This is a genomic window from Microbacterium sp. NPDC087592 (assembly GCF_044743585.1).
In the GTDB taxonomy this organism is placed as follows: Bacteria; Actinomycetota; Actinomycetes; order Actinomycetales; family Microbacteriaceae; genus Microbacterium.
Map to the genome: position 1 here is coordinate 113356 of NZ_JBIUWT010000001.1, position 51209 is coordinate 164564.

The 51209-nt window shown below is 66.9% G+C and carries 73 protein-coding genes (2 of these 73 only partly in view); 21 read left to right on the forward strand and 52 right to left on the reverse strand.

Annotation, left to right across the window (positions count from 1 at the left end; genetic code table 11):
* The 4 genes from ACIOTO_RS00495 to ACIOTO_RS00510 all read left to right on the forward strand — a co-directional run.
* A protein-coding gene (locus ACIOTO_RS00495; RefSeq protein ID WP_400855852.1) for a GNAT family N-acetyltransferase crosses the window boundary here: on the forward strand, window positions 1-34 show its 3' portion. The gene continues 494 nt to the left of window position 1, outside the view; only the last 34 of its 528 coding nucleotides appear in the window; its start codon lies beyond the left edge, outside the window; the stop codon is at window positions 32-34.
* Between the two features lie 107 nt (window positions 35-141).
* Window positions 142-441 (forward strand): Fe-S cluster assembly protein HesB, encoded by a 300-nt coding sequence (locus ACIOTO_RS00500; protein WP_400855854.1) that lies wholly within the window; start codon window positions 142-144, stop codon window positions 439-441.
* A gap of 123 nt (window positions 442-564) precedes the next feature.
* Window positions 565-1227, forward strand: coding sequence for a hypothetical protein (locus ACIOTO_RS00505; RefSeq protein WP_400855856.1), 663 nt, complete (start codon window positions 565-567; stop codon window positions 1225-1227).
* A gap of 64 nt (window positions 1228-1291) precedes the next feature.
* Window positions 1292-1636 carry a LysR family transcriptional regulator gene (locus tag ACIOTO_RS00510; protein ID WP_029262938.1) on the forward strand — a complete coding sequence of 115 codons (345 nt, stop codon included), beginning with the start codon at window positions 1292-1294 and terminating at the stop codon, window positions 1634-1636.
* A 4-nt stretch (window positions 1637-1640) separates the two neighbouring features.
* On the opposite strand, the gene ACIOTO_RS00515 is transcribed toward ACIOTO_RS00510, so the two are convergent.
* The 4 genes from ACIOTO_RS00515 to ACIOTO_RS00530 all read right to left on the reverse strand — a co-directional run bounded on the left by ACIOTO_RS00515 (window position 1641) and on the right by ACIOTO_RS00530 (window position 5019).
* On the reverse strand, window positions 1641-2216 hold the full coding sequence (locus ACIOTO_RS00515) for an alpha/beta fold hydrolase (RefSeq protein WP_215067089.1): 576 nt from the start codon (window positions 2214-2216) through the stop codon (window positions 1641-1643).
* Between the two features lie 157 nt (window positions 2217-2373).
* Window positions 2374-2928, reverse strand: a complete 555-nt coding sequence (locus ACIOTO_RS00520) for a GNAT family N-acetyltransferase (RefSeq protein WP_400855857.1) — start codon at window positions 2926-2928, stop codon at window positions 2374-2376.
* On the reverse strand, window positions 2925-4586 hold the full coding sequence (locus tag ACIOTO_RS00525; RefSeq protein WP_400855859.1) for an ABC-F family ATP-binding cassette domain-containing protein: 1662 nt from the start codon (window positions 4584-4586) through the stop codon (window positions 2925-2927). Before ACIOTO_RS00525 ends, ACIOTO_RS00520 begins: the two co-directional genes overlap by 4 nt.
* A gap of 70 nt (window positions 4587-4656) precedes the next feature.
* Window positions 4657-5019 (reverse strand): hypothetical protein, encoded by a 363-nt coding sequence (locus tag ACIOTO_RS00530; RefSeq protein ID WP_400855860.1) that lies wholly within the window; start codon window positions 5017-5019, stop codon window positions 4657-4659.
* A 214-nt stretch (window positions 5020-5233) separates the two neighbouring features.
* On the opposite strand from ACIOTO_RS00530, the gene ACIOTO_RS00535 reads away from it, so the two are divergent.
* From ACIOTO_RS00535 to ACIOTO_RS00545, 3 genes are all read left to right on the forward strand, one after another.
* Complete coding sequence (locus ACIOTO_RS00535; protein WP_400855862.1) at window positions 5234-5590, forward strand: PadR family transcriptional regulator; 357 nt, start codon at window positions 5234-5236, stop codon at window positions 5588-5590.
* 26 nt (window positions 5591-5616) lie between these two features.
* Window positions 5617-6393, forward strand: coding sequence for a hypothetical protein (locus ACIOTO_RS00540; RefSeq protein WP_400855863.1), 777 nt, complete (start codon window positions 5617-5619; stop codon window positions 6391-6393).
* A gap of 107 nt (window positions 6394-6500) precedes the next feature.
* Window positions 6501-6893 (forward strand): hypothetical protein, encoded by a 393-nt coding sequence (locus ACIOTO_RS00545; RefSeq protein ID WP_400855864.1) that lies wholly within the window; start codon window positions 6501-6503, stop codon window positions 6891-6893.
* 39 nt (window positions 6894-6932) lie between these two features.
* On the opposite strand, the gene ychF is transcribed toward ACIOTO_RS00545, so the two are convergent.
* Window positions 6933-8009 (reverse strand): redox-regulated ATPase YchF, encoded by a 1077-nt coding sequence (gene ychF, locus ACIOTO_RS00550; RefSeq protein WP_400855867.1) that lies wholly within the window; start codon window positions 8007-8009, stop codon window positions 6933-6935.
* A gap of 26 nt (window positions 8010-8035) precedes the next feature.
* Entirely contained in the window at window positions 8036-8398 is a 363-nt protein-coding gene (locus ACIOTO_RS00555) for a DUF3263 domain-containing protein (protein WP_400855868.1), read from the reverse strand.
* Between ACIOTO_RS00555 and ACIOTO_RS00560 the strand changes: the two genes are divergently transcribed.
* Window positions 8358-8675, forward strand: coding sequence for a hypothetical protein (locus ACIOTO_RS00560; RefSeq protein WP_400855869.1), 318 nt, complete (start codon window positions 8358-8360; stop codon window positions 8673-8675). The genes ACIOTO_RS00555 and ACIOTO_RS00560 overlap by 41 nt on opposite strands.
* Before the next feature lie 9 nt (window positions 8676-8684).
* On the opposite strand, the gene ACIOTO_RS00565 is transcribed toward ACIOTO_RS00560, so the two are convergent.
* A complete protein-coding gene (locus ACIOTO_RS00565) occupies window positions 8685-9329 on the reverse strand; it encodes a GntR family transcriptional regulator (protein WP_400855870.1) in 645 nt (214 codons plus the stop codon).
* A 338-nt stretch (window positions 9330-9667) separates the two neighbouring features.
* On the opposite strand from ACIOTO_RS00565, the gene ACIOTO_RS00570 reads away from it, so the two are divergent.
* Complete coding sequence (locus ACIOTO_RS00570) at window positions 9668-9943, forward strand: hypothetical protein (RefSeq protein ID WP_400855871.1); 276 nt, start codon at window positions 9668-9670, stop codon at window positions 9941-9943.
* Window positions 9944-9987: 44 nt separating this feature from the next.
* On the opposite strand, the gene ACIOTO_RS00575 is transcribed toward ACIOTO_RS00570, so the two are convergent.
* Together ACIOTO_RS00575 and ACIOTO_RS00580 are read right to left on the reverse strand one after the other, a co-directional pair.
* Complete coding sequence (locus ACIOTO_RS00575) at window positions 9988-10716, reverse strand: hypothetical protein (protein ID WP_400855872.1); 729 nt, start codon at window positions 10714-10716, stop codon at window positions 9988-9990.
* Between the two features lie 63 nt (window positions 10717-10779).
* A complete protein-coding gene (locus tag ACIOTO_RS00580; RefSeq protein ID WP_400855874.1) occupies window positions 10780-12135 on the reverse strand; it encodes a hypothetical protein in 1356 nt (451 codons plus the stop codon).
* 75 nt (window positions 12136-12210) lie between these two features.
* Here ACIOTO_RS00580 and ACIOTO_RS00585 point away from each other — a divergent pair, with 75 nt between their 5' ends.
* On the forward strand, window positions 12211-13371 hold the full coding sequence (locus ACIOTO_RS00585; RefSeq protein WP_400855875.1) for an acyltransferase family protein: 1161 nt from the start codon (window positions 12211-12213) through the stop codon (window positions 13369-13371).
* Window positions 13372-13440: 69 nt separating this feature from the next.
* Here the strand turns inward: ACIOTO_RS00585 and ACIOTO_RS00590 are convergent, their stop codons facing one another.
* The 5 genes from ACIOTO_RS00590 to ACIOTO_RS00610 form a co-directional block, all read right to left on the reverse strand.
* Window positions 13441-15177 (reverse strand): right-handed parallel beta-helix repeat-containing protein, encoded by a 1737-nt coding sequence (locus ACIOTO_RS00590; protein WP_400855877.1) that lies wholly within the window; start codon window positions 15175-15177, stop codon window positions 13441-13443.
* 211 nt (window positions 15178-15388) lie between these two features.
* Complete coding sequence (locus ACIOTO_RS00595) at window positions 15389-15850, reverse strand: hypothetical protein (protein WP_400855879.1); 462 nt, start codon at window positions 15848-15850, stop codon at window positions 15389-15391.
* Window positions 15850-16134: a hypothetical protein gene (locus tag ACIOTO_RS00600; protein WP_400855882.1), complete on the reverse strand. Its 285-nt coding sequence runs from the start codon at window positions 16132-16134 to the stop codon at window positions 15850-15852. The genes ACIOTO_RS00595 and ACIOTO_RS00600 overlap by 1 nt, the downstream gene beginning before the upstream one ends.
* Entirely contained in the window at window positions 16131-16619 is a 489-nt protein-coding gene (locus tag ACIOTO_RS00605) for a DUF2746 domain-containing protein (RefSeq protein WP_400855884.1), read from the reverse strand. Before ACIOTO_RS00605 ends, ACIOTO_RS00600 begins: the two co-directional genes overlap by 4 nt.
* Window positions 16619-17347: a hypothetical protein gene (locus ACIOTO_RS00610; RefSeq protein WP_400855885.1), complete on the reverse strand. Its 729-nt coding sequence runs from the start codon at window positions 17345-17347 to the stop codon at window positions 16619-16621. The genes ACIOTO_RS00605 and ACIOTO_RS00610 overlap by 1 nt, the downstream gene beginning before the upstream one ends.
* A gap of 45 nt (window positions 17348-17392) precedes the next feature.
* Between ACIOTO_RS00610 and ACIOTO_RS00615 the strand changes: the two genes are divergently transcribed.
* Both ACIOTO_RS00615 and ACIOTO_RS00620 read left to right on the forward strand, forming a co-directional pair.
* A complete protein-coding gene (locus ACIOTO_RS00615) occupies window positions 17393-17536 on the forward strand; it encodes a ribbon-helix-helix protein, CopG family (protein WP_400855888.1) in 144 nt (47 codons plus the stop codon).
* Entirely contained in the window at window positions 17533-18066 is a 534-nt protein-coding gene (locus ACIOTO_RS00620; RefSeq protein WP_400855891.1) for a hypothetical protein, read from the forward strand. The genes ACIOTO_RS00615 and ACIOTO_RS00620 overlap by 4 nt, the downstream gene beginning before the upstream one ends.
* On the opposite strand, the gene ACIOTO_RS00625 is transcribed toward ACIOTO_RS00620, so the two are convergent.
* From ACIOTO_RS00625 to ACIOTO_RS00720, 20 genes are all read right to left on the reverse strand, one after another.
* Complete coding sequence (locus ACIOTO_RS00625) at window positions 18060-18983, reverse strand: hypothetical protein (protein WP_400855893.1); 924 nt, start codon at window positions 18981-18983, stop codon at window positions 18060-18062. The genes ACIOTO_RS00620 and ACIOTO_RS00625 overlap by 7 nt on opposite strands.
* On the reverse strand, window positions 18983-20062 hold the full coding sequence (locus ACIOTO_RS00630; RefSeq protein WP_400855894.1) for a hypothetical protein: 1080 nt from the start codon (window positions 20060-20062) through the stop codon (window positions 18983-18985). Before ACIOTO_RS00630 ends, ACIOTO_RS00625 begins: the two co-directional genes overlap by 1 nt.
* Window positions 20063-20071: 9 nt before the next feature.
* A complete protein-coding gene (locus ACIOTO_RS00635) occupies window positions 20072-20809 on the reverse strand; it encodes a hypothetical protein (protein ID WP_400855895.1) in 738 nt (245 codons plus the stop codon).
* A gap of 23 nt (window positions 20810-20832) precedes the next feature.
* Window positions 20833-24168, reverse strand: coding sequence for a tape measure protein (locus tag ACIOTO_RS00640; protein WP_400855896.1), 3336 nt, complete (start codon window positions 24166-24168; stop codon window positions 20833-20835).
* A 15-nt stretch (window positions 24169-24183) separates the two neighbouring features.
* Entirely contained in the window at window positions 24184-24543 is a 360-nt protein-coding gene (locus ACIOTO_RS00645) for a hypothetical protein (protein WP_400855897.1), read from the reverse strand.
* On the reverse strand, window positions 24540-24914 hold the full coding sequence (locus ACIOTO_RS00650; protein WP_400855898.1) for a hypothetical protein: 375 nt from the start codon (window positions 24912-24914) through the stop codon (window positions 24540-24542). The genes ACIOTO_RS00645 and ACIOTO_RS00650 overlap by 4 nt, the downstream gene beginning before the upstream one ends.
* A gap of 249 nt (window positions 24915-25163) precedes the next feature.
* Window positions 25164-25934 carry a hypothetical protein gene (locus ACIOTO_RS00655; protein WP_400855899.1) on the reverse strand — a complete coding sequence of 257 codons (771 nt, stop codon included), beginning with the start codon at window positions 25932-25934 and terminating at the stop codon, window positions 25164-25166.
* Window positions 25935-26000: 66 nt separating this feature from the next.
* Window positions 26001-26426, reverse strand: a complete 426-nt coding sequence (locus ACIOTO_RS00660; protein ID WP_400855901.1) for a hypothetical protein — start codon at window positions 26424-26426, stop codon at window positions 26001-26003.
* Window positions 26423-26707 (reverse strand): HK97 gp10 family phage protein, encoded by a 285-nt coding sequence (locus ACIOTO_RS00665; RefSeq protein ID WP_400855902.1) that lies wholly within the window; start codon window positions 26705-26707, stop codon window positions 26423-26425. Before ACIOTO_RS00665 ends, ACIOTO_RS00660 begins: the two co-directional genes overlap by 4 nt.
* Window positions 26707-27048: a hypothetical protein gene (locus ACIOTO_RS00670; protein WP_400855903.1), complete on the reverse strand. Its 342-nt coding sequence runs from the start codon at window positions 27046-27048 to the stop codon at window positions 26707-26709. Before ACIOTO_RS00670 ends, ACIOTO_RS00665 begins: the two co-directional genes overlap by 1 nt.
* The gene (locus ACIOTO_RS00675; RefSeq protein WP_400855904.1) at window positions 27048-27404 is read right to left on the reverse strand and encodes a hypothetical protein; all 357 of its coding nucleotides are present in this window, start codon (window positions 27402-27404) and stop codon (window positions 27048-27050) included. The genes ACIOTO_RS00670 and ACIOTO_RS00675 overlap by 1 nt, the downstream gene beginning before the upstream one ends.
* A gap of 22 nt (window positions 27405-27426) precedes the next feature.
* Window positions 27427-27777, reverse strand: a complete 351-nt coding sequence (locus ACIOTO_RS00680) for a hypothetical protein (RefSeq protein ID WP_400855905.1) — start codon at window positions 27775-27777, stop codon at window positions 27427-27429.
* Window positions 27777-28694: a hypothetical protein gene (locus ACIOTO_RS00685; protein ID WP_400855906.1), complete on the reverse strand. Its 918-nt coding sequence runs from the start codon at window positions 28692-28694 to the stop codon at window positions 27777-27779. Before ACIOTO_RS00685 ends, ACIOTO_RS00680 begins: the two co-directional genes overlap by 1 nt.
* Before the next feature lie 11 nt (window positions 28695-28705).
* The gene (locus ACIOTO_RS00690; RefSeq protein ID WP_400855907.1) at window positions 28706-29071 is read right to left on the reverse strand and encodes a DUF2190 family protein; all 366 of its coding nucleotides are present in this window, start codon (window positions 29069-29071) and stop codon (window positions 28706-28708) included.
* 1 nt (window position 29072) lies between these two features.
* Entirely contained in the window at window positions 29073-30338 is a 1266-nt protein-coding gene (locus ACIOTO_RS00695) for a head maturation protease, ClpP-related (protein ID WP_400855908.1), read from the reverse strand.
* Complete coding sequence (locus tag ACIOTO_RS00700) at window positions 30335-31615, reverse strand: hypothetical protein (RefSeq protein ID WP_400855910.1); 1281 nt, start codon at window positions 31613-31615, stop codon at window positions 30335-30337. Before ACIOTO_RS00700 ends, ACIOTO_RS00695 begins: the two co-directional genes overlap by 4 nt.
* 14 nt (window positions 31616-31629) lie before the next feature.
* Entirely contained in the window at window positions 31630-33222 is a 1593-nt protein-coding gene (locus tag ACIOTO_RS00705) for a hypothetical protein (RefSeq protein ID WP_400855911.1), read from the reverse strand.
* Window positions 33152-33577, reverse strand: a complete 426-nt coding sequence (locus ACIOTO_RS00710) for a hypothetical protein (RefSeq protein WP_400855913.1) — start codon at window positions 33575-33577, stop codon at window positions 33152-33154. Before ACIOTO_RS00710 ends, ACIOTO_RS00705 begins: the two co-directional genes overlap by 71 nt.
* Before the next feature lie 205 nt (window positions 33578-33782).
* Window positions 33783-33986, reverse strand: coding sequence for a hypothetical protein (locus tag ACIOTO_RS00715; RefSeq protein WP_400855914.1), 204 nt, complete (start codon window positions 33984-33986; stop codon window positions 33783-33785).
* Window positions 33983-34120 (reverse strand): hypothetical protein, encoded by a 138-nt coding sequence (locus ACIOTO_RS00720; protein WP_400855916.1) that lies wholly within the window; start codon window positions 34118-34120, stop codon window positions 33983-33985. The genes ACIOTO_RS00715 and ACIOTO_RS00720 overlap by 4 nt, the downstream gene beginning before the upstream one ends.
* Before the next feature lie 228 nt (window positions 34121-34348).
* Here ACIOTO_RS00720 and ACIOTO_RS00725 point away from each other — a divergent pair, with 228 nt between their 5' ends.
* A complete protein-coding gene (locus tag ACIOTO_RS00725) occupies window positions 34349-34729 on the forward strand; it encodes a hypothetical protein (protein ID WP_400855917.1) in 381 nt (126 codons plus the stop codon).
* Window positions 34730-35036: 307 nt separating this feature from the next.
* Here the strand turns inward: ACIOTO_RS00725 and ACIOTO_RS00730 are convergent, their stop codons facing one another.
* Window positions 35037-35822, reverse strand: coding sequence for a hypothetical protein (locus ACIOTO_RS00730; RefSeq protein WP_400855918.1), 786 nt, complete (start codon window positions 35820-35822; stop codon window positions 35037-35039).
* Window positions 35823-35878: 56 nt separating this feature from the next.
* Between ACIOTO_RS00730 and ACIOTO_RS00735 the strand changes: the two genes are divergently transcribed.
* Window positions 35879-36271 (forward strand): hypothetical protein, encoded by a 393-nt coding sequence (locus ACIOTO_RS00735; RefSeq protein WP_400855919.1) that lies wholly within the window; start codon window positions 35879-35881, stop codon window positions 36269-36271.
* 3 nt (window positions 36272-36274) lie between these two features.
* Here the strand turns inward: ACIOTO_RS00735 and ACIOTO_RS00740 are convergent, their stop codons facing one another.
* The 9 genes from ACIOTO_RS00740 to ACIOTO_RS00780 all read right to left on the reverse strand — a co-directional run bounded on the left by ACIOTO_RS00740 (window position 36275) and on the right by ACIOTO_RS00780 (window position 42467).
* Window positions 36275-36931: a hypothetical protein gene (locus ACIOTO_RS00740; RefSeq protein WP_400855920.1), complete on the reverse strand. Its 657-nt coding sequence runs from the start codon at window positions 36929-36931 to the stop codon at window positions 36275-36277.
* Between the two features lie 119 nt (window positions 36932-37050).
* Window positions 37051-37272 carry a hypothetical protein gene (locus tag ACIOTO_RS00745; RefSeq protein WP_400855922.1) on the reverse strand — a complete coding sequence of 74 codons (222 nt, stop codon included), beginning with the start codon at window positions 37270-37272 and terminating at the stop codon, window positions 37051-37053.
* Window positions 37269-38210, reverse strand: a complete 942-nt coding sequence (locus ACIOTO_RS00750; RefSeq protein ID WP_400855923.1) for a hypothetical protein — start codon at window positions 38208-38210, stop codon at window positions 37269-37271. Before ACIOTO_RS00750 ends, ACIOTO_RS00745 begins: the two co-directional genes overlap by 4 nt.
* Window positions 38203-38502 (reverse strand): hypothetical protein, encoded by a 300-nt coding sequence (locus ACIOTO_RS00755; RefSeq protein WP_400855924.1) that lies wholly within the window; start codon window positions 38500-38502, stop codon window positions 38203-38205. Before ACIOTO_RS00755 ends, ACIOTO_RS00750 begins: the two co-directional genes overlap by 8 nt.
* Complete coding sequence (locus ACIOTO_RS00760) at window positions 38480-38956, reverse strand: single-stranded DNA-binding protein (RefSeq protein WP_400855926.1); 477 nt, start codon at window positions 38954-38956, stop codon at window positions 38480-38482. Before ACIOTO_RS00760 ends, ACIOTO_RS00755 begins: the two co-directional genes overlap by 23 nt.
* Complete coding sequence (locus tag ACIOTO_RS00765) at window positions 38956-39507, reverse strand: hypothetical protein (protein WP_400855928.1); 552 nt, start codon at window positions 39505-39507, stop codon at window positions 38956-38958. Before ACIOTO_RS00765 ends, ACIOTO_RS00760 begins: the two co-directional genes overlap by 1 nt.
* Before the next feature lie 156 nt (window positions 39508-39663).
* Window positions 39664-40287: a hypothetical protein gene (locus tag ACIOTO_RS00770; protein ID WP_400855930.1), complete on the reverse strand. Its 624-nt coding sequence runs from the start codon at window positions 40285-40287 to the stop codon at window positions 39664-39666.
* A 321-nt stretch (window positions 40288-40608) separates the two neighbouring features.
* The gene (locus ACIOTO_RS00775; protein ID WP_400855931.1) at window positions 40609-41019 is read right to left on the reverse strand and encodes a hypothetical protein; all 411 of its coding nucleotides are present in this window, start codon (window positions 41017-41019) and stop codon (window positions 40609-40611) included.
* Window positions 41016-42467 (reverse strand): DNA cytosine methyltransferase, encoded by a 1452-nt coding sequence (locus ACIOTO_RS00780; protein WP_400855932.1) that lies wholly within the window; start codon window positions 42465-42467, stop codon window positions 41016-41018. Before ACIOTO_RS00780 ends, ACIOTO_RS00775 begins: the two co-directional genes overlap by 4 nt.
* Window positions 42468-42493: 26 nt before the next feature.
* Here ACIOTO_RS00780 and ACIOTO_RS00785 point away from each other — a divergent pair, with 26 nt between their 5' ends.
* Both ACIOTO_RS00785 and ACIOTO_RS00790 read left to right on the forward strand, forming a co-directional pair.
* Window positions 42494-42721 carry a hypothetical protein gene (locus ACIOTO_RS00785; RefSeq protein WP_400855933.1) on the forward strand — a complete coding sequence of 76 codons (228 nt, stop codon included), beginning with the start codon at window positions 42494-42496 and terminating at the stop codon, window positions 42719-42721.
* Between the two features lie 72 nt (window positions 42722-42793).
* The gene (locus tag ACIOTO_RS00790) at window positions 42794-43051 is read left to right on the forward strand and encodes a hypothetical protein (RefSeq protein ID WP_400855934.1); all 258 of its coding nucleotides are present in this window, start codon (window positions 42794-42796) and stop codon (window positions 43049-43051) included.
* A 17-nt stretch (window positions 43052-43068) separates the two neighbouring features.
* Here the strand turns inward: ACIOTO_RS00790 and ACIOTO_RS00795 are convergent, their stop codons facing one another.
* The 7 genes from ACIOTO_RS00795 to ACIOTO_RS00825 form a co-directional block, all read right to left on the reverse strand.
* Entirely contained in the window at window positions 43069-43503 is a 435-nt protein-coding gene (locus ACIOTO_RS00795) for a hypothetical protein (RefSeq protein WP_400855936.1), read from the reverse strand.
* Window positions 43503-44267, reverse strand: coding sequence for a hypothetical protein (locus ACIOTO_RS00800; protein ID WP_400855938.1), 765 nt, complete (start codon window positions 44265-44267; stop codon window positions 43503-43505). Before ACIOTO_RS00800 ends, ACIOTO_RS00795 begins: the two co-directional genes overlap by 1 nt.
* The gene (locus ACIOTO_RS00805; protein WP_400855940.1) at window positions 44257-45234 is read right to left on the reverse strand and encodes a hypothetical protein; all 978 of its coding nucleotides are present in this window, start codon (window positions 45232-45234) and stop codon (window positions 44257-44259) included. Before ACIOTO_RS00805 ends, ACIOTO_RS00800 begins: the two co-directional genes overlap by 11 nt.
* Window positions 45231-45554, reverse strand: coding sequence for a hypothetical protein (locus ACIOTO_RS00810; RefSeq protein ID WP_400855941.1), 324 nt, complete (start codon window positions 45552-45554; stop codon window positions 45231-45233). Before ACIOTO_RS00810 ends, ACIOTO_RS00805 begins: the two co-directional genes overlap by 4 nt.
* Before the next feature lie 64 nt (window positions 45555-45618).
* Entirely contained in the window at window positions 45619-46365 is a 747-nt protein-coding gene (locus ACIOTO_RS00815) for a phage antirepressor KilAC domain-containing protein (RefSeq protein ID WP_400855943.1), read from the reverse strand.
* Window positions 46362-46670 (reverse strand): hypothetical protein, encoded by a 309-nt coding sequence (locus ACIOTO_RS00820; protein ID WP_400855944.1) that lies wholly within the window; start codon window positions 46668-46670, stop codon window positions 46362-46364. The genes ACIOTO_RS00815 and ACIOTO_RS00820 overlap by 4 nt, the downstream gene beginning before the upstream one ends.
* Before the next feature lie 103 nt (window positions 46671-46773).
* Complete coding sequence (locus tag ACIOTO_RS00825) at window positions 46774-47013, reverse strand: helix-turn-helix domain-containing protein (RefSeq protein WP_400855946.1); 240 nt, start codon at window positions 47011-47013, stop codon at window positions 46774-46776.
* A gap of 91 nt (window positions 47014-47104) precedes the next feature.
* Here ACIOTO_RS00825 and ACIOTO_RS00830 point away from each other — a divergent pair, with 91 nt between their 5' ends.
* Genes ACIOTO_RS00830 through ACIOTO_RS00840 form a run of 3 tightly spaced genes read left to right on the forward strand, consistent with a single transcriptional unit; the run spans window position 47105 to window position 49385 of the window.
* Window positions 47105-47485 (forward strand): helix-turn-helix domain-containing protein, encoded by a 381-nt coding sequence (locus tag ACIOTO_RS00830; protein ID WP_400855949.1) that lies wholly within the window; start codon window positions 47105-47107, stop codon window positions 47483-47485.
* Window positions 47485-47943, forward strand: a complete 459-nt coding sequence (locus ACIOTO_RS00835; RefSeq protein ID WP_400855951.1) for an ImmA/IrrE family metallo-endopeptidase — start codon at window positions 47485-47487, stop codon at window positions 47941-47943. Before ACIOTO_RS00830 ends, ACIOTO_RS00835 begins: the two co-directional genes overlap by 1 nt.
* A complete protein-coding gene (locus ACIOTO_RS00840; RefSeq protein WP_400855952.1) occupies window positions 47943-49385 on the forward strand; it encodes a recombinase family protein in 1443 nt (480 codons plus the stop codon). Before ACIOTO_RS00835 ends, ACIOTO_RS00840 begins: the two co-directional genes overlap by 1 nt.
* Window positions 49386-49473: 88 nt before the next feature.
* Here ACIOTO_RS00840 and ACIOTO_RS00845 read toward each other — a convergent pair whose 3' ends face one another.
* Window positions 49474-50214, reverse strand: a complete 741-nt coding sequence (locus tag ACIOTO_RS00845) for a class I SAM-dependent methyltransferase (RefSeq protein ID WP_400855953.1) — start codon at window positions 50212-50214, stop codon at window positions 49474-49476.
* Window positions 50215-50273: 59 nt separating this feature from the next.
* Between ACIOTO_RS00845 and ACIOTO_RS00850 the strand changes: the two genes are divergently transcribed.
* Window positions 50274-50867 carry an exonuclease domain-containing protein gene (locus ACIOTO_RS00850; RefSeq protein ID WP_400855954.1) on the forward strand — a complete coding sequence of 198 codons (594 nt, stop codon included), beginning with the start codon at window positions 50274-50276 and terminating at the stop codon, window positions 50865-50867.
* 64 nt (window positions 50868-50931) lie between these two features.
* A protein-coding gene (locus ACIOTO_RS00855) for a DNA recombination protein RmuC (RefSeq protein WP_400855957.1) crosses the window boundary here: on the forward strand, window positions 50932-51209 show its beginning. Its footprint extends 1009 nt past the window's final position; 278 of the gene's 1287 nt are visible here — the first part of the coding sequence; it begins with the start codon at window positions 50932-50934; the stop codon falls past the right edge of the window.

Genomic DNA, 51209 nt, shown 5'->3' on the forward strand with positions numbered 1-51209 from the left:
GGTGTTCCTGCGCAAGAACCTGCGAGGAGGATAAGAGCCTCCTCCGAATCCGCACAAGGGGGTTGAGGCGATCGTCCGAGTTCGGCATCGTAGCCCGGACATGTTGCGACCGTGACATGCCCCGAACGGAAGGAGAGTCTCGTGCTCACCCTCACCGACAACGCCTCCGCCATCGTGACGACGCTCGTCAGTCGCCAGACCGACGCCCCGGATGCCGGACTGCGCATCCACTCGTCCGAACCTCAGAATGCGGATGGCGGCGCGCGTCTCGCCGTGCTCGTCGCCGCAGATCCGGAGCCCCAGGACCAGGTCGTCGAAGTCTCCGGCACCCGGCTCTTCCTCGATGAGTCCGCCGTCGCCGCACTCGACGACAAGATCCTCGACGCGGGTGTGGACGACGAGGGCTCCGTGTCGTTCGCGGTGCTCCCTCAGGTCGCCTGACCGAAGGATTCCGGATGCCGCGGCCGATTCGGTCGCGGCATCCGTCCTGTCTGCCGCATCACGTTTCGGATACCTCGACCGCGCCCCGCACGCAGCAACCAGGCCGCGCCATAGTGTCTGAGCATGCAACGTTCCCTCGCCCCTGCCGTGGCACTCGCCGTCTCGGCCGTCTTGCTTCTCGGCTGTGCTCCGACCTCGACCGCGCAGCCGAGCCCGACGCCCACATCGTCTCCGGCATCGCCCTCCCCCAGCCCGACCCCCGAGGTCGATCCCCAGATCGTCGTTTCGCTGGCGGGAGTCACCGTGACGAACGAAACGGGCACCAGCAGCGCGAGCTTCGACGACTCCGCGGCACTCCTCGATCTGCTTGAGACGGCGACCGGCGAGCTCCCGTCGCCGGAGACAGTGGAGATCTTCCCCGGAGAGCCGTCGACCCTGCAGCGCTACGACTGGGACGGACTCTCGGTCGTCGCGGACCGCGAGGGCGGGAGCCCCGCGTCGATCGCCATCACGGCCGCCGAGGTCGGAGACATGCAAGTGATCACCGAAGAGGGCGTCGGTGTCGGCTCGACGAGGACCGAACTCATCGATGCAGGCGCCTGGGCGCTCGTCGATGAAGAGGATCCGGCCACTGCCGCCAATCTCGGCCTGGGAGGGCAAGAGGTTCCGGACACGCAATCGCTGACCCGCCCGGGATCCGTCGGCATCCTCTATGAGCTGTTCGTGCTCGAGGGCGACACCGTGATACGGATCCTCGCTCCGGCCAACGACTTCAGCGACCTCTGAACCCCGTTCCCACCGCGTAACCTGGAGTGGCTCGCAATCCCGTGCGAACAGTCGAAGGGCCACCGTGAAGATCTCTCTGCTCCGCCGTTTCGTCGTCCTCGCGGAAGAGCTCCACTTTCCGCGGGCGGCCGAGAAGCTCGGCATCCCGCTGGCCTCGCTGTACACGTCGATCGACAAGCTCGAGGCCGAGGTCGGCCATCCCATCGTCCACCGCGAAGGGCAGACCCGGTTGACGCACGTCGGCGAGCTGTTGCTGGTCGAGGCGAAGGCGGAGGTCGCGGCCGCTCCTGCGCCGGTGAAGAACGCCCCCGCACCGGCCGGCGGCAAGGCGAAGGCCTCGAAAGGCAAGGGCCGAACCCCCGCGGTGAAGGGGCAGCCGAAGCCGTACAAGAAGCGGCAAGGCCGCTAGGGGGTCAGTCCCAGTCGAGGTACTCCTCGATGACGACCGCGGTCTCGATCGGGTGCGTCATCGGGAAGTGGTGATCTCCCCCGTCGATGCTCTTCACGCTCGCACGCTCGGGGGCCGTCGACTGCAGCTGCTCACCGTTGGCGAACGGCGTGACGTTGTCTTTCGTCCCCTGAATGATCAGAACGGGCATCACCGGCGCGAGGGGGATGTCGAGTTCTTCGACGCCGAGCAGCGCCAGTCCGTTGACACGGTCCGCGTGCGCGACGGCGAAAGCACGTGCGACGGTGCCGCCGAATCCGTGTCCGCCGATCCAGGTGTCGCCGAGGCCGACGTGGTCGATCACCGCGAGCGCATCCTCGACGCGCTCGTCCAGCGACACCTCTTCGCCCTTGACCTCGGCGCGGTGACCGATCCGCAGCACGTGGAAGCCCGCCTCTTCGGCGAGGTAGTGCGCGACGACACCGAGGATGTCGGCCGGGAGGTCGCGCTCCTGGATCAGGACGAGCTTGACGGGTCCGTCGCCCTCATCGACGAAGGGGATCGCGCGGCCGTCGGGCTCGAAGATCTGGGTGTCGGTCATCGGCGTGAATCTCCTCGTGCCGTCGGTGTCAGGAACTCAGGCGAAACCTCCACGGCGGACGCCTGCGACCGGACCGCGACCGGAGCCGCCGTCCACCAGCGTATCCCGACCCGGCGGCCACCGAGACGAGGACTGCCGGAGCATCTTCGCCCGACGACTACCAGGCCCGTCCCCGAAGCTCGATCGTGCCCGCGGGCCACATGCGTGGTGTCGGGCCGAGCGCGAGGGTCAGGATGGGAGGCCCTGAGGGCTGCGTGGCGGGCTGACCCGTGCGATCGATAGAGTGCTCGACCGCCGAGATTCGGCGCCATCCGCACGATTCATAGAAGGAGACGACCTCCTCGCGGCAGCCGAGGTAGCCGAACTCGATGTCCCCGGCATCCGTCATCGACGCTGCCGCGTGTGTCAGGAGCCGGGCACCGACCCGCTGCCCACGTGCGCGTGGGGAGATCAGCACCCCACCGACTCCCGCGACCACGAGCTCCGCCGCACCGACACCGATGGTCCGCCGCGCCCAGCCGATGTGGCCGACCACGTCATCGTCGGCGCGCGCGATCAGGTGATTGTCATGGGGCGCGTAGCCGTAGGGCTGATCCGGATCCCAGGCCCCGAACTCTGCGGAGTACTCGTCGTCGAAAAGCGCCTGCAGTTGCGCCATGTCGTTCGTGGTCAGGCGACCGTGCGGGACGCTGTCGATGACGAGGGCCGTCATGCTTCGGCGACCTGCCCGGCCTCCACCCGCCAGTGCCGGTCGGTGTGCACCGTGGCGAGCATCCGCCGGTCGTGCGTGACGAGCAGCAGGGTTCCCTCGTACGACTCGAGCGCCTGCTCCAGCTGCTCGATCGCGGGCAGGTCGAGGTGGTTGGTGGGCTCGTCGAGCACGAGCAGGTTGATGCCGCGGGCCTGCAGCAGGGCGAGCCCTGCTCGCGTGCGCTCCCCCGGCGAGAGTTCATCGACCGCGCGCGTCACGTGATCGGCCTTGAGGCCGAATTTGGCGAGGAGTGTGCGGATCTCCGCGGATGCCATCTCCGGCACGAGCTCTTCGAACGCGACCGCGAGCGGTTGCGTTCCGACGAGCTGCGCGCGGGCCTGGTCGATCTCGCCGATCTGCACGCTCGCGCCGAGGCTCGCCGTTCCCTCATCGGGAAGCTGCCGCCCCAGCAGCCCGCGGAGCAGCGTCGACTTTCCGGCACCGTTGGGACCGGTGATGCCGATGCGCTCCCCCGCGTTCACCTGCAGCGACACCGGTCCGAGTTGGAAGGATCCCTGCCGGAACACCGCCGAGCTCAGGGTCGACACGACGGAGCTGGAACGCGGGGCCGAGCCGATCGTGAACTCCAGCTGCCACTCCTTGCGCGGCTCTTCGACCTCTTCGAGCCGGGCGATCCTGCTCTCCATCTGACGCACCTTCTGCGCCTGCTTCTCGCTGGACTCGGCTGACGCCTTACGTTTGATCTTGTCGTTGTCCGGTGCTTTCTTCATCGCGTTGCGCACACCCTGGCTCGACCACTCGCGCTGTGTGCGGGCGCGGGACACGAGGTCGGCCTTCTTATCGGCGAACTCGTCGTACTTCTCGCGCTGGTGTCGACGCACGGTGGCCCGCTCCTCGAGGTACGAGTCGTAGCCGCCACCGAACACTCTGTTGCTGTTCTGCGCGAGGTCGAGTTCCAAGACTCTGGTCACGCAGCGGGCGAGGAACTCGCGGTCGTGGCTGACCACCACGACACCGCCGCGGAGCCCACGCACGAATGCCTCGAGCCGCTCGATGCCGTCGAGGTCGAGGTCGTTGGTCGGTTCATCCAGCAGCGCGATGTCGAAGCGAGAGAGCAGCAGCGCGGCGAGGCCCACACGGGCGGCCTGCCCACCCGACAGCGAGGTCATCATGGTGTCGGCGGGCTCATCCCCCAGGTCGAGTCCGAGGTCGGCGAGCACGGAGGGGACGCGTTCGTCGAGGTCTGCGGCACCGCTGGCCAGCCACCGATCCAATGCCGTGGAGTAGGTGTCGGCGGGGTCTGTGCCCGGAGCCGCGAGCGAGGGATCACCGAGGGCCGCGGCTGCGGCATCCATTTCTCTGGTCGCGGCAGCGCATCCGGTGCGGCGGGCGATGTAGTCGATGACGCTCTCGCCCACGATGCGCTCGTGCTCCTGCGGAAGCCAGCCCACGAACGCATCCGCCGGGGCAAGCCTGATCGTGCCCGCCTGCGGCTCCTCCACGCCGGCCAGCAGCTTCAGGAGGGTCGATTTTCCTGCCCCGTTGGCTCCGACGAGACCGACGACGTCGCCGGCGGTGACAGTGAGGTCGAGCGAGTCGAACAGGGTGCGGTGGCCGTACCCGCCGGCCAGCCCTTGGGCCACGAGTGTTGCGGTCATCCGTCAATCCTGTCACCCGTCAGGACGGTGCGCTGACCGGGTCGAGGAGGAGGCTGCGTGCATTCGCGGCCTATTTCTTCCGCAGCGGTAGGAGCGCTGACAGCAGCAGCGCCGGACCTCCGACGAGCGTCCAGGGCCCTGGACCGGCGGGCGAGAGGATGATCTCGGGGTGCACACGCAGCACATTGAACGCCATCAGGCCGCAGAGGACGCCCACCACAGCGATGAGCACGCGACTGACGCGCCCGCTTCCGCGATGTGAGAATCGCCAGGCGATGACCGCGACCGCCCACAGCACGAGGCTGACTCCGACACCGAAGATCAGGAACATCGGCCAGGAGGCGTCCGTTTCCTCTGCGAAGCCGACGGCATTGGTCGCCGTATGCGCCACGCCCAGGCCGACCAGGGCGAGAGCGCCGATACCGCCCGCCACACGGCGAGAACGGACGAACCTGACGGACGGGTCATCGGTGCTGCTTGTGCTTGTGCTTGTGCTTGTGCTTGTGCTTGTCGATGAGAGCATGCCCCCAGGCTGGCGCGTTCCGCGCGACCCGACCATCGCCCGGAGGTATCGGCGCCCTCCCCCGCGTGGGTGAGATCAGCGATCACTAGTTGCCACAGCAACTAGTCTGACGTACGATCTAGTCATGAGTCCGGAACAGTGGCCGAGTGAGTGGATGAGAAGCGCGCTGGGCGTGTGCGTGCTGCGAGCCCTCCTCGAGGGCCCGAACTACGGGTACGCCATCACCCAGCGCCTGGCGACCGCGGGTTTGGGCAACATCAAAGGCGGCACCCTCTACCCCCTCCTCGGGCGCTTCGAGGAGTCCGGGTTCGTCGAAGTCGAATGGCGTCCCGGCGACGGCGGCCCCGGCCGGAAGTACTTCTCGCTGACAGATCAGGGCCGCGCATATGCCCGGTCGATGGCCGAGCTCTGGGCCGACTTCACGAAGACCACCCGCGAGCTCACCGACGGAGCGCTCGAGAAGCGCCGAGAACTGACATGACCACCGGGAACCGAAAGGCAGCACCGATGAACCTGAGCAACAGGACGGGCTTCGGCTCCGTCGACACCTACACGCGACTGGCGCCGAGTGTCGAGCGGGACTGGATCGAGCAGTTCGTGCTCGAGCAGCGTCTCCTCGGCGTTCCGGGATCGCGGATCGGGGACTCCCTCGTGGTCGTGGAGAGTCATGTGTCCGAGTCGGGCGAGAGCGCCCTTGCCGCATTCGGCGAACCCCGTGCGTACGCCGCCGAGGACGCCCCGGAGCAGCCTCAGCAGTCACCTCAACGAATCGATCGCGAATGGGGCATCGCTCTCGTTCTGGGCCTCTTCGGCATGCTGCTCACCACCTTCAGCGCGCAGGCGGCATTCGCGGGCGAATCGGCTCTTGCCGTGACCGTCGGGCACCTCGTCCTGCTCGCGATCGCCTCGGGGGCGCTCGCGCTGCTCCTCTTCGCGTCGCACGTGCCTCTGCGGATGATCGCCCAGCATCCGGTACGGAGCTGGATCGGCTGGATGGCGCTGCTCATCGTGATGGTCGGCGCACTTCTCCTGCTGCCTCAGCAGATCGGAGAGGTGAGCGTCTGGATCGCCTCGGCCATCGGCGTGGTCCTCCTCGCCGCCGGTTTCCTCCTGCAGATGCGCGCCTACCTCGGCGGTCGGGTGCAGGACGATCCCATCGTCGGGCCGGGCGAGCAGCCGGAGAGCGCCAGCGCAGGCCTGGTGACCGTCTTCGTCCTCCCGCTCGCGACCGTGGTCATGATCGGCTTCTCCTGGCTGCTCCAGCAGATTCCCGGGATGTTCTGACGAGCTCCCGGCCGCACGCGGAGGGCCTCGGACTGGGTATTCTGCCCGTGCGGGGCCCTTCCTCGGCTCCGACGGCAGCTGCCTTGATCAGAACTCTGGAGACGAGCGTGACGGAGACGTACCCGATCCAAGCCGAGCTCGCATCGACACTCGGCGCAGAGCGCGCGGAGCGACTGCTGACGAAGCTCGACGACTACTCGAATCAGCCGAACGCGGTGCAAGGTGCGGCGAAGAGGCCGAGCGCCCCCGAGATCGAAGCGGCCGCGCATGCGGCGTTCGCGGCAGCGACCCCGGAGGAAGCCGACTTCGAGCTCGACTCGATCGGCATCTGGGGACTTCTGACGCTCGCCGCCCGAGCCGACGTGACGATCCTCGACCGTCTTCCCGCATCGCGGGCGGACAACCCGAAGGTGGCAACGATCCGGCGTGCTGCCACGAAGTATCGGAAGGGTCTGACAGACGCCGAGGCCCGACAGCCTGGTGCCGACTCTGCGGAATAGACGAGGTCCGAGACGATCCCCCGGACCTGCGATCCCCGCTCAGTTGTTGAAGCGGAACTCCACCACGTCGCCGTCCTGCATGACGTAGTCCTTGCCCTCGAGGCGAGCCTTGCCCTTGGCGCGAGCCTCGACGACGGAGCCCGTCTCGACCAGGTCCTCGAACGACACGATCTCGGCCTTGATGAAGCCCTTCTCGAAGTCGGTGTGAATCACACCGGCCGCCTGCGGGGCCTTCGACCCCTTGGGGATCGTCCACGCGCGAGCTTCCTTCGGACCAGCCGTGAGGTAGGTCTGCAGCCCGAGGGTGTCGAAGCCGATGCGGGCGAGCTGGTCGAGCCCCGACTCGTCCTGGCCGGTCGACGCGAGAAGCTCGGCGGCGTCCTCCGGGTCGAGGTCGATGAGCTCGGACTCGATCTTCGCGTCGAGGAAGATGGCCTTCGCCGGAGCGACGAGAGCGGCGAGCTCTTCCTTGCGGGCGGGGTCGGTCAGAACGCCCTCATCGACGTTGAAGACGAAGATGACAGGCTTCGCGGTCAGGAGGCCCAGCTCGCGGATCGGCGTCAGGTCGATGCCCGCGACCGACAGCAGCCCGCCACGCTCCAGGGCATCCTTCGCCGCGTTCGCGGTCTCGAGAACGACGGGCTCGATCTTCTTGCCGCGGACTTCCTTCTCGTACCGGGTGATCGCCTTGTCGACGGTCTCGAGGTCGGCGAGCATGAGCTCGGCGTTGATCGTCTCCATGTCGGAGGCGGGGTTCACCGTGCCGTCGACGTGCACGACGTCGTCGTCCGAGAAGCCGCGCACGACCTGAGCGATGGCGTCGGCCTCACGGATGTTCGCGAGGAACTTGTTGCCGAGCCCCTCACCCTCACTCGCACCGCGCACGATGCCGGCGATGTCGACGAAGGACACCGCTGCGGGGAGGATCCGCTCGCTGCCGAAGATCTCCGCGAGCTTGTCGAGGCGCGGGTCGGGCAGGTTCACCACGCCGACGTTGGGCTCGATCGTCGCGAACGGATAGTTCGCCGCGAGCACGTCGTTCTTGGTGAGTGCGTTGAAGAGGGTGGACTTGCCGACGTTGGGCAGGCCGACGATACCGATTCGTAACTGTGACATGGCAAGACGAGCTTACCGGCCCGAGATCACGCTGCAGTGCGGCGGATTCTCGCCGCTGCACGGGCCGCCACTCGGTCGCGCACCCTACGGGCAACGAGCGGGTGCGCGGCGATACTCTCGGCAGACGATGCCGCCCGGTGCAGGAGCACGACATACCGAGTCGGTGTGATGCCGAGCTCTCGCCGGATCCGCTCCTCTTTCGAGGGTGTGTGAACAGGGTTGGCGGCTTCGAAGGCGAGGAGGTCAGCAGGCGTCACGGTCACCGATCCTGCCACCGACCACTGACAGCGATGTCGGACGTCGCGACGTAGAATCGAACCTCTCGGCCGGAGGAAGGAATCACCGGCAATGGGGACCCCAGGCGCGACGCTCTCCGCGTATCGCGACATGCAGTCGCAGGCGCGATCGATCCTCGAGGCCGCGAAGCACGGCCCGCTGCAGTCGCTCACCGATCGCGAGATGGACGTGCGCGAGCAGCCAATGACTATCCACCCGCGTCCGAAGCGTGTTCGCGCGTGGGTGCGGTTCGGCCCGGAGGCGGTGCGGGTCGACGCGAAGCTCGTCCGCTCCACGCCTCTCGCCGCCGGCATCGAGTTCCGCGCCGAGGACCGGACTTTCCGCTGCTGGGTGTGGGGCAACGCTGTGCAGCTCGACGACGAGTCTTGAGCGCCCGGATCAGGGAGCGTCGGCAGCGACCTCGTCAAGGAATCCTGTGATCGCGTCGCACGCTCCAGCGGCGTCCCGTGATCGGATGGAAGCGCCGATGGCTGCGGTCAGCGTCGCGGCGGCATCCCAATCAAGCGCCCGATCCGAGAGGAGCCAGTAGCGGCGAACGTGAGCACAGGTCTGGCGGACGATGCTGGTGCGTTCCGGGCTTGCGTCACCTCTCGAGCAGCTCACCGCTAGCTCTTCCAGAGCGTCCGCGAAAGATGCCACCTCCCGGCTGGCTATCGCCACCGCCAACCGGGTTGTGAGGTCGCTCAGGGCTGCAACCTCCTCCTCGCCTGCCCTCGGTAGGAACCGGCGAACGGCGCCCGTCCACACATCCGTGAGGACGTCGACCGCCTTGCGCGTGCTCTCTCTGCCCACCGAAGCCACTCGAGAATATGAGTTGCGATACACCTCGACGAGCCCTTCACGGGCGAGCAGATCCAACGCGACCTGGACGGGTGCCCTTGAGGTGCCGAAAGCCTTGGCAGTCTCGTAGACGCCGAGCACCGACCCTGGCTCCAACTCACCGCCGATGATTGCCGCCCGGAGCCGCGCATACGCGCTCTCCCCGAGCCGCGTCCGATCCACCGGGCCACCCGACAGTGCCATATCTTCCTTCTCCGTTCCACGAGTGCGTCAGCGCTGTGGCGCTCGACGACCAGACGGAGAACGAGTTGGCCTCCCGCTCCGCACAGCTTTCGCATGTACTCGGCGGAAGGCCTCAGCTCGGTGAACGGGACCTCCCCCGAACCGCGCTACCGCGTAACCGCGCTGACCTCGCACGATACGACAGCACCGCCTGGCTGTCTATAGCTGTGCACCGTCGAGCCCTCACGAAACGCCTTCACACTCGTCGCCACGAGGTGTACGTTGGCCGTGCCGAGAACCCCGGACCTCCCCCTGACGTGCCGGGGTTCTCGCGTGCGTCGGCGGCCTAGGCTGGTCTGATGCTCATCGGACTCATCCGCCCCATCGAGACCCACGCGATCACCCTGAAGGGTGAGGAGCTCGCAGACGTTCGTGCGCAGCTCGTCGCACAGGCACCCGAAGGTTGGGAACTCGTCTCCGCAGTTCCGACCATGACGAACGGAACGCCGGTGCGATCTGTCGAGGGGAAGTTCGAGCGCCGCGACGGCACCCGCGAGATCGAGGCGGAGGACATGACTGCACTCGAGGCGCAGGTCCCAGCAGGGTGGCAGATGCTCACGGTCCGCCGACCATAGGCGGACCGAGTGAAGCTGAAGGTTCAGGGAGCAGCAACCTCGCACTATTCGTGTTCGCGCGCGCTCACGCTCCAGCTGCCCACTGCAAAACCAGGTGGGTGCACCGGCGGCGTGAAAGGATGCGTAGCCAATTCGCCGAGCTCCTCAGCGAAGGCCGCCCGGATTGCGAGGCGCAGTTCTTCCGCGATCTGGCGAATCGCTGGCGGGACGGGCGATGCGAGCACTCGCCCATTCACGGTCCAAAACCCGAGGCTGCCCTTACGCGCCAGGTCATTGAAGACTGCGCTCGTTCCCATCCGGTCTACGTGCGCACCGCCAGCCTTGTTCGCAACAGTCAGCACGAGATTTCTGCGGGAGAATTCGTAACCGCTGTCATCGCTCATTGTCGGCAGTTGCCACCAGTCTTCGAAAGCTCTTTCGGGGAGGTCTGGCTCGGGAGTTTCGAATCTCGGGATGAAGTATGGATCTCCCTCATCGGGAAAGAAGGCCGCGACGAGGCCGGGCTCGCTCCCCTGGACCCTTCGATCGCCGGGTTTGCTGAACTGAGCAAGCCGTTGATAGTCGCTCGCGTCCAGGAAGCGCATAGTCTCCTTGACGCCCAACGAGCCCAGAACGCTGTGACTACTCGAAGTGTCGTGCACTAGAACGCGGATTGTCGTGCTGAGAGATAGCGAAGTCACCCGCCGGCCACTATCGAATCGTTCGCAGTGGAGGTCTAAGAGTTCCAGCTGTTCAGCAAGCAGCTGCAGCAAGTCGTCCCTGGTGAGAGCCATGTTCCCGATCATGCAGCATCCCGTGCGTCTTCGCACGCGGGGATGGATGTCGCGCTACGTAGCTCAGAACCCTCGCCGATGGCTGTAGCGGTGGCCTTCGGGCCGGACCTTGACGCTCTTCGCCACCATCCCTTCTCCCGTGACCTGCTTGTGGATCAGCACGACGAACACGAAGAGGAAAAGCACCGGCGTGCCGATGAAGATCTGCCCCTTGACGATCCCGATCGCGAAGCCGACGAACAGGGAGAGGAACAGGACCGTGTCGGGGCGCGAGTTCTTCAGGAGGAAGTACAACAGGGTGCCGTATCCAATGACGACGAAGATGAGCCCACCCATGAACAGGTCGTTCGTGAGGCCGACGTCCGTTCGGAAACCCTGGTTCTCATAGACATCGGCGCCCGTGCCCCAGATGAGCCCGAGCCCTTCGGGGAAGATCAGCACGTCCTGAAACAGCACGCTGTACGTGCCTTCGACTGATCCGTCAGTCACCAAGGCCGAGGTTTCGTCGATGAAGCCCTGGAGGAATTTCGCTGTGATCGGGCTGAGCTGCGATACCACGGACCATGCGATCCAGAGCAGCCCGACGAGCGCGGCGACGATGCCGAGCGCCGGGCCGATCTTCCGCCCGCGGAGAATCTGGCCGACGATGATGAGCGCGGTCATCGCAGCGAACACGGCGATCCCGGTGCGCCCGTTCAGGAGGATCGCGACGAGGATCAGAGGCACGTAGCGCAGCCCGCGGAAGCGGTAGTTCAGGGCGAAGTAGACGGCCACGGCGGCGAGCATGCCGTGGTAGATCGGCGTGACGAACGTGAACTCGCCCATGAAACCATAGATCCGCGAGCTCATCAGGTACTCGCCCCGCTCGCCAGCGGCGAGCTGGTACAGCCAGTTCGATACCTCTTTGAGCTGAGGCACCACGAACGACACCAGCCCCCACACGCCCTGGAACGCAGCGAGCTTGTAGATCATCCGCAGCGAGGACTCAGCAGTGAACCCGCGGCTCTTGCAGATGTGCACGATGAAGGCTGCGTGGATTGCCATCAGGAGGAGCACGTTGTTCTGAACGATGCGGAGGTCGACGAAGTCCTCGACCTCGGGATGCGCGGCCAGGTGCACGATCGCGACGAAAAGGCTCAGCCCGAACATGATGATGAGGAAACGCCTCAGCGGCGGGTACCCCAGCAGCCGGAACATGTGCTGCTTGCCGAGCGCAGAGTGGATCATCAGGACGACCGCGAGCGCGGCCAGCACGAAGAACTTGCTCGCGAAGAACGATGTGGAGAACGTCGGCGTGTAGATCACGTAGAAGACGTAGACATACAGCCCAATGTTGCGGAGGAAGCCTGCGCGATCTGCTGGCCGGGCGGTCTTGTCGCTGGCACGAGGTGCGGGCCGCGCCCTGGTCATGTCACTCATCGCCGACCAGCCTACTGGTGGGCCTCTCTCCCCGACGGCCTGGCGCGAAGCGAGCCGATCGGTACACTTCACAGCGTGCCCACACCTAAACGCGTCGAGTTCCGATACCTGGACGGGTTGCGCGGCGCTGCTGCGCTGCTGGTGGCGGCGTACCACGCGTTCCTCTTCACGGGGAAGATGGGCGACGCCGAGGCCGCGATGCCTTTCTGGAAGGAGATCGTCGGCCTCGGATATGTCGGCGTCCCGATCTTCATCGTCCTGTCGGGGTACGTGCTCATGCTCCCGGTGGTGCGCACGCCTGAACTCACGTTCCGAGACGGGGTCGGCGGGTTCGTCAAGAGGAGGGCCCGTCGGATCCTCCCGCCGTACTTCGCGGCGACAGCATTCGCTCTCCTGCTTATCGCTCTCATCCCGGTGATGCAGCAGCCCTCGGGTACGGCGTGGGACTCCAAGATCCCGGTGACCTGGGAATCGATCGTCACGCACCTGCTCCTCGTGCAGAACCTCTCTCCGCACTGGATGTTCACGATCAACGGCCCGCTGTGGAGCGTCGCGCTCGAGTGGCAGATTTACTTCATCATGGCGCTGATTCTGCTCCCGCTGTGGCGACGCGTCTCAGGGGTGAAGATCGTCACGGTCCTGCTCCTCGCCACGATGATCCCGGTCGCGCTGCAGACGGGCACCTTCGCCCACCCGTGGCTCATCGCACTGTTCGCCGCAGGGATGCTTGCCGCGCAACTGACCATGGGCGCCAGGGATCAGCGTTGGGCCGGCGCCGCAGCGGTGGCGCTTGCCGTCGGCATCATTCCCGCCGCTGCGCTGCCTCGAATGGCGGGCATCCCCGCTGACCCGTTCGTCGAAATCGTGACGGGACTTGCCGTCGCCGCTGCGCTGATCTGGACGGGCCGACAGACCATCTCCTCGGGCCGGCCGCCGCGGATCGTCAGGCCCCTGCAATCTCGCCCGATGATGTTCCTCGGCCTGATCTCCTACAGCGTCTACCTCTTCCACAGCCCGATCCTCGGGCTTCTCAACCTCCTGCTCTTGCCTCTCGGAATCCCGATCATCGCCGAGTACCTGCTCCTCACCTTCATCGGCATACCGCTGGCACTTGCCATCGCCTACGGGATGTTCTGGCTCGTCGAGCGACACTTCCTCAACTCCCGGCAGAAGCATGCCGTGAACGAGATGTCGGACGCCGAGACTCACGCGCCGGTCGCTGACCGAGCGCGCTGAGCCTGCATCCGCAACGCAGAGAAACCCCCAAGGCGCACGCCGCGCGGGCATGCCCCTTGGGGGTTTTGATCAGACGACGACGGTCCCAGCGTGGTTGACCCACGCGGTGTTGCGATACCAGATCGGGATGCCGAGGGTCAGATCCATCATCATGGTTCCGTTCGGCGGTGCCGCCGGCCGGTAGGTGCTGGCGCGGGCAGGAACTCGGCCGAGCTCTGCAAACACCGTTCCACCTGCCGTTGCCTGCGTCGGCGGGAACATGTCGATCGTCCCGATCTTGATGTTGTCCAACAGCGACGACGCTTGAACGCTTGCGGCCGACGAGTAGCAGGACGTCGGGGTGTTGGTGGGCGTCGGCCCACCCGCCCGTGGAGCCACCTTGAACGTGTTCCTCTCGATGCGACGTCGCACGGCGCCGGTGGTGTCGTTGACGTCAACGATGATCGAGGCCCCAGTTGTGAGGCAGCAACCTTCAAAGGTGTTCCCCTCCACCGTCAGCGTGTCGCCGCCCTTGACGTAGATCGCTGGCGAACGCTGATGCTGGAAGAGGTTGTCGAGCACCTTTATGAACGACATCGGTACAGACTGATTACCGTAGATGCCGTAGCTTCCACCCTCGAAGGTGTTTCCCTGAATCGTTCCGTTCTGCGATGACCCCACACCGGAAAAGTCGATGCACGGTTGCGTGTCACTCGGTCGGATCGTGTTCAGTTCGATCTTGAACGAAAGGAAGTACGAGAACCGGAGACTCCCCACGATCTGATTCTCTTTGACGATCATCCCTCGCGGGAAGCCGACAATCAGGGCCGTGCCGGTCACCTCGAGGTCGCGGTCAAACGTGTTGTCCTGGATCAGACCGCCTCGGGCAGGGCCCGCGATGGACGCAGCGATGGTCCCGGAGCTCCCTGTGAAGGTGTTCTTGGTGACCTTGAGCCCAGCTCCGCCGTCGACGATCCGCATCTGCGGGATGCTGCCCGTCGCACCATTGCCCGACAGGGCGTTGTTCTCGATGACGATGTCATTCGTCTTGGACGACTCCCACAGCTGGATGCCCGCGCGGGCGTTTCCAACAAAGATGTTCTTGCGGATGGTGAGGTGATCGACTGTGCCATTTGCATCAGGCGGTTCGATGTCGATTCCGCAGGTCGGCAGCACGCCGTTCGTGTAAGAGAACTCGGATGCCTCGACGAGGACATCCCAGCCGGATTCGATGGAGCAACCCTGGCGACGGTTATTGAGCGCCTTGACCCCGCGGATCTCCACGTGGCGTGGAGGCGTGTAGTCGGCGAACGCGAGCCGCTGCAGGTTGATTCCGTCGCCCCAGCAATTGATGGTGCTGACGCCGTCAATGGTGATCGTGTCGCCACCGTTGACCGAGATTCCGTAGCCCCACTCGCCGGTCGTGACCACCGCGTTGTCGCGGTTCCCGTCGATCGTGCCGCCACCCGTGATCGTGACGTTCGAGCACTCGTGCACTCGGACGACCTTCGAGACGACCGTGGTCACCGGGAGCGCCTTGAGAGTCGCGCCGGCGCTGATCCACAACGTAAGACCATCGCGCATCGCGATGCCGCCAGCGTTCGTCCAGATCGAGGCGCCGGTGTCAGCGTTGATCATGTATGTGCCCGGCGGCACGACAACCGTGGCACCGCCGCTCGCGAACGCGAAGTCGATCGCCGCCTGGATCGCTGCAGTGTCGTCCGTCACGCCGTCACCGACAGCGCCGAAGCGCGGATCGGTGACCTGGACTGCCCACCCGAACACCGCGGACAGAGTCCCACGGGTGCTTGAATCGGTCGCCTCCACGTAACCCGCGACGGCCTCATCGTTCTCCACGCCGTTGACGCCCGGGAGGCCGCGCGGACCCTGCGGGATCTTGAACGCGAACTTGCGGTTCTGATCCGGACCCGTCATAACGACGCCGGCTGGCTCCGTCGGGGCCACGGTCGTCGAGGTGACCTCGGTGATCCGCGCGGCCGGGCCGCGCAGATTCGTGATGGGAACAATGTCAGCCATGTCAGCTCACCAGCCTTAGCTCCCCGATGAGGGGGTCGTCGAGGGGCATCTCCTGGCCCTGCGCGGGGGAATACAGCCACCAACCCTTGTAACCAGCGGGCGGCGGATCGAGCGAAACGAGCACCGAGCTCGGGGAGAGCGGCACGCCGGGCATGCTCCCGATGGGCCCGCCCTGGTCGGTCACATAGAGGCGGTATCCGAGGACGTCGTAGTGCGTGTACTCCCCACCCGGCTGCAGGTGCTCGATAGACACCGTGTACCAGACAGTCGGCACGACACCGTCAGTCGGTTCGAGAGTGACCGTTCCGTTGCCAGCTCCATCCGGGATGACGACGATCGGAGTGGTCGGGAAGAGGCGCGCCCCCTTCACACCCGCGCTCGACGGTGTGAAGATCACACGCGGCGACTTGCCGGTCAGCGTCTGCAGACCAAAGTCCGTGAGCGTGAAGGTGACGGCCGCCATCACTCCCCCTTGAGGTCACGGCGCTGCAGCTGGCCGTTCGTGCCCCGGTCGTAGATCGGCTGCTTCGGGAGCCCGAGGAGCCAGCCCAGCTTCGGGGAGACATACAGCTCGAACACGCGCGCGAGGAAGTAGTAGAGCAGCGATGAGACCCCCATGAGGGCGATCGTGATCTGCACCTCGACCTCGGGGTCGAGCGGGACGCCGAGGCTGATCAGGAACCCGATCACGATGCCGGCGAGCCAGGGAACGTACGTGCGGACGAGGGAGTCGAACAGAGCCTTCATGAGGCCTCCTTTTTGTGATTGATGGCGTCGGTCAGGCGACCGATGTCTCTGCGGAGGCCGCGCACGTCGGCGCGCACCTCTCCGGTTTCGCGCCGCCCGGCCTGCACGTCCTCGCGTAACTGGACCGTGTCGTCGGACGCCTTGCGGGCGGCGCGCACGGCGTGCCCGGCGGTCTCCTCGATGCCGCGGATTCGCGCATCGAGCTTGTCGATGTCGTCGCGCAGATTTGTGCCGTGGGAGTTCTTCACCTGGTGCCGCACCTCGCCCAGGCGCTGGAACAGCAGCGAGAGGAGGGTCGCGGCGGCGCCGATGAGCGCGACGAGAACTGTGGCGGTGTCTTTGTCAAGCAGCGATTCCCCGGTCTCGTCACGCAGTCCCGATGCCCAGATCAACGCGGCCCCGGTAGCGACGACGCCGATCGCGAGGATCGCCCACGATGGCAACGTGCGGTGCGTGTGCCGCACGGTGATCTCTCCGCCTTGCATCAGCTCCGGAACGCCTTCTGCATCGAGGCCCATTGCTCGTGCAGCTCACGCGCGGAAGCCTGCAAGGCGATGTACTGCTTCCGCGTCAGCGCCTTCCACGATCCGCCCTTGTCGGTGCCGTAGATGGCACCCCAGCCCTCGGCACGGGTCTTGTCGCTGGTCGTCTGGAAGCCGCCGGGAATCTCGAGACCGACGATCATCCATTCGGTCTCGTAGCCCTTCTCGACGCGGTGGACGTATCGGATCTGTGCCATGTTGATCGCCTCCATGAGGTCAGCCGGCACGGGCGCCGGGGTGGGTTTGCTGTTTCCGCCGCCTGTCGGCTTGCCGAAGTTCTTGTCGCTTCCGCGGAGGTACTCGAAGTGGTGGCGCTCGTTCGGGATGTGCAGTCGGTTCCGGATGAAGCCGTTCTCGGCGAGGATCGCGACGATGCGCGCGTTCACCCAGTCGTCCGAGTCCAGCGCTGTCCCGGAGACGTGGAACGACTGCGACGGGTGCACAGCCTTGCTGTGGTTCGGCTTGAGTGACGGGCGATATCCGGATGCGACGTATCGGGACCAATCGACGTACATCACCATTTGGTCCGACCACGACCGATACGTGGAGTTCACGTCGATGCGGCGCCCGAACTCCGCCAGCACCTGCGCGTCTGCGCGGCGGAACGCGGCTGCGGCGTCGGGCGTGAATTGCACGCCCGGGCGCACGGTTTCGATCACAAGACCACCCATGCTCTACCCCTTGCTTTGTGGCCACAGTGTGGCTACGTTTAGTGCATGACAGAAACGCCGGTTCGCAAGGTCCGAGTTCCAGACGAGATCTGGATCCCCGCCGATGAAGCAGCGAAGGCGAACGGGGAGAACGTCTCCGTCGTCATCCGCCGAGCACTCATCCAGTACGTGAAGGAGAACGAGTCATGAAGGCCCGAATCGCGCTCGTGAGCGCTATCGCCCTGCTCGCCCTCACCGGGTGCGCATCCGCCGTCTCCACGGCTCCGACGAGCACCCGGGCCGAAGAGTCGACTCAGACCGTCGCAGCGAACGGGACCGAGGAGACGTCGTCTCCCGAGTCATCAGCCGATGTCACCGCGCCCGGCCAGGTGTGCGACCCAGGCAACGCGAACGACGTCATCTGCGCCGCCTTCTACCCGGACCAGGCCGTGCTGAACATCGCTGCCCGGAACGACGGCCTGAGCGCCCTCGGAGATGATGTGGTCGACGTCGCCAAGAGCGTTTGTGATGCGATGCGCGCCGGCAGCGCTGCCGCGGGAGACCCCGCGCTGATCTCGGCGGCGTCTCTCGCGTACTGCCCCGAGTTCTCGCAGGGACCGTCCGACTATCCGGACCTGACGCAGCGCCGCCTCGCCTACTACCAGAGCATCGGCGAAGAGGCGGCCCGCGCCGAGTTCGCCAATGGAACCATGCCGACGCCGGACGTGCTGGGCTACTGAGCTTCCCGGAACGGTGGCTGAGCCATCTGCTCCTCGAGCAGGAAGTCGCCACCGAAGCGCTCGGCCTTGACGAGCCAAAACACGTCTCGGCCCGGTTCCCCGTATGCGGTGAAGCGGCCGTCGGCCACCTCGTCGGCGCCGACCGGGAACGGGCGACCTACCGGCGTGAGCTGCACTGTCCGCCCGTCCGGCTTGTTCAGCGCCTCGAAGTACTCCGGGAGCTCGACGACCGCCTCACCGTTCGAGTCGAGCGTGGCCCTGCCGGCGTACTCCGTCCCCGATACCGGCGACTCGGTCGAGCCGTGGCGCAGCCAGTGATTCGGCTTCGTCGGATGCGGCATGCGGAAGCTCTTCGCGCCGAGCACGTCGAGCGTGAAGCATCGGACGTCCGTCGCTTCGATCTTGTTCGTCGAGAGATATTCGGCGCCGATGATGATGGATGAGCCCGCACTGAGGTAGAGCACGGACCCGGTGGAGACGATCTGCCCACCATATGAGCCGAACCTGTTGATGCGAACGGTGCCGGCGTTGATCTGCCCGGAGGCGCCGAGCGTGAGGTCGTTGTTGAGCGTGACGTCCGCGTTGAGCGTCGTCAGGCCCGTGACATTCAGGTTCCCGGCGAGGGTGGTCGCGCCGGTGACCTGCAGAATTCCCGTGACCCCCGTATTCCCCCGCAGGAACAGGGGCCCGGTCCAGTCGAAAACCCCCGACCCTTCGAGCCGCCCCGAGACGGTCTGGATGCCGGTGACCGAGAGACCGCCGTCCTCGATGCGGATCCAGCCGCCGTCGTAGACCCGGAGGCCAGCGCGTCCGATCGACGCATTCTGGATCGTCGCCCTCGCCACTCTCCGCAGCTCTCGCCACAGTTTCCCGAACTCCTGCTTGAGGGCACCCTCCCCGAGGTGGTCGACACCCATCAGGCACCCCCAGTCGCTTGAACGCTGATCGTCTTCACATCGGGGCCCGGGATGGACGCCGCGACATTCACGACCCGGCGTTCGTGCCAGCCGTCGGCGATCCACGGGTCGCCATCGAAGTGCAGACGAACCTTGTCGCCGACATCCACCGGCGAGTCGCCCGAAACCTGGAAGGACCACTGGAACGTCGGGTCGCCGTAGATGCTCAGATCCTGCGCCGCGAGCGCACTCAGTTGCGCGACATTGCTCACATTCTTCGCTTGCGTGATCCGGTCCATGAGCGGATACGGGGACGCCGTGTTCCGTTCGGAGCGGACGAGCATGTCCTGCTCTGAGCCTTCACCGATGTACCGGGCGTTGTTAGTCACTCGCGCCGCGTCCGATGACTCGGAGAATGCGACCACGTCGGACTGTTCAGCCGTGACGTAGAACTCCCGAGTCACCCCGGAATTCCAGCCCTGCCCGGCCTGGTACAGCCAATCGGCATCGCCGGATGTAATCCAGCGAGGTTTGAAGTAGATGTCGAGGCCCTCGTCGAGCAGGTCGGCGATCACGTCGCCGACCGTGTCGAGGTGATACCCGAAGTACTTCCGAGTCACGGATGGCCCTGCCCCACCGCCAGGGAGCGTCAGCGGCAAACCCATCGCCGGCAGGACGGGGCCGATATCGCGGCCCCGCACGATCGCCGCCGCGGCCTGTGCGGCGAGGTTGCCCGTCTCGGTGGTTGACCACTTCTCGACGTTCGCTACCGAGTGATCCCACCCGCCGCGCCGCGCCAGCCACGTCCAGATATCGGACAAGCCGATCTGCAGGAACGATGCGCCGCGAGCATAACCGCGGGTCTGCACTCGCCCCATGTACTCGACGACACCGTCCCGCTCGAGCACGATCATCCGAGAGAGATGCTGGAACAGGTGACGGAGCTCGGTCTTCGTGAGTGTCCCGTCGATCGGGACAGCGATGGATGAGCCCGAGTCCCCCGCCGACAGCATCCTCGAGTACGCGAACGCACTGAACGGCACCCGATCGATGACCGCGCCGGTAATCGCATCACAGGAGTAGGCCTGAAACTCCGCCATGGCATCTCCTCAGATGAAGGTGTCGTGCACGCGCTGGGTGAGTGACCGTGCACCGCTTATCGACGCCGTGACGCCGGGAAGCCCGGCAGGAATGCTCCACGGCTGATAGACGGTTATCGCGCCCATCTGACGCACGCCGTTGAGGAACAGCCCTCCGGTGACGAAGTCGATCTCGTGCGCTGCTGCGGGCGCCGTGCCGACGGTGACCACTCGGCCGTCCGGCCCGGTGACCGTGTACCCGCCCGCGCCCGCACCGATGAGCAAGCGCGGCGTCGCGGGAAAGTTGCCGTAGTGGAGCGCTGCTTTCCCGGCGGCGTAGTGGCGGACCTCGCCGTACTTCCTGGGATCGACCGCGACGAACTGGAGGAGGAAACGCGCCCTGAGCATTCCGTGGCGCACGCCGGCGTCGCGGAATGTCGCCTTGGCGCTGCGCCGCGCGATTGCCCACAGGGTCTGTCCCTGGTGGTCCACGGTGATCTGCAGGCGCGACCCATCGGCGCCGAGCCCGGTGACTTGGCTGCGCAGATGCGCGAGCTCTGTCTCGGACCAGGCGAGCGCGTGACCGTCGATCGAGAACACCCGCGCGCCCTGGAATGCCGGCAGGTCAAACTCGCCGTGCGCAGCAGGGCGTTCGACTGACTCGCGACGGGCGTCGCCGCTGTCGTCCCACCCGTCGAAACCGTCCCGGGCGACGAAGAGCCCCTCGACGCGGGGTTGCAGATCCTCGGGACGACCGAGGATCTGCAACCCTCCTGCGCGGATTCGAAGCATCACGCCCCCCTGAGCATCGCCGCGAGCTGCTGGTTGGCGAGCTCGACAGCTTCATTCGGATCCGTCTTGTCGAAGTGGTTCACCTGCGACACGGAACGACCGGCTTCGCCTGCTCCACCAGGTGCGGGCTGGGCGGCCGACGTACCGCTGGCCGAAACCGCGATCGTCGACGACACACTCTGCATGGCCGCCTGCGCCTTCACGGACGCGTCCTTGGCCATGTCGACCAGTGACGCGCCAAAGGCGCCCGACTCGTCCTTCGCGCCCGCGTTGAACTGCTCCAACGTGGCCTTGCCAGACTCTTTCAGCCGCCGCCACCCCGGCCCGGACAGAGGACCGCGCTTGGCTGGCGAGTGGGGGAAGAAGTCCGTGATCGTGCCGACGATGTCGCCGACGGCGTCACCGAGAGAACCGACCATGCTGAACAGGCCGTCGATGATGCCCTTGATGATCTGCGCGCCGAGGTCGAGCCAATCGACTCCCGCGAGGCCCTCCCAGATCGCGGTGACGATCTGCGGGAGCATCGCGATGATCTGCGGGATCGCCTCGACGAGTCCGGTGATCAGAGCGACGACGAGCTGAATGCCCGCTTCGATCAGCTTCGGCAGCGCCTCCAACAGCCCGGTGACGAGCTGCATGATGAGGGTGATCGCGGCTTCGATGAGCATCGGCAGTGCGTTGAGCAGACCGGTGATGAGCGACATCAACAGCTGGATGCCGGCATCGATGATCAGCGGCAGGTTCTCGATGATCGCGGTGAGCAACCCCATCACGAGGTCGAGCGCCGCGGTGATTAGCTGCGGCAGAGCCTGGATGATCCCCGTGATGAGGGACATCAGCAGCTGCACGCCGCCCTCGATGATCATCGGCAGCGCCGAAATGATCGCCGTGAGCAGACCCGACACCAGCTGGAGCGCACCCTGCACGAGCAGAGGCAGCGCCGCGATCAGGCCCGAGACGAGCGCCGAGACCAGCTCGATCGCCCCGTCGATGATCGCCGGGAGGTTCGTGATGATCGCGCCGACGAGGCCCTGCACGAGTTGCAGCGCGCCGGAGACCAGCATCGGGATCGACTGCACGATGCCGTCGATCAGCACCGTGATGATCTCGACGCCGGCCGACAGCAGCACGGGCACCTGGCTGAGGATCGCACCGACGATCTGCGGGACGAACTTCACGAACTGCTGCACGAGCCCCGGCAGGGCCGCCACGACGCTCGTGATGACACCGGTGAGCCCAGACACGAGCCCACTGATGTCACCACCCGACAGGGCGAACGCACCGAGCGCGGCCGCGGCGATGCCGAGCGGTCCCCCGAGCAGCCCGAGCGCACCGCTCAGACCGGGCAGCAGCGCTGCGAGCGGGCCGAGACGGGCGAGCAGGCCACCGAGGCCACCAGCGCCGAGAGCAGCGAACGCGCCCGCGAGCGGGGCGAGGATCGGAAGGAAGCCCTTCAGGCTCTCGACGACCGTGCTGCTGCCGTCACCGATCGCGGTGAAGAACCCGGTGAGGCGGTCCATGATCGGACCGACCCAGGCGTTCCACGCCGCTCCGACGCCCTTCGCTCGCTCTTCGAGCGGGCCGAGCGCCTTCGATACGGAGTTGATCAGCGGCCCGAGCTTCGAGTAGAACGATCCCTCTTCGAGACCGCCGAGCCCGTTTGCTCCGATGCGGCCCATCGCAGCGAAGAAGTTCTTCGTCGCGCCGGGGACGGTCTTACCCATCTCGTCCGCGACGGTGCCGGCGGCGGCGGTCGCGGCCTTCGAGAAGGTCGCGAAGTCGATCTTGCCCTTCGACGCCATGTCGAACACGTCGCCGGCGGTGACGCCGAGCTGCTTGCCGAGCTCCTGGTAGATCGGGATGCCCTTGTCAGCGAGCTGCCCGATGACGTCGTTCTGGACACCGTTGGCCTGGGTGGCGGCCTTGTTGAAGATGGACCCCATCTCCTGCATCGTGAGTCCCGCCGCGGAGGCGTTGTTCGCGATGCTTTTGAGGTGGCCCTGCAGCTGCTGTCCGGGCTTGATGCCCGCGGCGACGGCGGCACCGGCGACGGTCGCGGCTTCGCCGAGTCCGAACGCGGTGCCCTTCACCGACGCGGACGCGTCGGCCATGATCGACTTGATCTCGCTGGCGTCCTTGCCGAAGCCGCGGAGCTTGGCCTGCGCGGTGTCGATCGCGTTCAAGCGACCGAAGCCCTTCCCGAGCGCGACGCCGATACCGGCCGCGGCGATGCCGACAGCACCGGTGGCGGCGGACTGGATCCCCGCGCCGAGGGCACGCCCTGCGGCGGCTCCGGCGGTGCTCGCAGCCGAGACGACCGACGACAGCGCGCGGGAAGCGACGCCACCGAATCCGGACATGCCGCGCCCGAAGGCGGATGCCATCCGTGAGATGGCCGGACCTGCGGTCGCACCGAGCTTGGAGAACAGCGCGCCGACCTGCGACGTGACCGGCTTCATCCACGTCGAGACGCGGGAGCCGAGCTGCACGAACGGCGACGCGAGTCGCGTGCCGAGCGCGGCGGCGTACTGCGTGAAGGGGGCGAATGCCCCGCGTACGGTCTTGCCGATCGAGCCGAGCCACGACTTCGACGCGGCCCACGCCTTCGCGAGCCCTCCGCCGACCATGGTTGCCATCGAGGTGAACGCACGGGACACCTGAGCCGCCATCAGACGGGCGACGCGGGTGACGCCTGTGATGTCGGCTGCGGCGCGGACGATGCCCGCCAGCGACCCCATCACGCCAGTGAAGGCGGATCGGGCAGCGGCAGCGTTCTTCCACCCGTCGCGGAGAGATCCGGCCACGCCGCGCAGACCGCTCTGCGCGCGCGTGGATGCGGCGGCGAGAGCGCTCGTCGCGGAGACGACGGCAGCCTGCCCGGCGGCGAGGCGTGCGGATGCCGCGTTGACGGCATCGGCGGCATCCGCGCTGCGGCGGCGCGCGGCGGCGAGGCGTTCCTCGGCGGCGACGGCCTGCGAGGACTCGGCGCCGGACTTGGCGACCGCTTCCTGCAGCTTCGCCTCGGCGACGCGGACCTTTCCCGCCTCGTCCTGCTGCTTCAACCGTGCACGTGAGAGCACGGCAGATGCGGCCGCGACCTCACGGTTCAGCGACTTCAGCGCGTCGGCGCCGAGACCGGCAGTCGACGAGTTCAGCGACTGCCGCATCTCTCGTCCGAGGGAGCGACCGGTGAGGGTGCCGGCACCCTTGAAGCCCTTGTTGAAGGTCTTCGCACCGGCCGCGCCTGCCTGCTCGGTCTCGCGTGCGACCTTGCCCTTGAATCCGGTCATTACCGGGAAGATCGAGACGTGACCGGAGCCGACCTCATCGGACATTTGCGCACCCCCTCATCAGCTGGAGAAGACGATGTCCGCTTCCAGCTCGGCTTCGGCAGCCGTGATCTCGTCGGGCGTAGCCTTCGGGCCGGTCTTCGTCTGCAGCGCCCACGGCATGAGCTTCTTGACGGCCTTCTCGTCGCGGATCGTCGCGACGAGAAGGATCAGCTCGCGCGTCGATGCCGGGTAGGACCAGCCCGCAAGCTCGGCGCCGTAGTGCGTGGCGGGGTCGGAGGCGTATTCCTCGATGAGGATCTTCACTTCACCCCATGACAAGCCGTCGCCCAGATCGGACAGACCGACACCGGCCTCCTCCCGCAGTGTGCGGGCGATGACGCGGCGGTGGTCCCGGATGATCTGGGCGACGGCGATCATTCCGGGAGGGACGCTCCGGCGATGCGCTGGAGGATCGTGAAGTACTTCGTCGCGAGAAACATGGTCTCGGCGAGGTCGTGGCTGGTGAAGTCCTTCGCGACCTTCTCGCCGCCGAGCTTCGTCAGCAGGTGCTTCAGCTGGTCGATCGGGTTGCCGGACACGGCCTCGAGCTCGTCGATGTCATCGACCGAGAGGGACAGCGGGATCTCGACGATCGTGCCGTCGACGAACCGGCCGACGAAGCGCTTCTCGACGATGATGTAGCGCACGTCGGGCTTGAGCGATTCGATCGCCTTCTCCTCGACGTCATCGTTCCAGCTATCGAAGTCGTACTCGGGCGTCGGGGCCGGCGGGGTCTTGGTGGTTGCCATGATGGCGGTCTCCTTCATCGGGGTTGTCGGGTTGAGTTGAGCGGACTACTTGGTGAGGGTGCGGGCGGCAGAAACCATTGCCGTGGCGATGGCGACTCCCACGCTGAAGATCACGACGGCGACGCCTCCGGCGAACGCCCACACGATCAGATCCCACGGAGTCATTGGTGCTCCTTCGGTTCTCGGGTTCAGGTGTTGGACTGGCCGGGGCGACCCGATAGCGCCCCGGCCAGTCGTTCAGGGCGTGGCCTAGACGGCCGCACCGGTCTTCCAGTCGGTGCCGTCCCAGGAGACCTGACCGGTTCCGATCACGATGTACTGCCCGGTCGTCCACGCGGTCGTCTGACCGAGGTCGCCGAGCGCGCGCAGCGCGGTGATGTTCGCCGGGACCGTCGCACCGTTGGGGACGAACGCGCCAGGCGCGCCCGCGGTGGCACCGGTCGGCGCCTGCGGCGTGCCGGGGATCGCGGGACCGAACTGCCAGAACGGTGCACCGTTGAACAGATCGTGCTCGGCCCAGGTGAACGTGACGGCCGCGCCCTCGACGGAGCCGCGCTCCTGCTGGTCGAGCTCGACCGAGGTGACGGAGGCCACACCGATCTGCCGCTTCTCGAGCCCGCCGCGGTACTTGGTGACGACGACCAGGATGAACCGGTTATCGGGCAGCGAGGCCGAGACCTCGATGACACCGTTCTCGTCAGGCTCGGCACCCTCGATGAGGTGCTGCACGTTGGCGTTCTGCTCTGCGAGCGTGATTACCACGCTGCGGGTGCCGTCCCCTGCGAGCGAGTAGCCGACCTGGAAGAACAGGATCGGATCCTCGGTCTCGCGACCGGGCGCCGGTCCGCCGTCGACCTTGTAGAGGCCGAGCTTGCGATACGCCGGCGGAAGAACGAGTGGCTTCGCGCACAGCTCGGCCTTCGTCAGGACATTCTCTGCGACCAGCTGCGCGAACGCCGCCATCCCCGTGATCGGTACACCGACCGCTCCGAGGTCATTTCCCTGCTCATCAGCAGTCATCTGCTTCTCCTTGTTCGTGAGAGAGCCTCCGACGGGCGCCGGAAGCGGTTGGTGGTTCGGGTTGGCTCAGAACGAGCCGACGACCACGTATTGCGCGGTCATGTACATGCGGGCCACGTCGAGCCGGTCGGGCACGGTGTAGGGGCCGTTGCATCCGTCGATGTCGACGGACGCGATCGGGGACCCGTCGACGAGCGGCAGGTCCGTGTCGAAGAGGATCGAGGCGACGAACAGCGCGAGATCCATCGCGGGCTTGTCGTTCTGCTTCGGCCCCAGCAGGACGGTCACGCCGATCGAGCGATCGAACGTCGTCCAGTCACGGCGGCTGCCGGGGTCGTCTCGGATGATGATCATCGGCCGTTTGATCGGCAGCGAGAGCGTGTCCGGTTCCTTGTTGCCGACCTCAGCCGCGCTGTACTCGCTCTCCTTCCGCACCTCGGTGCGGACGTAGTCGATCAACCATGCGACGTAGTTCGGCGGCCGGACCCTCATCGCTTCGCGGCCTTCAGCGCGCGGGCGAGGTTGCCGGTCTTCGACTCGATCAGCATCGTCTTCTCGTCGGACCCGACGACGCGGGTCGTACGACGGAAGCGGCTGTCGTGGTGCTCGATGTGCAGACCGTTCCGGTAGGCCTGCGTGTCCACCGGCGCGGTCGCCTGCGCGTTCGCAAGGGTGGTGTCGCCGATGTCGTCGACGAGGCGCTCGACTCCGGGCTTGCGCAGCACGGTCTCGAAGAATCGCGGGTTTTCCTCGAAGCGGGTGTTCTTCGCCATCAGCCCACCCCTTCGATGAGGCGCACCCAGAGGCCGGGCCGCCAGTTCGTGAATGGGTTCCGGGGTGCGTCAGGGAACCCCTGCACGGTCCAGACCTTGTCGCCCTGGACGATGCGATCGCCGCGGCGCACGTCGGCATCTGGATCGTTGAGGACGAGCGTGCGAAGGGTGATCACCTGTTCGCGTCCGGCGTCGACCTGCTCGGACGAGGACTGCATCTCGAAGTAGCCCTCGAGGGGCAACTCGTCGGGATCGTCCCAGTCGTCGACTTCGGCGTCTGGGTTGTACGGGTCGGTGATGCGCTCGGCGCGCTGGCGGACGAACGAATCGAGGAACTGCATCAGTATGTCTCCGGCCACAGTCGTGAGATGGGCCGCTCGAGCGGGAAACTCCCGCGAGCGAGGCCCGACGTTGTCGCTGTCGCGCACAGCGTGCGCAGTGCGCGGCGCGGTTGCCCGTCGAAGGCCGAGTCAATGTCGGCATAGGACACGCTCGCGGACCCGACACTCTGGGAGCGCACGGCGCGGGAGCCGCGCACGGTCAGGTCGGCGTAGACGCGCTTCAGCACGGCCAGCGCGTCCTTCTGGTCTTCGCTGCCATCAGCGAAAGAGAGGATGCAGGGGGCGATGTCACGAGCCACGATGAGCACCTCGCGTGCGAGATCCTCATCGGTGCCGATCAGATCGTGCGTGATCATGTCATCGCCCCCTGTTCCTGGGTTACTTCTTGGGCTTGCCGACGAGGCCGACCGCCTGGGCGTGCTTGACGCCCTCCTTGGTGAACTCGTCACCGACGGGGGTGCCGCGGTACACGTAACGCTCGCCACCAGCCTTGAGCGGCAGCACGGCGACCGGACCGATGACCTGCAGCGTGTTCGCCGCTTCCTCGGCAGCTGCGACGCGTGCCGCTTCTGCCTCGGTCGCGGCCTGCTCCGCGGCGGCCTTGTCGGCTGCGGCCTTCTCCGCGGCGGCATTGTCAGCCGCCGCCTTCTCGACAGCGGCCTTCTCGGCAGTGGCCTTGTCGGCTGCGGCCTTCTGCTCCGCGCTCTGCTGAGCGTTCTGCCCGGCCATCAGAGGCCCGTGCCCGTCAGCTGGACGCCGGCGAGCGGCTCGGTCACGACGGGGACCGTGACGCGGCGGCCGCGGAGCTTGTAGCCCTCAGCGTCGTCGTCACGGATCGACTTGACCTCGACTCCGAAGTCGCCTGCGGAGGCGTAGCCGGGTCCGCCGAGCTTCTCGTCGGCCATGCCGCCGAGGTTGTCGCGGTCGACCAGGAGCGGGTTGGCGCCCTGGAAGTGCGGCGTGGTGGCCCAGGTGAGGCCGAGCACGTCGACGGGGAGGTTGCCCTGGATCGCCGTCGCGCCGGTCTCCCGCGGGAGTGCCTTGTCGTTGATGAGCATGCCGATGACCTTCGCGTACTGCGCGGGGCGCAGCACGACCGTGTCAAGCTCGAAGCCCAGGCCCAGCTCGGCGCGTTCGGCCTGGATGGTCAGGATGGCCTCGACAGCGTCTCCTGCGGTCTCCCATGTCGCGACCGAGTTGAACGTGCTGGACACGCGGGACGCGATCACGGCCATGGCGACGGAGTCGACGAAGCGGATGATCGAGTTCGACACCCGCTGGATGCCGCGATCGACCGGCACGCGACCCTGGCGGCTGATCTTTTCGTCGGAGACGATCGTGTCCAGGCCCCACTTGTCGGTCTTGGCCGACACGACCGTGCCATCTTCGAGGACGATGAGCGGGTACTCACCGAGTGGAGCGATCGACTCGGGGTCGCCGTTCGCGAAGACCGGCTCACCGGTCTCGTAGAAGATGCCGCCGCCGCTCGCGTCGAAGCGCGCGGGAAGCAGCCAGTCGGCGATGAACTTCATCTTCGTGATGTCCGCGACGCGGCGAGCGATGAGGCCCTTGTTGGACAGGAACAGATGCAGCTGCTCCGTGGTGAGCGTCCCCGTGGGGTGCTTCACCGGGTAGGTGTAAGACACGTCATCTCCTCTCAGATGAACAGGACGTCGATGACGTCGTTGTCGGCGGCCGCCGCCTCGAGGGCGAGGCCGATGGGGTTGGTCGTCGCGCCGACCGTCTGGATCTTCCCGGCCGCAGCCGAGGAGACCTTGACGCCAGCGACGATCGCGGCGCTTGCGGTGAGCTGCTGGACGCCCCCGGCGCGGGTGAACACGGTGACGCGCTCTCCGGCCTTGGCGTCGAAGCCGGCCACGCCGACGACCGCGGCAGAGTCGGCGCCCGCGGGCCCGACTGTGCGGTTGCCGGTGATGGCGACCAGGCGTCCGCCGGTGACGTCGGCGGATGCGGTGAAAGTCACCGCCTGGCCCGGCTTGAACTTGGGCAGGTAGTCAGCCATTTCAGGCCTCCGTCTCGGTCGTGTCGCCCGTGAACTGGGCGTACAGGGCGTCGTCGCTGCTGGTCAGCGTGTCGGAGTGACCGACCTCGTTGACCGCGACGGCGGTGTTCTTCGGGAGCGAAGCGAGCACGCTGGCGTACTCCTTCTCGTCCTTGTCCAGGCGAGCGCGCCACTCGTCCTTGGACTTCGGGGTGATGCGGCCGGTGCGCAGGGCGTCGGCCACGATCGTGTCGCGGCGCGTGCGGTCCTGCTCTGCACGCGCCTCCGCGCCGAGGCGCGCGTTGGCCTGGGTCTCTTCCCAGACCGTCGCGTCAACGGCGATGGTGCCCTCGGGCAGCGCGGTGGATGCGGCGGATGCCGCGGGGGTGTCGTCGGCCTGCTCGGTGAGCGCCTCATCGACGGCTGCGAGCAGCTCGTCGTCGGTGGCATTGGCATCGGTCACGCCGAGCCGCTCACGGAGGCCAGCCGTCAGATCGCTGCAAGCCACAGCTTCTTCCTTTCGGTTGGGTTCACCCGGCTCGGGCGAGCTCGGGAGCTTGGGGCGCACGGTGGACTGCTCGCGCGCAGGGATGAATGGTGCGGATGCGGCCTCGCGGCCGGGGTGCTGCCATCCGAAGACGCGCGCCGCGTCCCGGATCGGGATCACGTTGCGGGCGGCTTCGGCCTCGGTGTCGACTTCGTCGTCCGCGTGCAGCGCCGCCACCCGGTCGGCGAGCCCGGCCTCGACGGCTTCCTCGGCCGTGTACCAGGTCTCGGCCTCCATCGCGGCGCGCCACTGGGCGGCGTCGCCGCCGGCGCGCTGCGCGTAGAGACCCGCGAGGGTCTGGGACAGCTTGTCCAGGCGCTCGGCAGCCTTCTGCAGCACAGAGGCCTGCCCCCATGCGATCGACCAGGCGTCGTGGATCATCAGGCGAGAACCCGCACCCATAACGATCTCGTCGGCTCCGAGGATCACGATCGTTGCGGCGGAGGCGGCGAGACCGTCGACGAAAGCGGTCACCTTCGCCTTGTTCCGCGCGAGCGCGTTCATGATGGCGACGCCGTCGTCGGCGATTCCGCCGGGCGAGTTGACGTACATGGTGACCTCGTCGACGTCGAGCGTGTCGAGCTCGCGCACGAGGCTGGGCGACGCGACGTCGTCCCACCATTCGTTGCTGCCGATCGTGCCGTAGACGTGAAGCACCGCGGAGCGGCTCTCCGCGTCGTGCTGCAGCCGGAACCAGTCACGGCCGGCGAGCAGGTCTCCGATATTCGATGTGGTGCTCATGCGGCCTCCTCGGCGCTCTTGGGTTTGGGGTCTGCCGTGAGGAGGTCTTCAACCGGAAGGCCCCACCGATCACGGACGTAGGCGCGCAGGGGTTCGTCGATGACGAGCGCACCGCACTCGATGAGTGACTTGATGACTTCGGCGGTGACTGGCTGCCGTTCGCCGATCGGCGCAGGAACCAGGCGGGGTGCCGGTTCCTCAGGGCCCCAGTTCGCGTCGACGAGGTCTTCGATAACGTGCTGGTCGACAACGTCCGCGACGTGGTCGGCGATCGTGTTCAGCGAGTCAGTGAAGAAGCTGCCGAGCACGTCGCTGAGGGCGTACGAGCCCTTGGAGTTGTTGCCGCCGAGGTTGAGGAAGTTCGCGAGCACAGCGCGGGCGATCTGCTCGTCGTAGTAGCGGATGGCCTGGTCGGTGTCCGGGAGCTTGCCGGTGACACCGACGAACTTCATGTCCGAGCCATGCGGGAGGCTCACGCCTGCCGCGTCCCCGGACCGCGCTTCCTTCGCGATCTTCTCGTTGTTCGAGATCTGCTCATCGAGCCAGGTCACGGCGGCGTCGAAGTCGTCGCCCTCGGGGGCTGGCGCCGAGATGACCACGGGGAGTCCGAGGCCGTTGCGCTCTGCGGTCAGAGCCTGGATGCGCAGTACGCGGTCCTTGAGAACGAACATCTTGTAGGCGGCGCGCAGCAGAGACTCACCGATCCAGTTCGCGCCCTCGCGTTCGTTGACGAACGCGACGACGCGGTCGACCGTGATCCGGACGTCGCTGCGGCCTGCGACGCCGTGCTGCTTGATCGCGACGAGGCCACCGTCCGAGGCGACCTCGATGTCTGAGATCGTGCGAGGCGGGCGCCAGGCGAGCTTGGCGATGTGCGCGAAACCGTTGTCATCGATCGAGTAGACCTGCTCGAAGAAGCTGTGCCCGTAGACCAGTTCGAGCAGCGCAAGACGGAGGAACTCGTGGAACGAGAACCGGCCCTTACGACGTCGCGGCGCGACGAATGGCTTGCCCTTGATCGCCAGGCCGAGGTCGCGGGCGACGTGCTCTGTGACCTCATCACGGCATCCGCTGCCGTCGATCACCCAGTCGGTGCGCATCAGCGGCAGGGTGACCGCGCGCAGTACCGACTTCACCTGCGGGTCTTCGCGTCGCATGCGGTCGAAGATGTTGTTCGACTGGGGCCACTGCAGGTCCGGGTTTCGCTCGCCAACCCAGGCGAGAAGCGACGCCCACGTCACCACACCGGGATCCGCCTGATATCCGATCTCGGTCAAGGCGGGCCTCCTTCTCAGAACTGGAACGTCGCGAGGTTCACCTCGTCGCGCTCTACGTCGTCTCGCCGGATCACCCGCGATGCGGGAGGCGGGGGTGTGCGCTTCTTCGGCGTCGCCTCGGACTTGAGGACTCCCCACAGCGCCCAGGTGATGGCCTGCGCCATCGACACGGGCTTGGTCGGGTCGGACTGCTCCCACGTCACGCCCGCGCGGCCGATATTGCGGGTCGTCGCCAGCTCGAGAGACTTGGTCACCTCGGGCTGGTCACGGTGCGGGACGAGCCCCGCGTTCACGTGCTCGATGAAGAGGGTGTGTGCGGCGGCGATCTCGTCGAGGTTCATCGCGAGGTACTTCACCTTCGCGCGATCGAGTGCTGAGATCACCGAGGCCGCGTTCTTCGAGTCGAGGACGACGAGCGCGTTCCCGTGCTCGGCCTTCAGCTTCTTGATCATGGGCGCGATCCAGCGCGTGCCGCTCTCGGTGTGCAGGTGCTCGACCGCGATCGTCTCGGTGTCCATACGAACGGCGGCGCCGACCGTGCCGTATCCGCCTCCGCGTCCGAGTGCGAGCGCGAGGACGACGCCATCTCCCGCGACTCCGGCGGCATCGTCCGCGTGCCTCTTCCACACCTCGATGTCCAGCTCGGACAGCTTGGCCGCGACCTCGGTTTTCCGGCTCGGCCAGATCGAGCATCGCTGGCGGGCGAAGGCTTCGGGGTTGGTCTGGCCCATGCGGTGCCATGCGTCCTGCACGGTCTTCCACGCGAGGCGGATGCCGAGGCCGGGATTCGCCTCGCGCCACACCTGCGGGTCGCCGAGGTTGATCTTCGCCGCCGTGTCCGGGTCGTCGGAGCCGACCGGGGTGTGCTCGATCCATCCCGTGCGATCCATGCCGCCGGAGCGTCCGCGATCGCGGAGGCCTTCGAAGTACTCGCCGTCCTGGTCCTCTTTCGGCACGGTGCCGGTGAACAGCACCTGCAGGTTCGGGCTCGCGTCCGAGGCGGGCAGCAGCGCCTCGAGGATGGTCAGGGGCGAGTGCTGTGCCTCGTCGATGATGAGCACGTCGAACGAGACGCCGACGCCGGCGGCTCCGGTGCGGGTGAAGAACACGAGGCGGTTGCCGTTCTTCAGCTCGATCGCCATGTTGCCGTTGCCGGTCGAGATGCCGGTGATGCCCTGCGCGGTCTGCTTGCCGCCGCCGACGAGTTCAGCGCGGAGGATCGGCGAGGCGAGGATGATGCGGCGAGCGCGCCGGAATGCCTCGCGGGCGGTCGGTCCCTCGTGGGCGGTGTGACCGATGAGCTTCGGCGCGCCGTCCTCGCGCGGCCACAGGTACAGGTGGGCGAGCTCGTACGGGAGCAGAATGTTGCCCTTGCCCTGTTGGCGCGAGACGAGGATCCCGAACTCGGTCGCCGCCCACTGGCCGTCGTCGTCGATCGAGGCGATCGCTTCGAGCGCCCCCTCCTGCCACGGGTCGCACACGATCGATGCGAGGTCGCAGATGTCGAGGACGTCGTCGACGAGCGTGCTGGTCCGACTAAGCGGTAGCGCCCTTACCCGCGGTTCTTGTAGCCCGAGCTGCACGTGCTGCGGCGAGTTGGTCGGCAAGGGTCAGCTCCTTCGGCGTCTCCACCGGGCCGCGAGTCGCTTCGACGGCGGTCTGGAACACGCGAGCGATGGGAGCGATACGGGTCGGGTCCTTCTCGGCGACGTTCTTGAATACGGTGCGGAGCGTGTCGACGATCAGCTTCATGTCATCCGGCTGCTCGACATCATCGGTCGGCGGAGCCTCGGGGGCCGGCGTGAACTCTGGCTTCGCGGCAGCGCGCGGCTTCGTCCGTCCGGACGACTTCCGCCCGGCCGCGGTGTGAGCGCGGCGGCACGCCTCGTCGACCTCGACGCCCTCGCGGAGGTGACGACGGTAGGCAGCATCGGTGCCGCAGGGGGCCTTGGGACGTCCCATCGCGCTCCCCTCCCTCCGAATTCCCCCATGCGCCGTTTTTACCTGCGGAGAGAACCGCCAGGACCGCGCGGGAGGCTGGCAGCCCCGGGCCGACTCTGGATTTTTTGACGATCCAGGAGTCGGCCCGGATGGGGCGTGAGCGGGGCGAGGTTCGCGTCTACGGGCTTTGAAGATGCCTTGAGCAGTCGGACCCCGAGTGCGGTGATCAGAGAGACCGTGCGAGCGCACGACCCAGCTTGCGGAGCAGGCGGCGAAGCGCCCACCTACGGACCGTCACCACGGCCTGACCATCCGGGCCGAACGCGATTCGAAGCGGCACACCGATGACGGCGAGCTCGGTCGGCTCGGCATCCCCGATCGCGGCGAACAGGCGGAGCTGCATCGCGGCGTCGTTCGGGTCGGTCTTCATGAAGCACTCCAGATCTCGGTCGCGGCATGGTTCGACTTCCGGCTGTTGCAGGAGCGATGCATCGGCACCAGGACCTGACCGGCCAGGCGGCCGCCGTTCGCGATGGCCTGGTCATGATCAGCGGTGAACGACATCCGGTGAGTGTCCGGCAACGTCGTATCGATGCTCTCCCCACAGCCCCACCCCGAAGGGGATCCGTGGCCGCAGGGGAGGTTCTGCGCTCGGGTGCGTCGCTTGAGCGCTGCCTGCTGGCGACGATAGGCGCGGTGCCCCTTGCCGTCGCGTATCGAGCTACTGCCCACAGCCACCACCTCCGACGAGCGTGCGATGACGCACCGTGCTCAACTCGATAGGATCAGCCCGTGCTGGCACTCATGGCGGCCATCGTGCCGATTGTTGCTTCCGCCTACGTCAGCGGGTCATTCCTCGTGGACTACATGAGACAGAACCACGCGGCCCGGGTATTCGAGCGAGTGACGGCGTGGGAGTCTTCTCGTCGAGGTGCGCTCTACGAGATGAACGTCTCCGACGAGCGTCGCACCCGTCTTGGCCATGAACTGACGGCGCGCAAACGACTGCTGCTCGAACTCAATGGCGTCGATCCCGATCTCGGGACTAGGACCTTCTTCAGTCGAATGGCGGATCCAACTCCTGCATCCGGCATCGAGCAGCGCCGGCAATGGATCTTGCTACTCAGCTCCGCCGCAGGCGTCGTGCTCCTAGGGCTCGACGCGGCCTCGTAAAGGACTGTGCCCCGCCGCCCATCACCGCTCGAGTGTGCGCATCATGCGACCAGCCCTGTGCGGCTCGCTCTACGCTCCCGACTCCATACGGGCTGCGCGAGGTCATGGCGGCGGCGGTCGCTCTAGCAGAGGGATGAGAGCGTGTGGTGGCGGGGCGAGAGCCCGGCGCGGGAACGCCGGAACGATGCCCGAGAACCAAAGAAAGCCCCGCCGGATCGGCGAGGCTTCGGGGACATGGTTCAGGTGCAAGCACAGCTTAACACACCATCTGGACACATTTGACATATTTTTGCGGTCGCATGAGTCCTCACGGAGCCACCGCGATCTCTTCGAACCGCTCCATCGCCCGATTGAACATCCACACGGCAGTTCGGACGAACGTTGCAACGAGCGCCCAACTGGAACTTGCGACATGCCTGCCTGGATCTCGCGGGTCGATCTGTTCACGCTTCAGTGCCATGACTGCCATTGCCGAGTTTCCGTGCGCGAGTGAACTACACACCCGCCACGCATGCAACGGCGTCAGCTTCTTAGGATTCGGGAATCGACGCTCGACGTCCAGAAACATGTCGGTGCGACTGATCTGCGTGACATCGAGTTTGGACTGCCTGAGCTCCTTGACCCCGTTGCGCAGCCGCTCAAGGTACGCATAGGTTTCGCCGTTGACCGTCTCGCCATCGAAACCGACGTCGGTCGCAAAACGATTGGCCTCCTGAGCAAACCACCAGCTAACCCGCAACGATCGCAGGATCCGCTGTGCCGGCTTACCCGGCCCGAATAGCCACAGGGCCGTGGCGCAGGCCTCGAGCGCGGCGCGAATCAGGACATATCCCGAGTAGTGCGGAAGCCGGCCCTCCTCCCGAACAAGGCGCGCGAATCCGTTCAGGTGATCTGCCGCGATCTGCAACTGCCAGCCAACCTGCAAGGAGATCGGCGCGTAGTCAGTCTTGCCGTCGGCGCGTTGCAGAGCGCCTCCCGTTCGAGCACGCAGCCCGCGAACACGCGGCATGAAGTCGTCAATCTCATCAAGAAGCGCGAGAACTTCAAGCCGCCCGGCAGCTTCCATCTCCGGGTCAGGTTGCCCATCAGTCATGCACAGATCGTCCCACGCTCTCGGCCAAGGCGAACGCCTCCGATACCCTGACCGGCATGGAGTGGTGGGGATGGATCGGCTGGGGTGTCGGCGTGCTCGGCGGGGCTTACGGCACAGTGCAGTCGTTTCTTACGGCTCGAGCTCTCCGGGCTGTCGCGGTGCCATGGACCGTGACTACGAGCGACAACGTCAACTTCATCTTCACGAATCTGTCGGCGTACACCGCCCGCGACATCCGGCTCGAGGTTCCACACGGCATGTTGTACGGTCCCCCCGGCACCGATGGTCCGATGGCCATGCCTGGCCAGCCCGAAACTCTCCGGCCGAATGAGACATTCCGCGCGAACTTCGCCAACCCTTTCGGCGTGGGCGGCGAGACCATGACGATCACCTGGCGGCCCCGCTTTGGGCTGAGGCGTGAGTTCGTGATGCGCATCCCCACGATCTGATTCTCACACCCTGCTCCTCTCATCGATTCCGGCGAATGCATGCCACGCCCGCATCACTCCGCCGGACCCTGCGAATAGGTCGGTGAATTCGTCCTGCGGTTCGGCGCCGAGGAGGTCGAACATCCATCGGCAGAAGGCGGCGGGCTTCGCCCCGATCACCCGTCCCGGGTCCGTCGTGCGCGAGCCCGGCCGATACCGCAGCACGTCGATGCGTCGCGAGGATCCACGCGACGCGTCGTCGGCGGCCACCAGCGACGCGTCGTCGAGGTCCTCCGCGACGCGTCCACCTGGTCGCCGCGACGCGTTCTCGAGTCGGTCGCGACAGATCCTCTCGCCCGCCATGGTGAAACGCGACGCATCCAGACGCCCGCCACGGTAGATGACGGGCTCCCAGGCGTTCAGAGGGCCAGCACTGCGCGTAGGCCGCTCACCTCGGTCCCACACCGCGACCCTCGATCCAGGCGGGCAAAGTGCGAGCACCTCCTGCAGCGCACGAGCCGACGTCGACAAGGCCCAGCCGTCGTATGTGTCGAGCTGCTCGATGAGACGCCTATGGTCGACCTCGCCAGCGAAGTCCGGGTGATTGCCGTAGTAGCGGCGAGACAGGCCCGGGTAGGGCGGATCCGCATATGCCAGCCGCAGCGGAGCGTCGCTCCCCACCGCGGCGACGCCTACGCCGGAGCGGAAGCGGTGCCGAGCTTGTCGACACCGCTTGGAGCAGCACAAGGCGTCGCGTCGCGCGGCCGCGGGGATCTCTCCCCTGCACCAGGCGCAGACCCTCACGACGCACGCTCGCGCGCATCAGGCGTCTTGCGCGGCCGACCGCGACGCGACCGCATCTTCTTCTCAGTGGCGAGAACATCGGCGGCACGGAAACGGCCGGCGAGCGGCTTCAGGTCACCGGACTCCACCCACCGGCGGATGCGGCGCTCAGCAGACGCGAGTGCAGCATCGCCCTGGATGCGCTTCGCGGCCTCCGTAAGGGTCAGCCAGGTGCTCATGCGGCCTCTCCCCTCTTCTGGGCCGCCACTGCGAGAACGTCGTCCTGCCAGTAGCGACCCATCTCCGGTGCGAGGAGCTTCTGTGTCACCCAGTTGCGGACAGTGCCCGTGGTGCGCTCCACGAGGCGTGCAGCGTCCGCGAGGGTCAGCCAGCGCGGGTCATGGGGTCGCACCTCGGCCGGGGCTGGCTCGGCGAACACCGACGCCCACAGGCCGCCGTCGTCCTTCGAGTTCGCCTCCCACTCGCAGGCGTCCGTCGTGCACCGATACCGAGACGGGCGACCGTTGCGGCCGGGCTGGATCCTCACGGCCATCAGGTCACACACCGGGCATGCGGCCTGCGCCCACCGGGGTGAGTCTTCGAGCGGCCAGCGCACGGCGGCATCCGCGACCGTCCACACATCCGGGGCATCCTTGTGCACGACCATCACCCCCTCACAGAACGAGTAGACCTGATGCGAGTCGTTCGCCAGGCGGTCGAGCTCGTCGAGGATCACGTCGACGGCGAGCTGCACCACGTCATGAGCGGCATCCGCCATCGCACCGGCCGGGAGGCCAGCGCCGGGCCGGTCCTCCCCCGCGACATGGTTCGCCCACATGTTCAGAGTCGTAGTGATGTCGTTCGATGCATCGATGAGGTCAGCGGCCACGGGCGCCGGGATCTCGATCGACGACGACTGCACCCGGATCCGGTCGAAGACAGCGGCCTTCGTCGGGTCCGCGATCGAGCGGAGGTGACCGACGATGTCTGCTGCATCCTCGAGGTGCCGGCGCAGACTCCGGTAGCAGCGCTCACAGAGCAGGACGCCGTCGCGAGCCTCGACCATGACGCATCCCCTGCACGGGAACATGCCGGTGTAGTCGGGGCCGGAGTGGGCGCAGGCGGCGTAATGCTCGCCGCTGACCACGCACCCTCGGATGCAGTAGCGCTCAGCCATGTCGAACCCCCTCCGCGATGCGCCTCGCCGTCGTCATCCCCGAGCGGCGGCCCCCGACGAGCGTGATCGGCTCGCCAGAGAGCGCGCGCACCGCGACGTCGCGCTGCCACGGCATCAGCTCGAGACCGACACTCTGGGCGAAGGCATCCACTCGGTCGGCATCCGTCTCTTCCGGCTTGTCGGTGCAGACGCAGTCGACCTCCTCATCCGGGTCACGGGACACGATGATCGACAGCTTCCCGTGGCACCACTTGCAGGAGTCCTCATCCTCAGAACGGTGTGTCGTCGCCAAAGGTCCATCCCCCCTCTGTGGGCGTCTCGGGAGTCGCCCACTGCTCTTCGTTCGACGGCTGCGCCGCTGATCCCTTCGCGTCGGTGCTCTTGGCGGTGCGGGTGACCTGCGCCGTCGCGTACCGCAGACTCGGGCCGATCTCATCGACCTCCAACTCGATCGCCGTGCGCTGGTTGCCCTCGCGGTCCTGATACGAGCGCTGCCGGAGACGACCCTGAGCGATGACGCGCATGCCCTTCGTGAGGCTGCCGGCGACGTGCTCAGCGAACTCCCGCCAGACCGATGCCCGGAGGAACAGAGCGTCGCCGTCCTTGTACTCGCCGGCGGCACGGTCGAAGATGCGCGGCGTGCTCGCGATCGTGAAGTTCGCCACCGGGAGGCCGTTCTGCGTGTAGCGCAGCTCGGGGTCGGCCGTCAGGTTGCCGACGACGGTGATCACGGTCTCCGCAGCCATCAGCGGGCCACCTTCGCGTCGAGGGCGTCGATCATCTTGAGTACGACCGCGGCGACCTGGACGAGCTCGGCGCGCAGCTCGCGGGTTCCGTTCTCTGCAGCCGCTTCGAAGACCTCTTCCCGAAGGATCTGCCACCATGTCACCGTCCCGTCGCCACCCTCGTTCTCCGAATGCGCCTTCGTGTCGAGCGTCGCGACCGACGCGATCTCCTCCGCGTCCATGTGCGGGTGCAGGCCGGTGGCGCCATCCAAGGTGGCTATCGTTGCAAGTGGACGCTCGTCGGCCCCCGTGCCCATCGGGAGGTGACGCTGCTCGCCGTGCTTCTCGATTGAACGCATGGCCTCAGCGAGGATCTCTGCCAATACCGGGCCGAAGCGCTGATCGGTGCGCACTGCGTCGATGTCGACGTACCCGGCGAGGATCAGCCCCTCAGCCTGGCGAACCAGCGTCGTTTTCTGTGTCTGGGAGCTCGCGCCCTTCCGGAGCTCACCCGCAACGGCGTCCCGGATCTCCATGAATTCCCCGACGGGGATCTGCGTGTCCTTGCTCATGATGCTGTCCTCCTCTGTGCCGCGATCATTGATTCGCGGCGGATCCTGTATGCGGTCTCTCGTGGTGTCTCATCGGCCTCGGCAAGCAACCGGAGCCGGAAGCTGCGGTCTCTCGCGAATCGGGCCGTGGTCAGGTCGATGAAGTCGATGAGGGCGTCAGAAGGGCTCATCGCTCCACCCCTCTCCCTGTCTCATGTCCCAGCGGCGGATATCCAGGAAGTGCTTGTTGCGGAGCCGTGCGTTTTGGCAAGCGATGCAGGGTTCCAGCACTCCGCCGGGATGGTCCTCGCAGAACGGATTCGGTGGGAGCACTTCTCGCGACATGCGGGCTGACGGAGTCTCGCCCTCGCGCACACGCTCGCCCTCCCGCGCCCCCTCGCTCTCGCTCTCCCGCTCGCTCCCTCTCTCCCCCGCCAGGAGTGACTCGCGAGGCTCTCGCGAGCGCCTCGCGAATGGTGGCGGCTCCGGAAGCTCGGACTTCGTCGGCCGGTCGATGCGACCCCAATGCGTGAACGCGTACAGGGAGACACCACGGTCCTCGTAGAGCGTGAGCACTTCCGCTTCGGCCAGCTCGAGCAGGTGATCCACCAGGACGGACTCGGTCACGTCGGACTGCTCCGGATACACGTCGGCGAGGATCTGCCTCAACTCGACGCGTCCGCGGCCGTGGTCGTCGGCATGCATCCGAAGACCCTCGGCGGTCGCTCTCAGCGCCGGCGGGAGTCGACGGATCTGCCGGAACGCCTCGACCGTCATCGTTCTTGGTCTGCTCAGCGTCATGGCGAATCGTGCCCCTCAGGATTGCGTCTACTGCGGCCGGGAGTTCGTTGAGCGGAATCCGGTAGCACTCGGTGTACCCGCGGCCGCGGCGCAGGATGATCTCGGAGTCGTCGGCGGTGGCGAAGGCACGCGGCCAGGTCTTCGCGAGCTCGCGGAGCGCGTACGGCTCCCACCCGGCGGGGCTGTCGCGCATCATCATCAGCACCTCACCGCCGGTGTCGACCATGTGCCGGATGCGAGAGTCGCGCCACATGATGCCAACCTTCAGCACCTGCTCGGTAGGCCAGTACACGGCGTACACCGTGCCGATCGTCGGACGCTTCATGCGACACCCGCGATCGCGCGAAGCCGCCACTGCATCCACTGGTCGCCGTACACCGAGCAGCCCATCTCCATCGCTACGGCAGCCGAAATCCTGATCCGGTTCAGGCCCTCTAGGCGATACCAGGCGAACTCGTGCGGGAAGTACACCGGCACCCGCTCAGGGCAGGTCACCCAGCGTCGGACCTTCCAGCCGTTCGCGAGCGCCTTGGTCTGCAGCTCGGCCTCGCACGCTCCATTGCAGATCATGCAGAGGCTGAGGCCATCGACGGCCGTCGGGATGTTCTTGGAGCCGCCCGCCCCGACCGCGCGACGGTGCTGAAATGTCAGATCGAGCGCACCGCACATGACGCAGCGGTAGCCATCGCGGAGGTACACACCGCGGCGGATCTCTTCAGTCGGCTTGCTCACGACGCCACCGCCATCGACTCGAAGAGCGCTGGCACACCGGGGCGGGCAAGCAGCACACGCAGCGCCGCCGCCGCCTGCTGCGGCACGACACCGTTCCCGCACGCCTTGAGCTGCTCCGCGCGAGACAGCCCGATGTCGGGCGCCGTCACCCAGCCAGCAGGCCAACCCATCATCCATTCCGTGAACTGAGGGTTCAGGCGGGCTTTGCCGTTCTTCCCGTCGAGCCGAACGGGGCTCGAGGCATGGCGATCCACGATCCGCTCCCATCGCGCGATCGCTGCCGCGTACGGCCCCCACTCGGTCGCATGCTCGGCTGCGACTCCACCGAGCAAAAGCTCGCCTTTGCGATCGCCGGACCTCGAGGTCTGGCCTCCATCCGCCATCGCCACGTTCGGGGTCGGCAGTAGATGGACTACGCCCGGTAGCAGGGGCTCGCCCCGTCCGTTCACTTCGTTGCCATGGCTGTTCGAGACCGATGGGGTCGGCAGCAACGTGAACTCGGCCACGTCCTGCAGCGTCACCATGTGGTTACCGGCGCGCTTCTTCTCGGGATGCTGCGACCCGCCACGACTCCCGGCATATGCGTCGGGAGTGGGCAGCAGCGCTAGGGAAGCATCCTCACTGCGATAGCCAGTGGGGTGCCCGCCCCGTTCCCATTGATTCCCTGCTGCTTCAAACGCTCTCGCCGTTCGAGGAATGCCTCCGGTTCGCCCTCGAACGGGTGCGCGGACGGCGTCGGAAGCAACTCGCTCGCGCGGCCAGGCGAGAATGAAGACACGGAATCGACCGTGCGGGGCTCCGATGTCGGCTGCTCGTAGGCCGACCCATTCCGCATCGAACCCGAGCTCGGCCAGGTCTCCGAGTACAGCTCCAAGTGCCCGCAGAACATGCTCTGGGTCGTCTCCCACACAGAGCGGGCAGGATTCCATCTCGACAGCGGCATCCGCTGATAGGAGTCCTCGGACATTCTCAATCACCACCCAATCGGGTCGAATCTCATCAATGGCTTTCGCGAACTCTGACCAGAGTCCTGAACGGGTGCCGTCGTTCATGCCGCGACGGCGGCCGGCGAGCGACACGTCCTGGCAGGGGAACCCGCCGGCGAGAATGTCCACGCGTTCGGTGGTTGACCAGTCGACGGAGCGGACGTCACCGAAGTTCGGCACGTTCGGGAAGTGATGTGCGAGCACCTTTGACGGGGCGGCGTCGAACTCGCAGAACCACGCTGGAGTCGCGTTGAACACCTCGTCGACAGCCATGCCAAGCCCACCGACGCCGGCGAACAGCTCGCCCGAGCGGAAGCGCGCGGCCCGTGAGCGGCGCATCACGAGCGTGTCCGGCCAGCTGATCTCACCCGGGATCGTATGCAGGGGCTGGGAGTGCCCGGCGGGGCGTATGCAGCGGCGATCGCTGGTGCCGAAGTGCGCGTCGCAGCGCAGCGCGCTCATCGGGTCACCCCCGATAGAGTGCGGGCATGTCGAAGCAGGATGTGACGCTCCACTACAACGGGACTGAATTTCTGATCTCCATCGAGGACAAGGACAAGATCGAGTACCAGCTTCAGCAGGGCCGACAACTGGTCTGGCACTTCTACCCGGTGAACGCCCCCAACACGATGGTCGGCGTGCACATCGGCCCCGGTGTCCCCCTCCATTTCACAGCGGCTCGCGGGTATCGCGATGACTACGAGGACCTCGACTGACTGCGCCGAAGCGCGGCACGTACCTTCCCCCCTCGCTCCACACACACGATTGGCCCCCGATAGAGTTCGGGCATGACTGAAAACGCTGTGCCTGAACTCCCGGCGACAATCGGCGAGTCCGTGAAGTTCAACGGCGGATCCTCCGGGAACCCCGTCACGGTCACGCGCGTCGGAGAGAATGCCTTCGAAGTGCGATACGACCTGAACCCGTCCTACCTCGCGATCCTGGAGCAGGACGGCAGAGATTCCTTCTTCCTCACGCCGGCACCGGGTGTTGGCGCAGTCGGCGGCGGATGGGATGCGTGGTCGTTCTTCTACGAGCATTTCTGAGCTCGCCCTGACCGCGCTCATCGGTGCGCCCCGAACTGCGCGGCGATAGCGCGGTTGATGTTGAGCATCGAGTTGACCTTCGTGCGCAGGGCGCGCTCGGTGCCCGCGGCGTAGTGGTACTCGGCTTTGACGTTGTGCCATGCCTCGAGCTCGGCCTGCGCGTCGGTGTCGGCCATCGCGCGGGCGAATGTCGCGGGGACGTTGTTGCGGCCGTAGTGGGCGAGCTGGGTCTGCTTCTTCGCGATGTAGGCGCGCTCGGCGTTGTAGCGGCGGGCGTTGATCTCGAGCATCACGTCGGGCAGCTTCTCCATCAGCCCGACCGTTTCCCGGATGAAGTACTCCATCTCGGTGGGGTTGGTGGCCTGGTAGTCGAGGAGCTGCGCGCCGGCCTTGATGGCGAACGTCGCGGCTTCGGTGGTCATGACCTCGCCCGTGCTGGGGTTGGTGTACATCAGCGGCGTCCCCTCTTGCGGCGCGCGGCGCGGCGGTCGGCGCGGTTCTGCGGCGGCAGGTAGTCGCGCGGCGCGGGCCGATCGGCCGCCGCTGGCGTCTGCACCGGCTCAGGGGTCGGCGCGGTGGCATGGTCGAGCGCCCACGCGGACTCGACGATCGCCTTGCGGCGGGCGCGCAGCGCGCGGTGACGGGCGGTGCCGGCAGCGTCCGGGGTGAACACGCGCGCGGCACGGGCGTCCGCCTCGACCTGGTCGATCTGCTCGACCGTCTCGGCCGCGGCGATCTCCGCGTCCCAGTCGCGCACGGCGGGCGCGGCGTCCGATGCCGACGCCGCGGCCGTGGCGGGCAGGTCGCGCTCGTCGATCTCCTCCTCGATGCGGATATCGCCGAGGAGGTCGCGGAACGTCTGCCGGAACGCGACCATGCGCACGGTTCGGCCGAGGTGGCGCATCGGCGATCGGTCCCACTTGCCGGACCATTCCTCGGATGCGGCGGGGTACTGCTCGGCCCAGCGGATCGTGACCTTCGTCGGGATCCGCACGTCCTTGCGGTACACCTCGACGCGGGCGAATTCGGGGTGCGCGATCTCGACCGAGATCACCTCGCCGTCGCTTCCGGTCTCGACGGTCGGCGCCCACGCCTCGACCCAGGTGTCGCCGTCGTTGGAGAACTCGACCGGGCCGGTGCCGTCCCAGAGTCCGGAGGCGTGCACGATGTGCTCGACCTCGCCGATGGTCTTCTTCTCTACGAGCTCAGTCGACATTCTCGACCTCCTGGAACTTCAGTGCGGGTGCCTTCCGGGTCGTGCGCGGGAAGTGCTTGAGTGCGGATGCCTCGAGCACGGCGAGTTCGACGCGCAGCATCTCGACGTGGCCGTGCACCTCGGGCGCAGCGGCCTTCCAAGCGGCCTCGTCGATCGACGTCGTCTCCGAGACCGTGGTCTGGAATCCGCCGTGCTCGGTCATGCCGACTGCGCCGAAGCGCTGCGCGCCGGGGAGCTTCGCGGTCGCTGCCTTGACCTTGTCGTTCGCGACCTTCTCGGCCTTCACCGCGGCGTCAAGCTGGCGCTTCCGTGGCGCCCACTCGGCAACCGCGTCCGTCACCTCTTCGGGGAGGTCGTCGACGTCGGGACATCCGGCGTCGCGCCACGCGATGAAGTCGTCCGCGCGCTCGACGAGCCACGCGATCATCTCCTCGTCACGAGGCACCGGGATCCACGTCGCCCCGGCAATCGGCGGCATGTCGTTCTCGTCACGGACCTCGAAGCCGTAGAGCGCGTAGTCGGCGCCGAGCACGTGGATCTGCCACTGCATCTGCGCCATGTGCTCGACGGGGATCGCGTCCGACTTCCACCCGAACTCGTGCGACTTCACCTCGATGACGACGAGAGCGCCGCCCTGGTCGACACCGATCGCGTCGGGGGTTGCACGGTGCAGGTCGTTGTCAGCGGCGGCCCAGAGCGCGCCGTTCGGGGTGAGCGAAGCGAGGCGCTCGGCCGCCTCGTCGAGGAGTGCGGCTTCGCGAGCGTGCCCGGCGTTCGTGGCCTTGTTGCCCCGGAAGGTGGAGCCGTTCATCTTCTGCTCGACGATCGTGCGGCGGGCCTTGATGCCGGCGCGGGCGATCTTCCACGCGTCGGAGGCGGTGACGCCCTCGCCGCGCTCGAGCATCCAGACGGTGCGGGGCGCGTCGTCCGGGACGACGAGTCGGGCGGCGGTGATCTGAGGGGTCATGACGGATCCTTCTTCGGGAGCGGGATGAGGAACGCGGCGACGAACGTCGCGAGGCTGATGAGGACGCCGAGATCGGCACCGTTTACCCCGGTGGCGGGGTCCGCTGCGGCCGGTCCGCAGATCGCGGCGACAACGAGCGCGGCGACGACGAGGAGCATGCGCGCCGGCGCGAGCGGCCAGATGCTGCGGTGATCGGTCGCGATCGGTCCGTCGATCACGGGCGCGGTGCGGTCGGCGACGCTGAGGTGCATGTCCGCCGTGAGTGGGGTGAAGTCGTCCACCGGGGCGACGTTGTCGTCGGTATCCTGTGTCTGAGGCATGTGCTTGCCTTTCGTTTTCGGTGGGGCGTCCGGTGCAACGGGCGCCCCGCTTTCGTGTGTGGGGTCAGGTTGTGAGTGCGCCCGCGCCGAGGCGGACGCGGAGTCGTTCGACGCCCTTCGCGGTGACGCGCACCTGCGGGGCTGCGGGCTTGAGGTCGCCGGTGTCGCGGTCGCGGTACGGCGGCATCGCGCGGACCTTGAGATACCCGGCGTCGACTGCCTTCGCGTACGGTGTCCACCGCTGCTTCTCGCCGCGGTAGATCCAGCCGAGTTCGTGAAGCGTTTCGAACAGTCGCTGCGGCCCGGTCTCGATACCGGCGCGGCTCAGCATCGGGGCGACATCGCGCACGGCGTAGTCTGTGCCGGCGTCGGCGATCTCCTCCCATGCCTCAGCCATCGGCACGAGCACGGCGATCTGCTCGTCCTTGCGGGCGATGATCTCCTGCGCGTTGAGCACGGCGCGAGCCATGAGCTGCTCGGGCGTCTCGACGGCGTAGCTGCCGGTGCGGCGGATCGCTGGGATGACCTCGTGCGTGACCCACCAGCGGAACCGGCGCGCCTCGGGCTTGTCGGACCGGATGACGACCTCGTACATACCGGACTCGGAGACAATCGTGACCGCGCGGCGCTGGCCGCCCGAGCTGATATCCGCCTGACGGATGTCAGCCTCGTCGAGACGCGCAGCGACGTTGCCAACGTTCGAGATCTCGAGCACTCCGCAGATGTCTGCGAGCACGAACCACGCCTCACCGTCGAGCGTCACCGTGCGCACCTCGCGGTCGGTGTACTGGAACACCTCGAGCGCGCTCATGCCGGGTCCGCCTCAAGGCGCGAGATGCCGAATGCGATGAGGCCGGAGAGCACGGCGTCCGCGAGCGTGCCGAGCGCGAGGATGAGGAGCAGCAGCCCCCAGGGCGCGAGCATGCAGGCTGCGTAGACGAGCGTCACGGTGGCGGCGGCGTATCCTGCGGCGGCCACCCACAGCACGGGGCTGAACAGCGCCACGGCCAGATCGATCGAGTCGTTCGGCGTGGTCGGGGCATCCGTCCCCACGGTGCCCCGACCCGCCTGACCCGATACCCCAGCGGGCACCCGGCCCCCAGACCGGGAGTTCATGCGGCCTTCGCCGTTTCGTGCTCGTGAGCGGCCATCTCTTCGATGGCATCGCGCATGATGATCGCGGCGGCCATGATGCGCTCCTCGCGCGTCAGGTCGACGGTCACGACGCCACCGCCAGCGGGAGGAAGGCGCTAGGCACGAACGTGGCGGGCGACACCTCAAGGCACTCAGCGATGAGGAGCAGTTCGGTGAACGAGAACTCCGACTTTCCCGCGACCTTGCGGTTCAGAGTCGGGTACGGGATGCCGGACTCGTCCGACACTGAGACCTTCGTGCGACCCGCGGTCTTGATGGCGGCGTCGACCGCTGAACCGACTTCCGAGGCAACTGGATTGATCATGTGGTCAATCATCCTCATCACGCGATCAACCGTCAAGTTAACCGAATGATCAATCTAGACAATTGGGTTGACTGGGTGCATACTTAGACCCGTGACTACGAGACAGCGCGGAGAACTTTTCGGCCGATACGTGGGCCTTGAGCTCAAGGGAGCGATCGTTTCCCGAGCGCTCACGGCGAAGGCGGTGGCCGAGCAGATCGGCCGCGCCGACGCGAACCTCAACCGTTGGCTGAACGGCAAGACCGAGATCCCAATCGCCGTCCTCTGCGAGGTCTGCGAGGTGCTCGACCTCGAACCGCGCACGATCGTGGAGCACGCCTACGACCGCATGGTCGAGGAGCTCGGCGAGCGCGATGCACCCACGAACGTCACTCCTATGCGCAGGCGCGATGTCCCCGCTCTCGTGCAGGATGAGCGCGCGGTCGCGAAGAAGAAGTCTCGCGACCCCGGAGGGGATGAGGGGGAGTTCTGATGGACTCGAAGATTCTGGAGCTGTACGGCTCACTCGACACGCTCGGCGTGCGCGTCGAGTTCTGCGACCTACCGCCCGATCGCGACGGCGAGTACGTGCACGACGAGCGGCTGATTCGTATCCAGCACGATCTGCGGTTCCGCCGCTACGTGAGCACGCTCGCGCACGAATGCTGCCACGCAGTCTTCGGGGACACCCCGACGATGTTCGGCCCGCTAAACGCGAAGCAGGAGCGTCGCGCGGATGAATGGGCCGCGATGCAACTCATCGATCCACATGACTATCGCGTGGAGGAGGCCCGGCACGAGGGACACCTCGACGCGATGGCGATCGCCCTCCGGGTCACGACCGACATCGTCGAAGCCTTCCGACGCGTCCTCGTCCGCATCGGCGAAGACGTCTACGTCGCCCCGAAGATGGGCGCCGGCCAGTGGGCGCACCGCATCGGCGCAGCCTGATGCCCACGGCTGCGCGACGCCTCCGCGTCATCCCAGAACGACGCCGCGGCATCGCCGCGATCCGCGTCTCGAAAGAGCGCGACAACATGACGAGCCCCGAGATCCAGCGGCACGTCATCAGCGAGTTCGCCGCGCGCGAGAACATCGACATCGTCGAGTGGATCGAGGGCATCGACGAATCAGGATCGCGGAAGCGCTCCGCATGGTGGAACCGGCTCGCGTACGGCTGCGAGCGCATCGAGCAGAGCGCGGCCGACGTTCTCGTCGTCTGGCGCATCGACCGCGCAGCACGCAACAAGCTGAAGTGGGCGGTCGCCGAAGACCGCATCGACACAGCCGGCGGCGCGATCCTCTCAGCCACCGAACCCAACGACTCATCCCCCGCCGGACGGTTCGGCCGCGGCGTCATGGTCGAGCACGCCGACTTCATGGCGCGCTCCATCGGCGCGACCTGGAAAGAGACCCTCGAGCGCCGGGTCCGCCACGGACTCACCCCGAACGGCCAACGCCACTTCGGGTACGCCTACTCACGCGAGACAGGCACATACGAGATCGATCCCGTCGAAGGGCCGAAGCTCGCCAGCATGTACCGTGCCTACGCCGCTGGTGAGGCAGCGTGGGAGATCGCGCAGCGCTTCAGCGCACCCGACGCCGCGCCCGGCGAAGACGGAGCGCACGCCCGCTACGCACGCTGGAACACCGCATCGATCCTCCGCCTCCTCGACAGCGGTTTCGGAGCTGGCCTCGTCCTATTCCGCGGCGACCTCCACGACGGCGCGCACCCGCCTGTCATCACCGCGGAGGAATGGACGCGCTACCAGCACGCCCGCGATGCCCGTCGCCGCCGGCCGCGGGCCGAACGATCGCCGTACACGTACTCCGGATTCATCTACTGCCACTGCGGCGGCCGAATGGGGGGACGCACCGACCACGGCCGCCCCCGCTACGCGTGCACCGACTCGGCGCAATACACCCGACACCCCGATGCGTCACTCGCCGCGCACATCATCGACGACGCCGTGCTCGCATGGCTCGCCGAGATCCGCGACGAACTAAACGAAGCAGCACGCCGTGCACCCCGTCGGCCGCAGCTTGTGCAGGATCCGACGAAGGAGATCGCCCGCCGCATCGCCCAGGTCACGCAACGCCTCGACGCGGCGACGATGAAGGTCGTCGACGGCACCATTCCGAACGACGCCTATCAGCGCATCCGCGCGCAGCTCGAGGCCGAGCAGGCCGAGCTGTCTGCCGAGCTCACACGGCACGCGGCGCAGCAGACTGTGCAGCCAATCGCGTTCGTCGGCGACCTGGTGGCACAGTGGCCCGACATGCCCGTTCAGCGCCGACGCGAGGCCTTGCGCCTACTCGTCGACCGCATCGACGTCGACCCTCCCGGCGCCTCGCCGCGCATCCGGATCGCGTCCGCTCTCTCGCGGAGTTAGACGCACGCATCGGACGATGCCGATAGTGAGAGCCACGGGGCACGAGTCTACCTGGCCCCACCCCCATCGCCCTGCGGAAGGCCGCTCCTCAGTCGCGGACGGCGCGGTAGGCCCGTGTCACGTACGGAAGATCGATGGTCGTGTCGCCGTGCAGATCGAGCTCGTCGAACAGCGCGTCGAGGTCGCCCCGGATCCGAGCCTTCTCATCGTCGGAGGCGGTGATGATGTAGCTGCGCGACGCCGCCATGCGGTGCAGCAGGTCGCGCGTGATGGGGCGGACCCACTCCCAGCGCTCCTGTTCGAGCGAGCTGAACGGTGCAGCGACGACAGGATCTCCCTCGGCGAGCATGTTCTCGGCGTGGCTGCCGTGCATGATCTCGGTCAACCGGCGCACCCATGCGACCCGATCGTCGCGGATGTTCCAGACGAGGCCCAGCACTCCCCCGCTGCGTACGACCCGACCGATCTCGGCGGATCCGGCGACGGGATCGGCCCAGTGCCAGGCCTGCCCCAGGACGACGGCGTCGACGCTGGCATCCGGAAGGGGCAGCCGCTCTGCCGACCCCACGAAGGTCGGCACGCCCGGCACGGCTCCGCGCAGCGTCGCGAGCATCTCGGAATCCGGATCGATCGCGACGACCTCGGCATCCGGCGCTTCCGTCAGGACCCGCGTGAGCTTGCCCGTGCCGGCACCGACATCGGCGATACGGCGGGTTCCGTGCGGCATCCGCTCGAGCATCCACGCCACCGCCTCGAAGGGATACTCGGGTCTGCCGACCTCGTAATCCCCGGCCTGTGCTCCGAACGACGTCGCCATGTCCTCAGCCATGCGGCCAGCCTACGGCGAGTCTCCCGCCTGGTCGCCGACCTCGGGGTGAGAGTGGAGACGTGCCACTGGACTTCACTGCGATCGACTTCGAGACCGCGAACTCCAGCCCCGCCTCCGCCTGTTCCGTCGGACTGGTCCGTGTGCGCGGCGGCGAGGTCGTCGCCACCACCGGATGGCTCATCCAGCCGCCGCCCGGTCACGACGAGTTCCAGGAGTGGAACGTGCGGATCCACGGCATCCAGCCGGAGGATGTGCTGTCGGCTGCCACGTGGGTCGACCAGTTCGACAGACTCTGCGCCTTCGCCGGAGCCGACGTGCTCGTCGCCCACAACGCCGACTTCGACCTCAACGTGCTGCGCCGCGCCTCGGAGGCGACGGGGCAGCTCTGCCCGCCGTACCGCTCGCTCTGCAGCTTGCAGGTCGCGCGGAAGACGTATGTGCTCGACTCCTATCGCCTGCCCGTCGCCGCAGCCGCCGCCGGATTCGAGGAGTTCGCGCACCACGATGCCCTCGCCGATGCTCGTGCCTGCGCGCAGATCGTGATCGATGCGGCCGCCAGGGCGGGTGCCGCCGACGTGTTCGCGCTCGCCGACGCGCTGAGCCTGCGCGTCACCGCACCCGTCGCGCCTGCTCTGGAGCGCGCCGTCGCCTGAGCCGACACACCGCTCCCGTGCGCGGCGACCTCGTAATGTCCGATGCCGGCCGCATCATGAACACATGGATGCTCTGGCTGTGGTTCTCCTCCTCGTCGCCCTCGCGGCGGGTGTCGCTGTGGGCTGGTTCCTGCACGCAGGACGTGGGGCCGCTGATCTCGCGCGCGCTCAGGCCGAGCTGGCCGCCGCGCGCGACGACCGCGACCGCCAGTACGACCTCTACCGCGATGCCGTCGAGCACTCACGGAACGAGCAGCGAGCCGAGGCGCAGCGCGTGCAGCAGCAGAACGCGGTGCTGACGGCGCTGGCTCCGGTGCGGGAGAGCCTGCAGCAGATGCAGAC

Excerpts from the sequence above, each read along its gene's own strand:
- ACIOTO_RS00505 (WP_400855856.1), top strand. The coding sequence starts at position 565 with ATGCAACGTTCCCTCGCCCCTGCCGTGGCACTCGCCGTCTCGGCCGTC.
- ACIOTO_RS00515 (WP_215067089.1), bottom strand. The coding sequence starts at position 2,216 with ATGACCGACACCCAGATCTTCGAGCCCGACGGCCGCGCGATCCCCTTC.
- ACIOTO_RS00520 (WP_400855857.1), bottom strand. The coding sequence starts at position 2,928 with ATGACGGCCCTCGTCATCGACAGCGTCCCGCACGGTCGCCTGACCACG.
- ACIOTO_RS00525 (WP_400855859.1), bottom strand. The coding sequence starts at position 4,586 with ATGACCGCAACACTCGTGGCCCAAGGGCTGGCCGGCGGGTACGGCCAC.
- ACIOTO_RS00535 (WP_400855862.1), top strand. The coding sequence starts at position 5,234 with ATGAGTCCGGAACAGTGGCCGAGTGAGTGGATGAGAAGCGCGCTGGGC.
- ACIOTO_RS00540 (WP_400855863.1), top strand. The coding sequence starts at position 5,617 with ATGAACCTGAGCAACAGGACGGGCTTCGGCTCCGTCGACACCTACACG.
- ychF (WP_400855867.1), bottom strand. The coding sequence starts at position 8,009 with ATGTCACAGTTACGAATCGGTATCGTCGGCCTGCCCAACGTCGGCAAG.
- ACIOTO_RS00560 (WP_400855869.1), top strand. The coding sequence starts at position 8,358 with ATGGGGACCCCAGGCGCGACGCTCTCCGCGTATCGCGACATGCAGTCG.
- ACIOTO_RS00555 (WP_400855868.1), bottom strand. The coding sequence starts at position 8,398 with ATGTCGCGATACGCGGAGAGCGTCGCGCCTGGGGTCCCCATTGCCGGT.
- ACIOTO_RS00565 (WP_400855870.1), bottom strand. The coding sequence starts at position 9,329 with ATGGCACTGTCGGGTGGCCCGGTGGATCGGACGCGGCTCGGGGAGAGC.
- ACIOTO_RS00570 (WP_400855871.1), top strand. The coding sequence starts at position 9,668 with ATGCTCATCGGACTCATCCGCCCCATCGAGACCCACGCGATCACCCTG.
- ACIOTO_RS00575 (WP_400855872.1), bottom strand. The coding sequence starts at position 10,716 with ATGGCTCTCACCAGGGACGACTTGCTGCAGCTGCTTGCTGAACAGCTG.
- ACIOTO_RS00580 (WP_400855874.1), bottom strand. The coding sequence starts at position 12,135 with ATGAGTGACATGACCAGGGCGCGGCCCGCACCTCGTGCCAGCGACAAG.
- ACIOTO_RS00595 (WP_400855879.1), bottom strand. The coding sequence starts at position 15,850 with ATGGCGGCCGTCACCTTCACGCTCACGGACTTTGGTCTGCAGACGCTG.
- ACIOTO_RS00600 (WP_400855882.1), bottom strand. The coding sequence starts at position 16,134 with ATGAAGGCTCTGTTCGACTCCCTCGTCCGCACGTACGTTCCCTGGCTC.
- ACIOTO_RS00605 (WP_400855884.1), bottom strand. The coding sequence starts at position 16,619 with ATGCAAGGCGGAGAGATCACCGTGCGGCACACGCACCGCACGTTGCCA.
- ACIOTO_RS00610 (WP_400855885.1), bottom strand. The coding sequence starts at position 17,347 with ATGGGTGGTCTTGTGATCGAAACCGTGCGCCCGGGCGTGCAATTCACG.
- ACIOTO_RS00615 (WP_400855888.1), top strand. The coding sequence starts at position 17,393 with ATGACAGAAACGCCGGTTCGCAAGGTCCGAGTTCCAGACGAGATCTGG.
- ACIOTO_RS00620 (WP_400855891.1), top strand. The coding sequence starts at position 17,533 with ATGAAGGCCCGAATCGCGCTCGTGAGCGCTATCGCCCTGCTCGCCCTC.
- ACIOTO_RS00625 (WP_400855893.1), bottom strand. The coding sequence starts at position 18,983 with ATGGGTGTCGACCACCTCGGGGAGGGTGCCCTCAAGCAGGAGTTCGGG.
- ACIOTO_RS00630 (WP_400855894.1), bottom strand. The coding sequence starts at position 20,062 with ATGGCGGAGTTTCAGGCCTACTCCTGTGATGCGATTACCGGCGCGGTC.
- ACIOTO_RS00640 (WP_400855896.1), bottom strand. The coding sequence starts at position 24,168 with ATGTCCGATGAGGTCGGCTCCGGTCACGTCTCGATCTTCCCGGTAATG.
- ACIOTO_RS00645 (WP_400855897.1), bottom strand. The coding sequence starts at position 24,543 with ATGATCGCCGTCGCCCAGATCATCCGGGACCACCGCCGCGTCATCGCC.
- ACIOTO_RS00650 (WP_400855898.1), bottom strand. The coding sequence starts at position 24,914 with ATGGCAACCACCAAGACCCCGCCGGCCCCGACGCCCGAGTACGACTTC.
- ACIOTO_RS00655 (WP_400855899.1), bottom strand. The coding sequence starts at position 25,934 with ATGACTGCTGATGAGCAGGGAAATGACCTCGGAGCGGTCGGTGTACCG.
- ACIOTO_RS00660 (WP_400855901.1), bottom strand. The coding sequence starts at position 26,426 with ATGAGGGTCCGGCCGCCGAACTACGTCGCATGGTTGATCGACTACGTC.
- ACIOTO_RS00665 (WP_400855902.1), bottom strand. The coding sequence starts at position 26,707 with ATGGCGAAGAACACCCGCTTCGAGGAAAACCCGCGATTCTTCGAGACC.
- ACIOTO_RS00670 (WP_400855903.1), bottom strand. The coding sequence starts at position 27,048 with ATGCAGTTCCTCGATTCGTTCGTCCGCCAGCGCGCCGAGCGCATCACC.
- ACIOTO_RS00675 (WP_400855904.1), bottom strand. The coding sequence starts at position 27,404 with ATGATCACGCACGATCTGATCGGCACCGATGAGGATCTCGCACGCGAG.
- ACIOTO_RS00680 (WP_400855905.1), bottom strand. The coding sequence starts at position 27,777 with ATGGCCGGGCAGAACGCTCAGCAGAGCGCGGAGCAGAAGGCCGCAGCC.
- ACIOTO_RS00690 (WP_400855907.1), bottom strand. The coding sequence starts at position 29,071 with ATGGCTGACTACCTGCCCAAGTTCAAGCCGGGCCAGGCGGTGACTTTC.
- ACIOTO_RS00695 (WP_400855908.1), bottom strand. The coding sequence starts at position 30,338 with ATGAGCACCACATCGAATATCGGAGACCTGCTCGCCGGCCGTGACTGG.
- ACIOTO_RS00710 (WP_400855913.1), bottom strand. The coding sequence starts at position 33,577 with ATGGGACGTCCCAAGGCCCCCTGCGGCACCGATGCTGCCTACCGTCGT.
- ACIOTO_RS00715 (WP_400855914.1), bottom strand. The coding sequence starts at position 33,986 with ATGAAGACCGACCCGAACGACGCCGCGATGCAGCTCCGCCTGTTCGCC.
- ACIOTO_RS00720 (WP_400855916.1), bottom strand. The coding sequence starts at position 34,120 with ATGTCGTTCACCGCTGATCATGACCAGGCCATCGCGAACGGCGGCCGC.
- ACIOTO_RS00730 (WP_400855918.1), bottom strand. The coding sequence starts at position 35,822 with ATGACTGATGGGCAACCTGACCCGGAGATGGAAGCTGCCGGGCGGCTT.
- ACIOTO_RS00735 (WP_400855919.1), top strand. The coding sequence starts at position 35,879 with ATGGAGTGGTGGGGATGGATCGGCTGGGGTGTCGGCGTGCTCGGCGGG.
- ACIOTO_RS00745 (WP_400855922.1), bottom strand. The coding sequence starts at position 37,272 with ATGAGCACCTGGCTGACCCTTACGGAGGCCGCGAAGCGCATCCAGGGC.
- ACIOTO_RS00750 (WP_400855923.1), bottom strand. The coding sequence starts at position 38,210 with ATGGCTGAGCGCTACTGCATCCGAGGGTGCGTGGTCAGCGGCGAGCAT.
- ACIOTO_RS00760 (WP_400855926.1), bottom strand. The coding sequence starts at position 38,956 with ATGGCTGCGGAGACCGTGATCACCGTCGTCGGCAACCTGACGGCCGAC.
- ACIOTO_RS00765 (WP_400855928.1), bottom strand. The coding sequence starts at position 39,507 with ATGAGCAAGGACACGCAGATCCCCGTCGGGGAATTCATGGAGATCCGG.
- ACIOTO_RS00770 (WP_400855930.1), bottom strand. The coding sequence starts at position 40,287 with ATGACGCTGAGCAGACCAAGAACGATGACGGTCGAGGCGTTCCGGCAG.
- ACIOTO_RS00780 (WP_400855932.1), bottom strand. The coding sequence starts at position 42,467 with ATGAGCGCGCTGCGCTGCGACGCGCACTTCGGCACCAGCGATCGCCGC.
- ACIOTO_RS00785 (WP_400855933.1), top strand. The coding sequence starts at position 42,494 with ATGTCGAAGCAGGATGTGACGCTCCACTACAACGGGACTGAATTTCTG.
- ACIOTO_RS00790 (WP_400855934.1), top strand. The coding sequence starts at position 42,794 with ATGACTGAAAACGCTGTGCCTGAACTCCCGGCGACAATCGGCGAGTCC.
- ACIOTO_RS00795 (WP_400855936.1), bottom strand. The coding sequence starts at position 43,503 with ATGTACACCAACCCCAGCACGGGCGAGGTCATGACCACCGAAGCCGCG.
- ACIOTO_RS00800 (WP_400855938.1), bottom strand. The coding sequence starts at position 44,267 with ATGTCGACTGAGCTCGTAGAGAAGAAGACCATCGGCGAGGTCGAGCAC.
- ACIOTO_RS00805 (WP_400855940.1), bottom strand. The coding sequence starts at position 45,234 with ATGACCCCTCAGATCACCGCCGCCCGACTCGTCGTCCCGGACGACGCG.
- ACIOTO_RS00810 (WP_400855941.1), bottom strand. The coding sequence starts at position 45,554 with ATGCCTCAGACACAGGATACCGACGACAACGTCGCCCCGGTGGACGAC.
- ACIOTO_RS00815 (WP_400855943.1), bottom strand. The coding sequence starts at position 46,365 with ATGAGCGCGCTCGAGGTGTTCCAGTACACCGACCGCGAGGTGCGCACG.
- ACIOTO_RS00820 (WP_400855944.1), bottom strand. The coding sequence starts at position 46,670 with ATGAACTCCCGGTCTGGGGGCCGGGTGCCCGCTGGGGTATCGGGTCAG.
- ACIOTO_RS00825 (WP_400855946.1), bottom strand. The coding sequence starts at position 47,013 with ATGATCAATCCAGTTGCCTCGGAAGTCGGTTCAGCGGTCGACGCCGCC.
- ACIOTO_RS00835 (WP_400855951.1), top strand. The coding sequence starts at position 47,485 with ATGGACTCGAAGATTCTGGAGCTGTACGGCTCACTCGACACGCTCGGC.
- ACIOTO_RS00840 (WP_400855952.1), top strand. The coding sequence starts at position 47,943 with ATGCCCACGGCTGCGCGACGCCTCCGCGTCATCCCAGAACGACGCCGC.
- ACIOTO_RS00845 (WP_400855953.1), bottom strand. The coding sequence starts at position 50,214 with ATGGCTGAGGACATGGCGACGTCGTTCGGAGCACAGGCCGGGGATTAC.